This window comes from Rhizobium altiplani (assembly GCF_001542405.1).
Classification (GTDB): domain Bacteria; phylum Pseudomonadota; class Alphaproteobacteria; order Rhizobiales; family Rhizobiaceae; genus Rhizobium; species Rhizobium altiplani.
Map to the genome: position 1 here is coordinate 54,149 of NZ_LNCD01000051.1, position 56,608 is coordinate 110,756.

Consider the following 56,608-nt stretch of genomic DNA (forward strand, 5'->3'; position numbering starts at 1 on the left):
CGGCTTTGCAGCACTTTCAGGTCTTGCCGCCGTTCCGGAAAAGCCGGGCCAGCTGTTTGCTGTCAGCGACAGCGTTCTCGGCATGCAGCCGACGATCTACACCATCGACGCCACCAAGAAACCGGCCGTCATCACCGAAACGCTAACCGTCAAGCGCGATGGCCAGCCGGCCCAGAAGCTCGATATCGAGGGTATCGCCGTTGACGAGAAGGGCTGGTTCTGGCTGGCCTCGGAAGGCAACAGCGAGAAGCTCGTGCCGCACGCGCTGTACCACGTAAATCCGAAGGGCGAGATCAAGGAAGAAATCGCTCTGCCGAGCGAACTGACCGCCAACGAAATCCGCTACGGCTTCGAAGGCGTGACGATCATCGGTTCCGGCGACGATACGACCCTTTGGATGGCTGTTCAGCGCGAATGGAAGGATGACGAGAAGGGTTTCGTGAAGCTCGTCTCTTACAATCCCAAGAGCAAGGAGTGGGGCGCCGTCCGCTATCCCTTGGACAAGTCCGAAGCCGGTTGGGTTGGTCTGTCCGAGATTTCGGCTCAAGGCGACAGCATCTACATTATCGAACGCGACAACCTCGTCGGTGACGCAGCCAAGCTGAAGAAGCTCTACAAGGTCGCGGTATCGGATCTGAAGCCCGCCAAGCTTGGAGGCCAGTTGCCGCTCGTCAGGAAAACGGAAGCCCACGACTTCCTTCCGGAGCTGAAGACTGCCACCAACGGCTACGTCCTCGACAAACTGGAAGGTTTCGCCTTCGACGCCTCCCGCAAGGCCTATGCCGTCACGGACAATGATGGCGTGGATGATTCCTCAGGTGAAACTCTGTTCTTCGAGGTCAACCTCGTCGGTACGAACTGAGATCGACTGAGCCATGAAACAGAGTGGCCGGGTCTATGCCCGGCCATTTTTCTTGCAATGCCTGCCTTACCAGCGCTGGTGGACGTAAGGGGCGACCAGTCGGTCGTAGATCTCGCGCGTGGCCTCCATCACTTCGTGTGAGAGCGGCGCGAGGCTCGCTGCCGCGGCGTTCGCGCGCGCCTGTTCGGCGTTGCGCGCGCCGGGAATGACGACGGTGACCGCGTCGCTCACAAGGATCCAGCGCAGCGCGAATGCCGCCATGGTCGTACCCGATGGCACGAGCTTGCGCACTTCCTCCACGGCCTGGAGACCGACCTCGAAGGGAACGCCAGCGAAAGTCTCGCCGACATCGAAAGCCTCGCCGTGACGATTGAAATTCCGGTGATCGTCGCTCGCAAATTTCGTCTCGCGGGTGATCTTCCCTGACAGCAGCCCGCTTGCGAGCGGCACGCGGGCGATGACGGCGATGTTCTTCCGTCGAGCCTCCTGGAAGAACAGGTGATCGGGCCGCTGGCGGAAGATGTTGTAGATGATCTGGATGCTGACGACGCCAGGATATTCGATTGCCTTCAGCGCTTCCTCGACCTTCTCGACGCTGACGCCGTAGCCCATGATCTTGCCAGCTTTCTGCAATTCGTTCAGGCCCTCGAAGACCTCCTGCCGATAAAGCACTTCGGTCGGGGGGCAATGTAATTGTACGAGATCGAGGCTGTCGACCCTCAGGTTCTTCAGGCTACGATCGATGAAGCCTTCAAGGTTGGCTTTGGTGTAACCATCGGCGACATGCGGGTTGAGCCGTCGACCTGCCTTGGTCGCGACCATCGGGCGTTCGCCGCCACGTCTCGCAAGGACGTCGGCGATGATCTTTTCCGACCGGCCGTCGCCGTACACGTCGGCGGTATCGATGAAGGTCATACCGGCGTCGAGCGCCGCATTCAACGCGTCGCGGCCGTCTGCTTCACTCACATCGCCCCAGGCGCCGCCGATCTGCCATGCGCCGAAGCCTATGTTCGTGACGGTATGGGGCAGGTGGCCGAAAGAATGCTGTTTCATGGAAATCCTCCCGCGTGATGAAATGCCTCGCCACTAGCAGTCGCCCAGGCAAGGAGCAAGCGCCTGCAGCGGAGATAGGGCGGTGTGCCGCGGCCCGCCATTCCTTCCGAAAAGCGACGCAACGGCACAGTGGGCGAGTGATTTGCGAGTTGCGTATCGTCGGACGTGCAGAAGTCACCGACTGGTGATACGGCGGCGCAAGTTGACATGACAGCACGTGCGATCAAGCAAGTATCGCTTGGATGGCGGGGATGCTTGCCTTACCGTCGGGCTCAACTGGCCAGATCAACTTCGAAAGGAAATCTGATGGAGATCAAACCCTGCGGATCGCGGCCCTCAATGAAGGCGCCGGCGGATTATTTCACAGGAGCGGTCCGCCAGGATCCGTTGATGGACGCGCCGAGCCCGGCGCGAGTCAGGGTGGTCAGCGTCACCTTCGAACCGGGCGCCCGAACCGCCTGGCACACGCATCCTCTAGGGCAGACCCTTGTTGTCACCGCCGGAAAGGGTCTGGCGCAGAGCGAAGGCGGCCCCCTTCGTGAAATTCGCTCCGGCGACACGATCTGGTTTGCGCCTGGCGAAAAACACTGGCATGGCGCCGCACCCGATACCGCGATGACGCACATTGCAATTCAGGAAGCACTTGATGGCAGCGCCGCCGACTGGATGGAGCACGTCAGCGACGAGCAATACGCCGGAAAGGCCTGAAGCCGATCAGAGGCGCTTCAGGCAATAGGAAAAGTGCGCGTGCGATTCGACCGTCAGGAATTCGAATTGCCAGCCGTAGTCCTTGCAGAACTTGGTGACCGCTTCGACGACGCCGTAGACGATCGGCTTCACAGTGTTGCCGGTGCAGAAGTCATGCCCTGCAATTCTTCCCGTTCGCTTGACCTTTTTCTCGCAGAGCAGAAGTTCCTGCCAGGTGAGCTCGAAGGAATGGTCCGTGTCGATGTAGGCCCAATCGAGGAAGTCGTCCTCGAATTCGGCAAGCTTTTCGAGCGAGGTTCCCCGCATCAGGTGCAGTTGCCCGCTCTCGATCTGGTCTTTGAACTGGGTGTGGATTTGATCGAGCCCCGAACTGTAACGGTCCATGCTCCAGGGGTCGATCAGGTAGAGCTGCGCAGGCCGGTTCTTCTCGAGGATCTCGGCCGTGTATTCTCCGAACGCTGCTCCCACCTCGACGCCAACGCCGCCATTCGGAATCCGATACAAGAGCTCGCCGCGATCCGGCAGCAGCCGTGCATTTTCCATATGGTGCGCGCTCAACTGTGTGCGCGGCATGCCCGCCCGCTGCGCCTGCCGTTCTTCGCGTGTCTTCATGATGATGTCTCGGATATGGCTTCAGTGTCTTAGGGCTTAGGCCCGCGAAACGACCTTATAGCCATCCCTCAGCAACCTTGGCTAGGCTTTATCGGACGAGCAACGTGCGACACCGTTGGTCTCGATGCAAAGTCTAACGATAGATCAGCCAATCCTTGGGTACAGTCGCGACATTGGTCACGCCGTGCACGGAAACGCTGTCTCCGCCCGATGCCTTCGCCATGCCAAGCGCCTGTTCGGCAAAGGCCATCAAGGAATCGGCTGTGCGTGCCTGCTTGGACATGCATATCCCCACGGCCAGCGACAGAACCGCCGCCTGTTTACCAGTTACCGGGTGTGCAACGGAAATTCCCTTCAAGCGATCGCGAAGCCGGTCGACAAGCCGCATGATCTCGGATTCGTCGGCGGTCCGGAAAACGAAGCCGAAACGGCCGCGGTCGAATCGGCAGGCAACATCCTCCTTGCCGAACACAGCGCGGATCAATTCCCCCGTTTTCTTCAGAACAGGCTCGATGAGATTCGGAATGTTCGCAATTGTCTCGTAGTTGTCGATGTCCGCAAACGCGATTCCACACAGGTCCGGCAGGCCTGCCTTCTCATAGATTCTCGCGAGCTCCTTGTTGAATACCCGGCGATTGCCCAATCCGGTCACGGCATCGGTGAATCTTGCGGCGTTCGCGGCGGCTGCCTCCCGCTGCACCTCTTCGAGCTTCTGCGATTTTTCGACAACCTTCGAGGCGAGCATGGCGCTGTGTGCCGCGCGGGCGTGCGTTGCCGAACTTACCGATTGGAGCGAATGGGTGAGGGCACCCTTGTCGTTTAGATCGTTACTGTCGAATATCCGCGCAGCCTGGTTGATGACACTGCCGTAGCGCGAGAGCGCCGACTTCTCCTCGTCGAGCAAGGACAGGATGCTTTGCAGCTCTTGCTGTACTTGGCTCGAGCGTGCTTCAAGCTGACCGGCCTCGAAATGATGCGGCAGATACCGGCGGCCAAGTCGATCCAGGGCCTCCTGCGTCTTTATCGCGCCGAGCGACTTGATCTCGCGAGCGAGATCAGGCGCGTTGCCGGTCATCGCCTCGAATACAAGCTCATAATTCCTTGGCAGGCCCTCGATGCCTAGTTGCTGCAGAATCGTTGCAACGCGAAAGGCGAGATTCGTAGATGTGTTAGGCTGCACCAGATGCTCTCCGACGTGACGCTGCGTTATCGTCAACGAATTGCACCTAGGGCGGTGACCCCGATGCACTTTCGTCGAGGTAGGCAAGATATGCTGTGAATCTCGGCGGCCTTCATCGGGTTTGCCGAGGGCATGAGGCAGGGGTGATAAAGCGCCGCTGGCGCATCATGCGTAAGCGGCAAAGCAACTTAGAGGAATGTTATCTACCGAGCTCAATTAAAACGAGGTAAATTAGTGTTTGCGGCCCCCGGCTTTGGGCGAGAAACATGGTGGCACGGCCAAATGCGTAAACCAGACACCGCTGGCAGGCGGGGCAGGCGTCAGGGACAGGTGGTTATTTCCGCGTGGCTCTAAAGGCACGTCTTTAATATTGCATTGAATTTTCTCGGAGAACTTGGCTCGCTAAAAACAATTCGCGGACTGTCATCGTTTTGTCTCCAAAGCTGCTTGACACTCAAATGCGAACCCCTTAGTTAGCCGCTCATCGAAGCGGCGAAGTTGCTTTGACACGGACGCGAAAGCTTCCGGATCGCTTGAAATGAATGCGGGTGTAGCTCAGTCGGTTAGAGTGCCGGCCTGTCACGCCGGAGGTCGCGGGTTCGAGCCCCGTCACTCGCGCCATTTCAAGAAAGGCGCTGCATAGTGCTTGATCCGATCTTTTTGTCCATGATGCGCGGGTGTAGCTCAGTCGGTTAGAGTGCCGGCCTGTCACGCCGGAGGTCGCGGGTTCGAGCCCCGTCACTCGCGCCATTCTCTCTTGTTCCTCTCTATATTGCGTCTCGGTGATAGCCGATTTCGCTGTTCTCTCTCTGCTCGGGCTTTGTCCTTTGCCGTTAGCCATGCAATATCCGACGGGCTGGCATGCAGCTGAATCAACTTGTGTGGATTTGTCGCGACATCATTGCATCTGCTTGATAATGTCGCGCCTCGACAGTCGAATTGGTGCTCTAAAAGTCTTGCGCCGTGGCGCTGGCTGCGCTAACCACGGCTCTGTTGCAACGCACGTTCGCTTGCCGGGCAATTGCCCAGTTGCGCCGCCTGGCGCAGCCGCAAGCAGGGAAGAACCTGATGACTGGACTGCTCAGTTCCTATATTCCGATCGCTATCTTCATTGCTATCGCCCTTGTGATCGGCCTGGCGCTTCTGATTGCGCCGTTTGCCGTTGCCTTCAAGGCGCCTGATTCGGAAAAGCTTTCGGCCTTCGAGTGCGGCTTCAACGCATTCGACGACGCTCGCATGAAGTTCGATATCCGCTTCTATCTGGTGTCGATCCTCTTCATCATCTTCGACCTCGAAGTCGCCTTCCTGTTCCCGTGGGCCGTTTCTTTCGGCGCGATCGGTTGGTTCGGTTTCTGGTCCATGATGGTCTTCCTCGGCGTGCTGACCATCGGCTTTATCTATGAATGGAAAAAGGGAGCCCTGGAATGGGAGTAGCCCCAAGCGATAAGGCGCTCGTTGCGCCGCACCCGAAAGGCATCATTGATCCCGCTACGGGCAAGCCGATCGGCAGCGACAGCGCCTTCTTCGGCGAAATCAACGATGAGTTGGCCGACAAGGGCTTTCTCGTTACGTCGACCCGCGACCTGATCACCTGGGCCCGCACTGGCTCGCTGATGTGGATGCAGTTCGGTCTCGCCTGCTGCGCCGTTGAAGGCCTGATGCAGGTTTCCGGTCCGCGTTACGACATGGAGCGCTTCGGTGTTGCTCCGCGCGCTTCGCCGCGCCAGTCCGACGTCATGATCGTTGCCGGCACGCTGACCAACAAGATGGCGCCTGCGCTCCGCAAGGTCTACGACCAGATGCCCGAGCCGCGTTACGTCATTTCGATGGGCTCCTGCGCAAACGGCGGCGGCTACTATCATTATTCCTATTCGGTCGTGCGTGGCTGCGACCGTGTCGTTCCTGTCGATATCTACGTGCCGGGCTGTCCCCCCACGGCGGAAGCGCTGCTCTACGGGGTGTTGCTTCTGCAGAAGAAGATCCGTCGAACCGGAACGATCGAGCGCTAAGGGCGGAGGACTGTCATGAGTGAAGCCTTGAGCGAACTGTCCTCGTATCTCCGCGAGATGCGTGGCGATCTCTTTCTTGATGCATCCATCAGCTATGACGAGCTGAACGTATCCGCTACGCCGGAAACGATTCTGGCGCTGCTGACGTTCCTGCGCGACGACGCACGTTGCGGCTTTATCAGCATGATCGATATCTGCGGTGTCGACTGGCCGCAGCGCGAAAAGCGTTTCGATGTCGTTTATCACCTGCTGTCGCCGAAGCAGAACCTGCGCATCCGCATCAAGGTTGCTGTGGCTGACGGCGAGTCCGTGCCGTCGGCAACCGCGGTTTACAAGGGTGCCGAGTGGTTCGAGCGTGAAGCCTGGGACATGTACGGCATTCCGTTCTCCGGCCATGCCGACCTGCGCCGTCTTCTCACCGATTACGGCTTTGAAGGCCATCCGCTGCGCAAGGACTTCCCGACGACTGGCTACGTCGAAGTGCGTTATGACGATGCCGCCAAGCGCGTCGTCTACGAACCCGTCGAACTGAAGCAGGAATTCCGCAATTTCGACTTCATGTCCCCTTGGGAAGGCACCGAATATGTGCTGCCGGGAGACGAGAAGGCGGCGAAGTGAAGATGAGGCTCGGATTTCTTGAAGCCTCTCTGTTTGCCGTCTCATGCCAATTGCCAGCGCGGAGCGCGTCGCTATGACTGAACATAACGTTCGCAATTTTACGATCAATTTCGGACCGGAACACCCGTCCGCGCACGGTGTTCTGCGTCTCGTGCTCGAACTCGATGGCGAAATCATCGAGCGCGTCGATCCGCACATCGGCCTGCTGCACCGCGGCACCGAGAAGCTGATCGAGACGAAGACCTACCTGCAGGCCGTCCCTTATTTCGATCGCCTCGACTACGTCGCGCCGATGAATCAGGAACACGCTTTCGCGCTCGCCGTCGAAAAGATGCTGAAGCTCGAAATTCCGATTCGCGGCCAGCTGATTCGAGTTCTGTACTCCGAAATTGGCCGAATCTTGTCTCACATAATGAACGTGACGACGCAGGCCATGGACGTTGGCGCGATGACGCCGCCGGTCTGGGGCTTCGAAGAACGCGAAAAGCTGATGGTGTTTTATGAGCGCGCCTGTGGCGCCCGTATGCACTCGGCCTATTTTCGTCCGGGCGGCGTTCATCAGGATCTCCCGCCGGAGCTTGTCGAGGATATCGGCAAGTGGTGCGATCCGTTCCTGAAGATCCTCGACGATATCGAAGGCCTGTTGACTGACAACCGCATCTTCAAGCAGCGTAACGTCGATATCGGCGTCGTATCGCTGGCGGATGCCTGGTCGTGGGGCTTCTCGGGTGTGATGGTTCGCGGTTCCGGCGCCGCCTGGGACCTGCGCCGCTCGCAGCCTTACGAATGCTATTCCGATCTCGAATTCGACATTCCGATCGGCAAGAACGGCGACTGCTACGACCGCTACCTGATCCGCATGATCGAGATGCGCCAGTCGGTTCGCATCATGAAGCAGTGCGTCGAGCGCCTGATGGGCAGCGCCAAGACCGGCCCTGTTTCGTCGATCGACGGTAAGGTCGTGCCGCCGAAGCGCGGCGAGATGAAGCGTTCGATGGAAGCGCTCATCCATCACTTCAAGCTTTACACCGAAGGCTATCACGTGCCGGCCGGCGAAGTGTACGCGGCCGTCGAAGCGCCGAAGGGCGAATTTGGCGTCTACGTCGTCGCCGATGGCAGCAACAAGCCGTACCGCTGCAAGATCCGTGCACCGGGCTACGCCCACCTGCAGGCGATGGACTTCCTCTGCAAGGGTCACATGCTCGCTGACGTGACGGCCGTGCTCGGCTCGCTCGACATCGTGTTCGGCGAGGTGGACCGCTAATGAAGCTGCTGCCGCTTGCCACCATCGCTCTTTTCACTGCCTCCGGGGCTTTCGCCCAGGAGGTTGGGGGAATGGGTCCAAAGCTGGGCCAGAGCGAGGTGCAGCCGCCGGCAGCAAAAGCCTCCATGGGCGAGCTTTTGTCCAAGGGCTATGAAATCAAGGCTGCCGTTCCGAACGGCGGCAAGTTCGTTGTGTTTTTGCAAAAAGACCAGTCGGCCTACGCTTGCGAGATGAAGTCTCTGACGGCATCGCAGTGTGGGACCCTAAACTGACAAGGCGTGAGGAAGAATGTCCGTTCGTCGATTAGCCGAAGATCAATTCCAGCCTGCCGCGTTCGCCTTCAATGACGAGAACGCGGTTTGGGCGGAAAAGACGATCAAGAAATATCCCGCAGGCCGTCAGCAATCCGCGGTCATCCCGCTGTTGATGCGGGCGCAGGAACAGGATGGTTGGGTCACCCGCGCCGCGATCGAAAAGGTCGCCGACATGCTCGACATGGCCTATATCCGAGTTCTCGAAGTTGCGACTTTCTACACGCAGTTCCAGCTGAACCCGGTCGGCACCCGCGCCCACATCCAGGTGTGCGGCACGACGCCTTGCATGCTGCGCGGTTCGGAAAGCCTGATGGCCGTTTGCAAGAGCAAGATCCATCATCACCCCTTCGAGCGTAACGCTGAAGGCACGCTCTCTTGGGAAGAAGTCGAATGTCTCGGGGCCTGCGTCAACGCGCCCATGGTGATGATCGGCAAGGATACTTATGAGGACCTGACGCCGGAACGTCTCGAAGAGATCATTGATACCTTCGAAGCCGGCAATGGCGCCAGCATCACGCCCGGCCCGCAGATTGATCGTCACTTCTCCTCCCCCGAGGGTGGTCCGACGACGCTCGTAGCCGACGAGCCGAAGGCCAAGAGGGTTTCCGCCAAGAAGGCTGTCGAGGATGCCGTGACGGCAACCGTTGACGCAGCCCCGGTTCCCCCGTCTGAGGCCGCACGTGCAAAGAGCGCTGACGCCGAGACCAATGCTGCGCTGAAGACGCCGGCCACCGCGCCGAAGGCGGCCGCAAAGAACGTCAAGGCTGTCGAAGAGCAGCCGGCGCCGGCGACGGCCGCACAGGCCGCTGCTATTGGCAAGCCCTCCCTCAGCGACAAGAACCGCCCGGCGGGCATCGAGAAGCCCGCGACGCCTGACGATCTGAAGTTGATCTCCGGCGTCGGCCCGAAGATCGAGGCGACACTGCATGAGATCGGCATCTTCACCTTCGCGCAGGTCGCGGGCTGGAAGAAGGCTGAGCGCGAATGGGTCGACGGATACCTGAATTTCAAGGGCCGCATCGAGCGCGACGACTGGGTCAAGCAGGCCAAGGCGCTCGCCAAGGGCGGCGAAGCCGAATACATTAAAGTCTTCGGTAAGAAGCCGCGGTAAGGGGTGAAGCATGTTACAAGATAAGGATCGCATCTTTACCAACATCTACGGCCTCAAGGACAAATCCCTGAAGGGCGCGATGGCACGCGGCCACTGGGACGGCACCAAGCAGATCCTCGAAAAGGGTCGCGACTGGATCATCAACGAGATGAAGGCCTCCGGTCTTCGCGGTCGTGGCGGCGCAGGCTTCCCGACCGGTCTCAAGTGGTCCTTCATGCCGAAGGAATCGGATGGTCGTCCGCACTATCTCGTCGTCAATGCCGACGAGTCGGAGCCGGGCACCTGCAAGGACCGCGACATCATGCGCCACGATCCGCATACGCTGATCGAAGGCTGCGTTATCGCGAGTTTCGCCATGGGTGCGAACGCTGCCTACATCTACGTGCGCGGCGAATACATCCGCGAGCGTGAAGCGCTGCAGGCCGCCATTGACGAGTGCTATGACTACGGCCTGCTCGGCAAGAACAACAAGTTGGGCTGGGACATGGACATCTTCGTCCATCACGGCGCCGGCGCCTACATCTGCGGCGAAGAAACCGCGCTGCTCGAAAGCCTGGAAGGCAAGAAGGGTCAGCCGCGCCTGAAGCCGCCGTTCCCGGCAAACATGGGTCTCTACGGTTGCCCGACGACGGTCAACAACGTCGAGTCGATCGCCGTTGCTCCGACCATCCTGCGTCGTGGCGCTGGCTGGTTTTCGTCGATCGGTCGTCCGAACAACGTCGGCACCAAGCTGTTCATGCTCTCGGGCCACGTCAACAAGCCGTGCACGGTCGAAGAAGAAATGGGCATCACGTTCCGTGAGCTGGTCGATCGCCATGCCGGCGGCATCCGCGGCGGTTGGGATAACCTTCTGGCTGTCATTCCCGGCGGCGCATCGTGCCCGATCGTTCCGGCCAAGGACATCATCGATTGCCCGATGGATTTCGACGGTCTGCGCGCTGTGGGCTCGTCCTTCGGCACCGCGGCCGCGATCGTCATGGACAAGTCCACCGACGTCATCAAGGCCATCGCCCGCATTTCGGCCTTCTTCAAGCACGAGAGCTGCGGCCAGTGCACGCCGTGCCGCGAAGGCACCGGCTGGATGTGGCGCGTGATGGAGCGCATGGCCAAGGGCAATGCCCAAAAGCGCGAAATCGACATGCTGTTCCAGGTCACCAAGCAGATCGAGGGCCACACCATCTGTGCGCTCGGAGATGCGGCCGCATGGCCGGTGCAGGGTCTGATCCGCAACTTCCGTCATGAGATCGAAGCGCGCATCGACCAGTATACCGCAAGCGCGCTGGATCATGGTGCGGTTCTCGAGGCGGCAGAGTAAGCTGATGACGAAGGCGTCCGACAGCACAGGCAAGGAAGGAGCGGCTGATTTCTCGGCCGACTTCGGCCGTCTTGCTGCCGAGATGCTGGAGAACGCACGCGCGCTTCCGGTGCCGCCTGTGATGCTCAACCCAGCTGCGGCAATGGCGGCCGCCACGATGATCGGCTTCGGCTTTTCGACGCAGATGGCGGGCGCTTTCTTCGGCGCGCTGCAGGGGGCGCTCGATGCAACGAGCAAGCTTGCAGCAGTTCTCGACGAAACGCCGCCCGACGAAGGTAAGCCGCAGGTCGAGATCCGGCCGGAGAACGTTCGTCCGGCGCCTGCCAGGAAAGCTGCAGAGAAGGTCAAGCTTTCTGTCGTTCCAGCAGAGCCGGTCGCAAAGCCCGCGGCCAAGTCCGCTTCGCGCGCTCGTAAGGCTGACGATCTGAAGCAGATTTCCGGCATCGGCCCGAAGATCGAGCAGGTGTTGAATAGCAAGGGTATTCGTTCCTTTGCCGTCATCGCCGGCTGGTTGGACGAGGACGCGGGGCGGATCGACGCAGAGCTTGGCTTTGACGGGCGGATCGCTCGTGACGGCTGGGTGGATCAGGCCAAGGCGCTGGTCGCCAAGGGACGAAAGCGGAAGTGAATTTATCGGCCGACGAGGCCGGAGCAAGGTCAAGGCTGAAGAGTGAAGGGCAGGGGCCTGACACTATTGAGGCCGGAGGCTGATCCCGGGTCTCGGGATTAGCGGAGAATTTGAGCGACACCGATGCCAACGGGATAAGAATCCGGCCTGGCAGCGAAACTGTTGCAAAGTGGGTTTGTTTGCCGCCATCCGGCAAACGGAAAACAGGACTGAGTGACGATGGCAAAACTGAAGATTGACGGCAACGAGATCGAAGTTCCGGATCATTACACCCTCATTCAGGCGTGTGAGGAAGCCGGTGCTGAAGTTCCGCGCTTCTGCTTCCATGAGCGCCTTTCGGTCGCCGGCAACTGCCGCATGTGCCTCGTTGAGGTGAAGGGTGGTCCGCCGAAGCCGCAGGCATCTTGCGCCATGGGCGTGCGCGATATCCGCGGCGGCCCGAATGGCGAACTTCCGGAAGTCTTCACCAACACGCCGATGGTCAAGAAGGCCCGCGAAGGCGTGATGGAATTCCTGCTGATCAACCATCCGCTCGATTGCCCGATCTGCGACCAGGGCGGCGAATGCGACCTCCAGGACCAGGCCATGGCCTTCGGCATCGACAGCTCACGCTATCAGGAAGACAAGCGCGCCGTCGAAGACAAGTATATCGGACCGCTCGTCAAGACGGTCATGAATCGCTGCATTCACTGCACGCGCTGCGTTCGCTTCACGACCGAAGTTGCCGGCATCTCCGAACTCGGCCTGATCGGTCGCGGCGAGGACGCCGAAATCACCACCTATCTCGAGCAGGCAATGACCTCCGAGCTGCAGGGCAACGTCGTTGACCTCTGCCCGGTCGGCGCGCTGACCTCCAAGCCCTTCGCCTTCACGGCCCGTCCGTGGGAGCTGAACAAGACCGAATCGATCGACGTCATGGACGCCCTCGGTTCTGCGATCCGCGTCGATACGCGTGGCCGTGAAGTCATGCGCGTGCTGCCGCGCGTCAACGACCAGATCAATGAAGAGTGGATCTCCGACAAGAGCCGCTACATTTGGGATGGCCTGAAGACGCAGCGTATCGACCGCCCATACGTTCGCAAGGATGGCCGGCTACAGCCTGCGACTTGGGGCGAAGCCTTTGGCGCGATCAAGGCTGCCGTTGCCGCAACCAGCGGTGAGAAGATCGGCGCGATTGCCGGCGACCTCGCATCCGTCGAAGAAATGTACGCTCTGTCGGAACTCGTGAAGTCGCTCGGTTCCGAGAACCTCGACTGTCGCCAGGATGGGACGGCACTTGATCCGTCGCTTGGCCGCGCAAGCTACATCTTCAATCCGACGATCGAAGGCATTGAACAGGCCGACGCCCTGCTGATCATCGGCGCGAACCCGCGCTTCGAAGCTGCCGTTCTCAACGCTCGCATTCGCAAGCGCTGGCGTCGCGGCAACTTCCCGATCGGCGTGATCGGTGAAGCTGGCGAACTGCGCTACGACTACGAATATCTCGGCGCTGGCCCGGATACGCTGAAGGACCTCGCCGACGGCAACCACGCTTTCGCGAAGGTTCTGACGGATGCCAAGAAGCCGATGATCCTCATCGGCCAGGGCGCACTGTCGCGCACCGATGGTGCTGGCGTTCTTGTAACGGCCGCAAAGCTTGCCGGCACGGTGGGCGCGGTCGTCGAAGGCTGGAACGGCTTTGCCGTGCTTCACACCGCGGCATCGCGCGTCGGAGGCCTCGATCTCGGCTTCGTTCCGGGCGCAAAGGGCGTCAAAGCTGCAGAAATGCTGTCGTCGATGGACGTTCTCTTCCTGCTTGGCGCCGATGAGCTTGATTTCACGGCCAAGAAGGCAAAGCTGACTGTTTACATCGGCTCGCACGGCGACAACGGCGCCCACAATGCCGACGTCATTCTGCCAGCCGCTGCCTACACCGAAAAGTCCGGCACTTGGGTCAACACCGAGGGTCGCGTCCAGATGGGCAATCGCGCTGGCTTCGCACCGGGCGACGCCCGCGAAGACTGGGCGATCCTGCGTGCGCTTTCCGACGTGCTCGGTAAGAAGCTTCCGTTTGATTCGCTTAGCGAACTGCGCGCAAGGCTCTATGCGGCCTTCCCGCATTTCGCAGCGCTTGACGAGATCGCCGAAAGCGACAGCGCCAAAATTGCCGCAGTAGCGAAAAAAGCCGGCAAGATGAATAAATCCGGGTTTGCGTCGCCGGTCAAAGACTTCTATTTGACGAACCCGATCGCGCGCGCTTCGGCAGTGATGGCCGAGTGCTCGGCATTGGCCCGCAACAACTTCAAAGTCGCGGCAGAGTAAGGGCAGGGGACTATGGATTCGTTTGTTTCAACTTATGTCTTGCCCGGCCTTCTCATGGTCGGTCAGTCGCTTCTTCTCCTGGTCTGCCTGCTCGTCTTCATCGCCTACATCCTGTTGGCAGACCGCAAGGTCTGGGCAGCAGTGCAGCTCCGTCGTGGTCCGAATGTGGTGGGTCCGTGGGGCCTTTTCCAGTCCTTCGCGGATCTTTTGAAGTTCGTCTTCAAGGAGCCGGTCATCCCGGCTGGCGCCAACAAGGCAGTCTTCCTGCTGGCGCCGCTCGTGACCGTGCTGCTGGCGCTCTCGACCTGGGCCGTCGTGCCGCTGGCGGATGGCTGGGTCATCGCCAACATCAACGTTGGCATCCTCTACATCTTCGCGATTTCATCGCTTGAAGTGTACGGCATCATCATGGGCGGTTGGGCCTCCAACTCGAAGTACCCGTTCCTTGGCGCACTCCGCTCCGCGGCACAGATGGTTTCCTACGAGGTCTCCATCGGCTTCGTTATCGTCACCGTTCTGCTCTGCGTAGGTTCGCTGAACCTGACGGATATCGTCCATGCACAGCAGACCGGCCTCGGCACGCGCCTGGGTCTCCCGGCGTCGTTCCTCGACTGGCATTGGCTGGCGCTGTTCCCGATGTTCATCGTCTTCTTCATTTCCGCGCTTGCCGAAACGAACCGCCCACCTTTCGATCTTCCCGAAGCGGAATCGGAACTCGTCGCCGGCTTCATGGTCGAATACGGTTCCTCGCTCTACATGATGTTCATGCTCGGCGAATATGCGGCCATCGTTCTGATGTGCTCGTTGACTACGATCCTGTTCCTCGGGGGCTGGCTGCCGCCAGTCGACGTATGGTTCCTGAACTGGGTCCCAGGTGTCATCTGGTTTACGCTGAAGTCGTGCCTGGTGTTCTTCATGTTTGCGATGGTGAAGGCATTTGTCCCGCGCTATCGCTACGACCAACTGATGCGCCTCGGCTGGAAGGTCTTTCTTCCGCTGTCGCTTGCCATGGTCGTTATCGTTGCATTCGTGCTGAAGCTGACGGGTTGGGCATGATCGTGCCGGCCCTCGTTTCAAGCAATATTGGAGGTTGATGATGGCAGGCTTGTCCAACGCGGTCAGCTCGCTGTTCCTGAAGGAATTCGTCAGTGCGTTCTGGCTGACCTTCCGGTACATTTTTAAGCAGAAGGCAACGATCAATTACCCGTTCGAGAAGGGACCGGTCAGTCCGCGCTTCCGCGGTGAACACGCATTGCGTCGTTATCCCAACGGCGAAGAGCGCTGCATCGCCTGCAAGCTCTGCGAGGCGATCTGTCCTGCCCAGGCGATTACCATCGAAGCCGGCCCCCGCCGCAACGATGGCACGCGCCGCACAGTTCGTTACGACATCGACATGGTGAAGTGCATCTACTGCGGCTTCTGCCAGGAGGCATGCCCGGTCGATGCGATCGTCGAAGGTCCGAATTTCGAATTTGCAACGGAAACCCGCGAAGAACTTTACTTCGACAAGGCGCGGCTTTTGGAGAACGGCGACCGGTGGGAGCGCGAAATCGCGCGCAACATCGCGCTGGATGCACCGTACCGTTGATCGAAATTGAAATGCCGGAGTGCCGCCCGTCACGCGGCTTCCGGTCAACATGCACCGAGGCTTTGCCGGCGAATTCCGCGCGAAGCTTCATCGGGCAGGGAAACTCCCGGCTGCCCGGGGGAAGATGAAAAAGGCACCAACATGGGTCTGCAGGCTCTATTTTTCTATCTTTTCGCCTTTGTCGCGGTAGCGTCGGCGTTCATGGTCATCTGGTCGAAGAATCCGGTTCATTCGGTTCTCTTCCTGATCCTGGTTTTCTTCAATGCGGCCGGCCTCTTCCTGCTGCTGGGCGCCGAATTCCTGGCGATGATCCTGCTCGTCGTTTACGTCGGCGCCGTGGCCGTTCTCTTCCTCTTCGTGGTCATGATGCTCGACATCGACTTCACGGAGTTGCGCGCGGGCGTTCTCGAATATGCGCCGATCGGCGCGATCATCGGCCTGATCCTTGCGGCTGAGCTGATCGTCGTTGTGGGTGGCAGTGTGATCTCGCCGGAAATCGCCAAGTCGGTGGCAATGCCGATCCCGGCGCTGACAGAGCGCACCAACACCGCCGCACTCGGCGACGTGCTCTATACGAATTACGTCTACTTCTTCCAGATCGCTGGTCTGGTGCTGCTCGTCGCAATGATCGGTGCGATCGTGCTGACGCTCAAGCATCGCCAGAACATCAAGCGACAGAATATCGCCAATCAGGTTGCCCGCAATCCTAAGACCGCCGTCGAGGTGGTCAAGGTGACGCCGGGACAGGGCGTTTGAAGCAGGCGCGAGCTTAAGGAACAAATACAATGGTCATCGGACTTTCCCATTACCTGACGGTCAGCGCCATCCTCTTCACGCTCGGCGTCTTCGGTATCTTCCTGAACCGGAAGAACATCATCGTTATCCTGATGTCGATCGAGCTCATTCTGCTTGCGGTCAACATCAACATGGTCGCCTTCTCGTCGTTCCTGAACGACATCGTCGGCCAGGTTTTCGCATTGTTCATTCTGACCGTTGCTGCGGCTGAAGCCGCTATCGGTCTTGCAATTCTCGTCGTCTTCTACCGCAACCGCGGCTCGATCGGCGTTGAAGACGTCAATATGATGAAGGGCTGATAAGGCTATGTTTTTATATAAGGCTATCGTCTTTCTTCCCCTGATTGGCGCGATCATCGCAGGCCTCTTCGGCCGCGCGATCGGCGCCAAGGCATCGGAATACGTTACCTGCGGCCTGATGATCATCGCTGCGGTGCTGTCGTGGTATGTCTTCGTGACCATCGGCATGGGCCACCACGAAGGCGGCCCGATCAAGGTCGAAGTGCTGCGCTGGATTCAGTCCGGCGGCATCGATGTGTCCTGGTCGCTGCGCGTCGATACGCTGACGTCGGTGATGCTGATCGTCGTCAACACGGTCTCGACGCTAGTGCACGTCTATTCGATCGGATACATGCATCATGATCCGCATCGTCCGCGTTTCTTCGCCTATCTCTCGCTCTTCACCTTCGCCATGCTGATGCTGGTGACAGCCGACAACCTGGCCCAGATGTTCTTTGGCTGGGAAGGCGTTGGTCTGGCGTCCTATCTGCTCATTGGCTTCTGGTTCAAGAAGCCGTCGGCAAACGCCGCTGCGATCAAGGCGTTCGTCGTCAACCGCGTCGGCGACTTCGGCTTCATCCTCGGCATTGCGAGCCTGTTCGTGCTCTTTGGCGCGATCAATCTCGACACCATCTTTGCGAACGCTGCGAGCTTTGCCCCGAGCGAAGCCGGCGGTGAGGGCGGAGAGGTCGTTCTCAACCTCTTCGGCATGCACCTCGACAAGGCCCACGCACTGACCGGTGCCTGCCTGCTGCTCTTCATGGGCGCGATGGGTAAGTCGGCACAGTTCCTGCTGCACACCTGGCTGCCGGATGCCATGGAAGGCCCGACACCGGTGTCGGCGCTCATCCATGCTGCGACCATGGTTACCGCAGGCGTCTTCCTCGTCGCCCGCATGTCGCCGCTGTTTGAGCTTTCGCCAGATGCGCTCGTCTTTGTAACGACGATCGGTGCGATCACGGCCTTCTTTGCGGCAACCGTTGGCCTCGTGCAGAATGACATCAAGCGTGTCATCGCTTACTCGACCTGCTCGCAGCTCGGCTACATGTTCGTTGCGCTCGGCGTCGGTGCTTATGGCGCGGCCATCTTCCACCTCTTCACGCACGCCTTCTTCAAGGCTCTGCTGTTCCTTGGCGCCGGCTCGGTGATCCACGCCGTCGATGGTGAGCAGGACATGCGTTACATGGGTGGCCTGCGGAAGCACATTCCGGTAACCTTCTGGATGATGACGATCGGCACACTGGCACTGACCGGCGTCGGCATTCCGTTCACGCCGTTCGGTTTTGCCGGCTTCTTCTCGAAGGACGTCATCATTGAAGCAGCCTACGCGTCGCATTCACCGGTCGCAGGCTTCGCCTTCACGCTCCTGGTCATCGCTGCGCTATTCACGAGCTTCTATTCCTGGCGTCTGGCATTCCTGACTTTCTTTGGTCAGCCGCGCGCCTCGCACGAGGTAATGCACCACGTGCATGAATCTCCCCAGGTCATGCTCGTGCCGCTCTATATTCTTGCAGCCGGTGCGGTTCTCGCAGGCGTCCTTTTCGAGGGCCGCTTCTATGGCGAGGAGTATGCTGAGTTCTGGAAGGGCGCGCTTTTCACCTCCGCGCACAACGAACTGCTGGAAGAATTCCATCACGTTCCGGCGTGGGTTGGTCTCAGCCCGTTCATCGCCATGCTCGTTGGCTTCGTCACCGCCTGGTACATGTACATCAAGTCGCCATCGACGCCGCGCGTTCTCGCTCAGCAGCATCGCGTCCTGTACCAGTTCCTCCTGAACAAGTGGTACTTCGACGAGCTCTACGACTTCCTCTTCGTGCGCAGCGCCAAGGCCCTTGGCCGCTTCCTGTGGAAGAAGGGTGACGTCGGCGTCATCGACGCCTACGGCCCGGATGGCGTCGCCGCGCGCGTCGTCGATGTCACCAACCGCGTCGTCCGTCTGCAGACGGGCTACCTCTATCACTACGCGTTCGCCATGCTGATCGGCGTAGCAGCGCTCGTTACCTGGATGATGCTCGGGAGTTCCTTCTGATGACCGATTGGCCTATTCTTTCAACGGTCACCTTCCTGCCGCTCGTCGGCGTGGTGCTCCTGCTGCTGATGAATGAAAACGGTCCGAGTGGCCGCCGCAACGTGCTCAACATTTCGCTGATCACGACGGTCGTGACTTTTGTCCTTTCACTCCTCATCTGGATCGGCTTCGACAATGCGAACCCCGGTTTCCAGATGGTCGAGAAGCACAACTGGCTCGGCACCGGCATCAGCTATCATCTCGGCGTTGACGGGATCTCGATGCTTTTCGTGATCCTGACGACCTTCCTCATGCCTTTCTGCGTGCTGGCGAGCTGGCTGTCGATCGAGAAGCGCCTCAAGGACTACATGATCGCCTTCCTGATCCTGGAAGTGATGATGGTCGGCGTCTTCGTTTCGCTGGATATCGTTCTCTTCTACGTGTTCTTCGAAGCCGGCCTCATCCCGATGTTCCTCATCATTGGCGTTTGGGGTGGCAAGGATCGCGTCTACGCCAGCTACAAGTTCTTCCTCTACACGCTGCTCGGCTCCGTTCTGATGCTGCTCGCCATCATGGCGATGTACTGGCAGGCCGGCACGACGGATATTCCGGCGCTGCTCGCCTATAAGTTCCCGCCGCAGATGCAGACCTGGCTCTGGCTTGCCTTCTTCGCGTCTTTCGCGGTGAAGATGCCGATGTGGCCGGTTCACACCTGGCTTCCCGACGCGCACGTTCAGGCGCCGACTGCAGGCTCGGTCATCCTGGCTGGGGTGCTTCTGAAGCTCGGCGGTTACGGCCTGATCCGCTTCTCGCTCGGGATGTTCCCGGTTGCCTCCGAGTTCTTCGCACCGCTCGTCTTCGCATTGTCGGTCATTGCGATCATCTACACCTCGCTGGTGGCGCTGATGCAGGACGACATGAAGAAGCTGATTGCCTATTCGTCGGTCGCCCACATGGGTTACGTGACAATGGGTATCTTTGCGGCCAACGCGCAGGGTTTGCAGGGCTCGATCTTCCAGATGCTGTCGCACGGCATCGTCTCCGGCGCTCTCTTCCTTTGCGTCGGTGTGATTTACGACCGAACCCATACCCGCGAGATTGCGGCCTATGGCGGCCTGGTCAACAACATGCCGAAATACGCTGTTGCGATGATGGTCTTCACGATGGCGAACGTCGGCCTGCCGGGCACCTCGGGCTTCGTCGGCGAATTCCTGACCCTGATCGGCGTCTTCCGCGTCAACACCTGGGTCGCACTCTTCGCCGCGACGGGCGTTATCCTCTCCGCCGCCTATGCGCTCTGGCTCTATCGCCGGGTCATCTTCGGCGCGCTGGAGAAGGAAAAGCTCAAGGCGCTGCTCGACCTCTCTCGGCGTGAACAGCTGGTTCTCTATCCGCTGATCGCACTGACCATCTTCTTCGGCGTCTATCCGGCTCCGGTCTTCGATGTGACCGCTGCATCGGTTGACCAGCTGATCCATAGCTACACGGCCGCAGTCCAGGCAGCGCAGGACGTTGCGCTGTCGATGAAATGATGACGGGACTTTTGGGACATGACCTCTGAAACTATTCTCGCAAGCCTGCATCTTTCCATACCGGAGCTGATCCTCGCGGTCGGCGCCTTGGCGTTGCTGATGATCGGCGTCTTCTCGGGAGAGCGCTCCGGCCGTATGGTCAGCGTTCTCGCGATAATCGTGCTGGCCGCTGCTGCGCTCTGGCTGATCTTCCTTCCGAGCGAAGGCGTTGCCTATGGCGGCGTCTTCCTGTCGGATGGCTTCGGCCGCTTCATGAAGATCACCGCGCTGGTCGGATCGATCACGGCGCTCTTCATGTCGCTGGGGCTTGCCAAGGAAAATCAGCTCGACAAGTTCGAGTTTCCGGTGCTGCTCGTGCTCTGCACACTGGGCATTCTGCTGATGATATCGGCCAACGATCTCATCTCGCTTTATCTCGGCCTCGAACTGCAGTCGCTGGCAATCTATGTCGTCGCTGCGATCAACCGCGACAGCGTCAAGTCTACTGAAGCCGGCCTGAAGTACTTCGTGCTCGGCGCGCTGTCCTCGGGCATGCTGCTCTACGGCATGTCGCTGGTCTACGGCTTCACCGGTCACACGCAATTCGCTGCAATCGCTCAGGCCCTGACTGTCGAAGGTGCTCGTTCGCTTGGCCTCGTCTTCGGCCTCGTGTTCATCCTGGCCGGTATCGCCTTCAAGATCTCCGCTGTTCCATTCCATATGTGGACGCCGGACGTTTACGAAGGCGCTCCGACCCCGGTCACCGCTTTCCTTGCCAGCGCTCCCAAGGTCGCGGCAATGGCGATGTTGACCCGCATTGTAATCACTGCCTTCCAGCCGGTCGTGGCTGACTGGCAGCAGGTCGTGGTCTTCATTTCGATCGCTTCCATGCTGCTCGGCTCCTTCGCCGCAATCGGTCAGCGGAACATCAAGCGACTGATGGCCTATTCGTCGATCGGTCACATGGGTTACGCATTGGTTGGCCTTGCTGCAGGAAATCAGACCGGCGTCTCGGGCGTCATGCTGTACATGGTCATCTACATGGTCATGACGCTCGGCAGCTTTGCGATCATCATGTCGATGCGCCGCAAGGACGGCACGGTTGTCGAGGAAGTCAACGACTTGGCTGGCCTGTCGACCACCAATCCGTTCATGGCGACGGTACTGACCATCCTGATGTTCTCGCTGGCAGGCATTCCTCCGCTCGCAGGCTTCTTCGCGAAGTACTTCGTGTTTGTCGCTGCGATCGAGGCGAAGCTCTACGCTCTTGCGATCATCGGCGTTCTTGCATCGGTTGTCGGCGCTTACTACTACCTGCGCGTCATCAAGCTGATGTGGTTCGATGAAGCCACGGGCGAGTTCGCTCGCGTTTCGGGCTCGCTCCGTCTTGTCTTTGGTCTCTCCGGCCTCTTCGTTCTCGCCTATGTCATCATCGGCGGTCCGATTGGCGGTGCGGCCGAGCTTGCAGCTGCGACACTCTTTTGATGAACTCTGAGGCACGGCGCCGGATATCGCTCGACGATTTCAGGCACGAGGCTCTGCCGGAGACATCGTCCACGAACAGTGAATGCCTTGCCCGTGCGCGGGCAGGGGACCGCGGTCACCTATGGATCACGGCGGAAAAACAGACCGGCGGCCGTGGCCGCCGGGGACGCCCCTGGGTTTCAGAGCGGGGCAATCTCTACGCCTCGCTTCTTCTCATCGATCCGGCGCCCATGGAGCGCCTCGGCTCGCTGCCGTTGGCAATTGCCGTCGCCGTGCATCGGGCGGTTCGCCGTGTGCTCCCGCATACGGCCGAGCCGCTGGAAGTGAAGTGGCCGAACGATATCCTGATCGGACGCAAGAAGACTTGTGGCATTCTCTTGGAAGGCGAAGCCCTGTCGGAGGGACGCCATGCGCTCGTCATAGGCATCGGTATCAACGTCGCATTCATGCCTGATAACCCGCTCTATCCGGTGACCTGCCTGCGTGAGCAAGGGAGCTCTGCTTCCCCCGAAGAGGTTTTCGCCCATCTTTTTGTATCGATGGCCGAAGTCCTGGAAGCATGGGATCGGGGCCGCGGCGTGCGCGAAATCACGGAACGCTGGCGCCAGGTCGCCTGCGGCATTGGCGAAAAGATAACGGTGAACCTGCCGGACCGGTCGATTTCCGGCCACTTCGCCGGAATTGATGATAATGGCCTGTTGATGCTCGATATTGGCGCAGGCAGGATGATGACGATTGCCGCCGGCGACGTCTTCTTTGGTTGATTGGAAAAAAGAATAATATGGCGAAGCAGGACGAATTGGTATTTCTGCCGTTGGGTGGCGTTGGCGAGATCGGAATGAATCTCGCCCTCTACGGCTACGGCCCACCGACCCACCGCCAGTGGATCATGGTTGACTGCGGCGTTACCTTCCCGGGGCCCGATCTGCCAGGTGTCGATCTTGTGCTGCCGGACATTCGTTATCTCGCCACCGAGCGCAAGAGCCTGAAGGCGATCTTCATCACGCATGCGCATGAGGACCACTACGGCGCGCTCGCCGATCTATGGCCCGGTCTCAATGTGCCGGTCTATGCCTCTGCCTTTACGGCTGGCCTGCTCGAGGCGAAGCGCAACTTTGAAAAGTCGGCCATCGGGGAGATCCCGGTGACATTGTTTACGGCGGGCGACACCGTCAATGCCGGCCCCTTCAGCGTCGAAGGCGTGGCGGTCAACCACTCCATTCCCGAGCCGATGTCGCTGGTGATCCGCACGCCGCTCGGCAATGTGATCCATACCGGCGACTGGAAGATCGACCATGAGCCGTCGCTCGGTCCGCTGACGGACGAGACCCGTTTTCGCCAGCTTGGCGATGAAGGCGTTCTGGCGTTGATGTGCGATTCCACGAATGCCCTGCGGGATGGTGTATCGCCATCCGAGAAGGACGTCTCCGAGAGCCTGCGCAAGATCATCGAGAACGCCGAGGGCCGCGTTGCGGTGACGACGTTCTCATCGAACGTCGGCCGTATCCGAACGGTCGCCGAGGCGGCCGAGGCTGAGGGCCGCGAGGTACTACTGCTCGGCAGTTCGCTCAAGCGCGTGGTCGACGTTTCCCGCGATATCGGCCTGATGGAGGGCATCAAGCCGTTCATTTCCGAGGAGGAATACGGTTACGTCCCACGCGACAAGGTTGTCGTCATTCTGACCGGTAGCCAGGGTGAGCCACGCGCGGCCCTTGCGAAGCTGTCGCGTGACGAGATGCGCAACGTCGCGCTTGCAGCAGGCGATATCGTCGTATTTTCCTCCCGCGCCATCCCGGGCAACGAGAAGGCGATCCAGGACATCAAGAACGGCCTCATCGAGCAGGGTGTCCATGTCATCACCGACAACGAAGCCCTTGTTCACGTTTCCGGACATCCGCGCCGCAACGAGCTGCAGAAGATGTATGAGCTGACGCGGCCGAAGATCGTCGTGCCGGTGCACGGCGAGGCGACGCACCTGACGGCGCACAAGGAACTGGCGGAGCAATCCGGCATCTCGATCGTGCCGCGCGTGCGCAACGGCGACATTCTTCGTCTGGCACCAGGACCAGTCGAGGTTATCGACGAGGCGCCGCACGGCCGTATCTACAAGGACGGCTCGCTCATCGGGGATTTCGACGAGATGGGCATTGGCGAGCGCAAGAAGCTCTCCTATGTCGGCCACGTTGCCGTCAACGTCGTGATCGACAGCCGCTACGATATCGTCGGCGATCCGGACCTCGTTGCGATCGGTCTGCCTGTCTACGACGACGAGGGCGACGATATGGAAGATACGCTTTACGACGCTGCTGTCGGTGCCATCGAGAGCATACCGCGGGCACGCCGGAAGGATCTCGACCTGCTGCAGGAGTCGGTCCGCCGTGCGATCCGCGCAACCGCAAACCAGACCTGGGGCAAAAAGCCTGTGGTCACGGTCTTTGTTACGAAGGTCTGACCCATGCTCGGCCGGGTCAACCATGTCGCCATCGCCGTTCCGGACCTTGCGGCCGCAACTGCCGCCTACCGGGGCACGCTCGGCGCAACTGTCTCTGCCCCGCAGGCTCTGCCGGAGCACGGCGTCACAGTCGTCTTCGTGGAGCTGCCGAATACCAAGGTCGAACTGCTGGAGCCGCTGGGAGCGGACTCGCCGATCGCTGCTTTCCTGGAGAAGAACCCATCTGGAGGAATGCACCATATCTGCTACGAGGTTGCCGACATCCTCGCCGCTCGCGACCAACTGGTGCAAGGTGGTGCGAGAGTGCTCGGCAATGGTGAGCCGAAGATCGGCGCCCATGGAAAGCCGGTGCTCTTTCTGCATCCGAAGGATTTTTTCGGCACCCTGATCGAGCTGGAGCAGGTCTGAGCGGGCTGCGGCAGAGTGACCGAGACGCGGCAAAAACCGTCATTGGGGTCCGAACCGGCTTTGAGTTAACGGACATTTCGGCTTATAAGCACCGCAGTCGCAGAGAGCCTAGCGGGACAATTCAGATGCTGCAGATATTTCTACAGGGCTTTGCCGTCTACTTTATCGTCTGGTGGATCACGCTCTTTGCCGTCCTCCCGATTGGCCTGCGCACGCAAGCGGAAGATAACGATATCGTGTTGGGGACCGTACACAGCGCCCCGAGCCGGTTTCGGCCGGTATTCGTCTTTTCGATGACGACGATCATCTCGGCTGTCATCTACGGGCTCTGGTATATCGCTTCGAATTACTTCGGTTGGGGTTTCGACGCCCTGCCGCAGATTGGCCCATCGTTCTCAAACGTTTAGGGCGTTTGCCCAGTTTTTGGGCGGATACAGATATTCGCTGTCACACACATGTCATGAAGTTGCGGCATGGAGTTGCCGTAACGGCAGGCGAGGCCTCACGCAACGGCAGCGAGGGCTCGGATGGCAGAACGTGGTTGAGAAAAGCCAAAAAAAAACAAGGCTGAAAGCCTTGTTTTAAGTATCGCGTGATCCTTATCCGTTGCCGGGGCTGCGACGAGCGCGCCTAAGATCTGATCCTCCCAAGACTTGACCGCGAAATCGGCAGGAATTTAGCTCCCTGCCTGTTTTGTGGGCTAAAGCTAGCTCAAAGAATGGGCTTTGTCATCAGGTTTTTTTGCATTTTTGCTACACTCCAGCAAATTTTTTCCGTTCATAAGAATATCGTACAAACCATTATAATTTCGCCTTTTTCTTACTTTGTCTGCTTCGCGGGTGTGAACTTGCTTTAACGGCAGACCGCTTCAGCCCGTGGCGGGTTTCTTTCCTTTCGCGAAGCAGCTATGAACGCTGCCAATATTTGTGATCCGCCTTCGATTCCGCGACATGCGGTGTCTCAACAGTTCTGGAATTCGCCATGCGCCTGTCTCGCTATTTCATGCCCATCCTGAAGGAAAATCCCAAGGAGGCGGAAATCGTCTCTCATCGGCTGATGCTGCGCGCCGGCATGATCCGGCAGCAGTCGCAGGGCATCTATTCCTGGCTGCCCCTCGGCAAGCGCGTTCTCGACAAGGTCAACAACATCATCCGCGAGGAGCAGAATCGCGCCGGCGCGATCGAACTGTCGATGCCGACGCTGCAGTCTGCCGAGCTCTGGCAGGAAAGCGGTCGCTACGACGCCTATGGCAAGGAGATGCTGCGCATCACGGACCGCCAGGATCGCCCGATGCTGTACGGCCCGACGAACGAGGAAATGGTCACGGATATCTTCCGGTCCTACGTGAAGTCCTACAAGAGCCTGCCGCTCAACCTGTATCACATCCAGCTGAAGTTCCGCGACGAGATCCGCCCGCGCTTCGGTACCATGCGCTCGCGTGAATTCATGATGAAGGACGCCTATTCCTTCGATCTGACGCGCGAAGGTGCGGAGCATTCCTACAACAAGATGTTCACCGCCTATCTGCGGACGTTCGATCGCCTCGGCCTGCGTGCGATCCCGATGCGTGCAGACACTGGTCCGATCGGTGGCAATCTCAGCCACGAATTCATCATCCTGGCCGACACCGGCGAATCCGAAGTGTTCTGCCACAAGGACTTCGTGAACTTCGATATCCCGGCTGAAGGCACCGACTTCGACAGCGTCGAGGGCCTGAAGGCTGTTTTCGACAAGTGGACGTCGCTTTATGCCGCCACATCGGAGATGCACGACGAAGCGGCGTTCAACGCGGTTCCGGAAGGCGACCGTCTCTCCGCGCGTGGCATTGAAGTGGGTCATATCTTCTACTTCGGCACGAAGTATTCCGAGCCGATGGGCGCGAAGGTGCAGGGTCCTGATGGCAAGGAACATACGGTCCACATGGGTTCCTACGGGATTGGCCCGACCCGCCTTGTTCCCGCCATCATCGAAGCATCGCATGATGAGAACGGAATCATCTGGCCGGCGTCGGTAGCGCCGTTTGATGCGGTCGTGATCAACATGAAGGCCGGTGATGCGGCGTGCGATGCAGCCTGCGAGAAGATCTATGCGGCGCTCTCGAATGCCGGCAAGGACGTCCTCTACGATGATACGGACGATCGCGCCGGAACGAAATTTGCGACCGCCGACCTGATCGGTGTTCCGCTGCAGATCATTGCCGGCCCGCGTGCGGTCGCGAGCGGCGAAGTCGAAGTGAAGGACCGCAAAACGGGCGCCCGCGAAACGATGACCATCGACGCGGCGATCAACAAGCTCTTGGGCTAAGAAGGCGGGAGGCAGGATGGCAGATGTAGCGGTGAGCCAGCAGGGTTCTAAATCCGGCTCGGCGCCGGCCAGCCGGCCATTTTCCGCCTTCGAACGGCTTGTGGCGTGGCGCTATCTGCGCGCCCGCCGCAAGGAGGCGTTCATTTCGGTGATCGCCGGTTTCTCCTTCATCGGCATCATGCTTGGCGTTGCGACGCTGATCATCGTCATGGCTGTCATGAACGGCTTCCGCACGGAGTTGATCTCCCGCATTCTCGGCATCAACGGTCACATGATCGTTCAGCCCGTCGATACTCCGTTCACGGACTATCCGGCGTTGACCGACAAGCTTGCCGGCGTGCCGGGCATTAAGATTGCGCTGCCGCTGGTCGAGGGCCAGACATTGGCCTCAGGTCAGGGCGGTGCGGGCACGGGCGCGCTGGTACGCGGCATCCGACCTGAAGACCTGGAAAAAGTGAAGACCGTCTCCGGTAATATCAAGTCCGGTGATCTGGTCGGTTTTGCCGCCGGGCAGGGCGTGTTGATCGGTTCGGGCATGGCTGCCCAACTCGGCCTCCAGGCAGGCGACAACATTACGCTGATATCACCGGAAGGTGACGTCACACCGATGGGCGTCAATCCGCGGGTGAAGTCCTACAAGGTCTCCGGCATTTTCGAGATCGGCATGTCGGAATACGACGCGACGATCATCTACATGCCGCTTGAGGAAGCGCAGCTCTATTTCAATGCCGAGGGCCTGGTCCAATCCATCGAGCTTTTCGTCGATAATCCTGACGACATTGACAATATGCGGCCGAAGGTCGAGGCCGCGGCCGGCCGCCAAATCGCGATTACCGACTGGCGCCAACGCAACCAGACCTTCTTCTCGGCGCTCGAGGTTGAGCGGAACGTGATGTTCATGATCTTGACGCTCATCGTCCTCGTTGCGGCGCTGAACATCATTTCCGGCCTCATCATGCTGGTGAAGGACAAGGGCAGCGACATCGCGATCCTGCGAACGATGGGCGCGAGCTCTGGCGCGATCATGCGCATCTTCTTCATGACGGGTGCGGCGATCGGTGTCGTCGGCACGATAGCCGGTGTCCTGCTCGGCGTCGTTGTCTGTATCAATATCGAGAAAATCCGCGAGTTCTTTTCCTGGGTCTCCGGCACGGTGCTGTTCGACCCGCAACTCTACTTCCTCAGCCAACTGCCTGCGGAAATGAGTATGAGAGAGACGCTTTCCGTTGTGATCATGGCGCTGACCCTGTCCTTCCTCGCCACCATCTTCCCGGCATGGCGAGCCTCCAAGCTCGATCCCGTGCAGGCCCTGCGCTACGAATAAGGAATGCTCTCTTCATGAAGCGGAATACCGTTCTCAAGCTTTCCGGTGTCGAGCGCCACTACGGCCAGGGCGAGACGCTGCTCTCGATCCTCAAGGGTGCGGACTTCATTCTGAACAGCGGCGAAATCGTAGCCCTCGTCGCGCCGTCAGGCACAGGCAAGTCGACGCTTCTACATATTGCCGGCCTGCTTGAGCACCCCGATGGCGGCGAGGTGATCATCAACGGAAAGGCCTGCGACGGCTTGCCGGACGATAAGCGCACCGCGATTCGCCGCAGCGAAATCGGCTTCGTCTACCAGTTTCATCACCTGCTGCCGGAATTCTCTGCGATGGAGAACATCATGATGCCGCAGATGATCGCCGGTCTCCCGCGCAAGGAAGCGAAGGAGCGGGCTGGTCAGTTGCTCGACTATATGCGCATCGGCCACCGCGGCGCGCATCGCCCCGGAGAGCTTTCCGGTGGCGAACAGCAGCGTGTGGCGATTGCGCGTGCCGTCGCGAATGCGCCCAGCCTGTTGCTGGCGGACGAGCCGACTGGCAACCTTGATCCTGAAACGGCAAGCTATGTCTTTGACGCGCTTGAAGCGCTGGTGCGCCAATCAGGCCTGGCGGCGCTGATCGCGACCCACAATCACGAACTCGCCGGGCGCATGGACCGCCGCGTGACGATCGCCGACGGCAAGGTCGTGGATTTCTGATCAGGGGTGGATGAGACCGCCACGGTAGTCCAATTCGTAGGCTCTACGCTCGTTCACGACGATCACTTCACGACCGCTGAAATGGCTGCAGTCGCCTATGCTTTGATCGGCATAGAAACCGAAGGTGTGCTCGAATTCCATGCCGCCGAGGAAGCGCCGATATTCGGCATACATTTTTGACAGTGCAGCTTTAATCACCGTCCCCGCCCGCTCTCCGTCGATCAGCGCGAATGCTCGATGATGCGTCCGAAGTAGTTCATCGCCCAGACCGGTTCGCTCTCCAGCCAGACCACTTCTTGCCCGGCGAAATCAGTGCCGCCGAAATAACTGTCGAGATAGCGCCAGGTGCCGCGCTGATAACCGATGTCCCGCGATCCCGTCCGGCAGGCGGGTGCAGGGCTTCCGCCACCGACATAGGTATTGGCCTTCGCCTCCACGATGAAACTGTTCAATGCGACAATATCCATAGCGTTCCTCCGCTCGACGGCGCCTCAACAACGGTATCAAATTGTAAAGAACAAACGAAGAACAAACCTCACTGTCCGCAGATCGTTTGTCCGGTGTCGTCGTTCCATTCAGCGATCGGGAGGACATGTGGCTCGGCTTTGACGTCCTTGCCATCCTTCTGCAGCTTGCCCGTCAGTGCATTGTAGTCGCAGGAGCCGGCGGAATTGGGGTCGAGCGTGTCGTAGTGGTTGTAGGTATAGCCGGCAACGACGAACTGCTTGTTCCGATAGGCCACTGTCAGCGTCTGGTCCCAGCGATCGCGCCCGATGGTGCTGTTCTGTGAGTGTATGGCGATGGAGGATTTGCCGACGGCTTTCAACGACGGTTCCTGTCCGAAGACGCCGTCAGCATTGGTGCTGCCCCAGATCTTGTTTGGTGCGGCCAGCGAAAGCCGCAGAAGTTCGTGGTCGCTGTCACGAAGATAGAGGTAGATGCCGATTTGATCATCGCTGGCGCTCTCCTCGGGAGCAACCAGCAGCGCGAGGTCCGCACGCCCATCGCCATCCCAATCCCCCGTCGCCGCGTCGACGATCCGTGTAGGATCGATTTGCTCGGCTTGAGCGGTAAACGCCGCCGATAGAGCCAATCCAGCAATTAATACAAACTTAAACATGCTTTTCTCCCATCGTCATGCGGCCAGCAAAACGGAAAAGAATCCTGTTGACAATAGAACAATAGCGGAACAAATTGGAAACATAAGAGAACAGGAGAGCCAAATGACTGACTTGATCCGTGATATCGCAGCATTCACCTCCATCGCAATGTTCGTTGCCAGCTTCTCGCTTATCTGCATGGCAATGTAAGAATTCCGGGGACCGCATGGCTGCCATGCGGTCCGAGCGCAGCCCTTGTCTGGACATCAACCCCTCAATGCTGAGAATAGACCTGATTGATTCAGGTGATCGGAAGGCATGTCATGGCGGGTGCGGAGAAAGACGCGGAAGGCGGTTTCATCGGTGGTACGCCGGGCTTCGTTCACCTTCGGGTCCACTCGGCCTATTCGCTCCTTGAAGGTGCGCTGCCGCTTAAGAAAATCCTCCACAAGGCGTCGGGGGACAGCCAGCCGGCCATAGCGATCACCGACACCAACAACCTGTTCGTCGCCCTCGAATTCTCACAGAAGGCGATGGAGGAGGGCCTTCAGCCGATCATCGGCTGCCAGGTCTCGATTGACATGGAAGACGGCCTGGAGACGGAACGGCGCGGCGGCCAGCAGGCGCTCGTCAAGCTGCCGTCGCTGGTGCTCCTGGCGGCCACCGATGCTGGTTACGAGCGGCTGGTGGATGTTGTCAGCCGCGCCTATCTCGGCGGCGAGGGCAACGGTCAATCGATCCACATTCGGGCCTCCTGGCTCGAGGAGACCGGCACCGACGGCCTGATCGCTTTGACCGGCGCCTTGACGGGACCGATCGACATGGCACTGAAGGACGGGCATGCCGCCCAGGCGGAAGCACGCCTCCTGCTGCTGAAGCGCCATTTCGGGGACCGGCTCTATGTGGAGCTGCAGCGGCACGGCACTTATGACAAGCGCCATGAGCAGAAACTCATTGGCCTTGCTTATGAGCACGACCTGCCGTTGGTCGCCACCAACGAAGCCTTTTTCCCGACCCGTGACGACTATGATGCGCATGACGCCCTGATGGCCGTCGCGCACAACGCCATTGTCTCGGATGATACCCGGTTCCGCCTGACACCCGATCACTACCTGAAGAGCCGCGCCGAAATGGCCAAGCTGTTCGCGGACCTGCCGGAGGCCTTGGAAAACACCGTCGAGATCGCGCGGCGCTGCTCGTTCATCCTGAAGACGCGCAAGCCGATCTTGCCGCGCTTCACCGGCGCGACGGCCGATCCCGAGGAAGCGGAACGCGAAGAGGCGCTCGAACTGCGTCGTCAAGCCGTGGAGGGGCTGGATAGTCGCCTGGCCACACTCGGCATGTCGCCCGGCTATGACGAGAAGGACTACCGCGAACGCCTGGAATTCGAACTTAGCGTCATCGAGCGCATGAAATTCCCGGGCTACTTCCTCATCGTTTCGGACTTCATCAAATGGGCAAAGCAGCATGACATCCCCGTCGGCCCGGGCCGTGGCTCGGGTGCGGGCTCGCTCGTCGCCTACGCGCTGACCATCACTGACGTTGATCCGCTGCGTTTCTCGCTGCTCTTCGAACGCTTCCTCAACCCGGAACGCGTCTCGATGCCGGACTTCGATATCGACTTCTGCCAGGACCGCCGCGAAGAGGTGATCCGTTATGTGCAGCGCAAGTACGGCCGCGAACAGGTCGCGCAGATCATCACCTTCGGTTCGCTGCAGGCCCGCGCAGCACTGCGCGACGTCGGCCGTGTGCTGGAGATGCCCTACGGTCAGGTCGACAAGATCTGTAAGCTGGTGCCGAACAACCCGGCCAACCCGACGCCGCTGTCGAAGGCGATCGAGGAAGAGCCGAAGCTGCAGGAGGAAGCCGACAAGGAGCCGGTCGTCGCCCGCCTGCTCGATATCGCCCAGAAAATTGAAGGTCTCTACCGCCACGCATCGACCCACGCTGCCGGTATCGTCATCGGCGACCGCCCGCTGTCGAAGCTCGTGCCGATGTACCGCGATCCGCGTTCCGACATGCCTGTCACCCAGTTCAACATGAAGTGGGTCGAGCAGGCCGGACTCGTCAAGTTCGACTTCCTCGGGCTGAAGACGCTGACCACGTTGAAGGTCGCCGTCGATTTCGTCGCCAAGCGTGGCATCAAGGTCGATCTTGCCTCGATCCCGCTGGACGATAAGCTGACCTACGAGATGCTCTCGCGCGGCGAAACGGTCGGCGTGTTCCAGGTTGAAAGTGCGGGCATGCGCAAGGCGCTGATCGGCATGAAGCCGGACTGCATCGAGGACATCATCGCACTCGTGGCGCTTTATCGCCCGGGCCCGATGGAAAACATCCCGGTCTACAATGCCCGCAAGCACGGCGAGGAAGAGATCGAGTCGATCCATCCGACGATCGACTACCTGCTGAAGGAAACGCAGGGGGTTATCGTCTACCAGGAGCAGGTGATGCAGATCGCCCAGGTCCTGTCGGGCTACTCGCTCGGTGAAGCCGACCTTCTGCGTCGCGCCATGGGTAAGAAGATCAAGGCGGAGATGGACCAGCAGCGCGAGCGCTTCGTCGATGGCGCCGTCAAGAACGGCGTGAATAAGCCGCAAGCCGATGTGATCTTCGACCTGCTCGCCAAGTTCGCCAACTACGGTTTCAACAAGTCTCACGCCGCCGCTTACGCGATCGTTTCCTACCAGACCGCCTATATGAAGGCGCATTATCCGGTCGAGTTCCTCGCCGCGTCGATGACGCTCGATATGTCGAACACCGAAAAGGTCAACGACTTCCGCCAGGACGCCAAGCGTCTCGACATCGAGGTAATCCCTCCTTCGGTACAGACCTCGTTCCGCCATTTCGAGACCGGCGACAACAGGATCTACTACGCGCTGGCGGCGCTGAAGGGGGTCGGCGAATCGGCTGTCGATCATATCGTGGAGGTCCGCGGTGGCACCCCATTCGCGAGCCTTGAGGATTTCTGCCTGCGCATTGATCCGCGACAGGTGAATCGCCGCGTGCTGGAAAGCCTGATTTTCGCCGGTGCTTTCGATTGCTTCGGGCTCGACCGCGCGCAACTGGCGGGCGGCCTCGACCGCATCATGGGCTACGCCCAGCGTGCGCAGGAAAACAAGCTGAGCGGCCAATCGGATATCTTCGGCAGCGCCCTTTCGTCAGAGCCTGAGAAAATCTCGCTGCCGCCGTTTTCGCCGTGGCTGGCCTCGGAGAAGCTGCTCAAGGAGTTTCAGGTCCTTGGCTTCTATCTGACGGCGCATCCGCTCGATAGCTACCAGAGCATTCTGCAGAAGATGCGCGTTCAGACCTTTGCGGAGTTTTCGGCCGCAGTGAAGCAGGGAGCGAGCAACGGCCGCCTTGCGGGCACCGTCATTTCCAAGCAGGAGCGCAAGACCAGGACCGGCAACAAGATGGGCATCATCGTGTTCTCCGACTCCTCTGGGCAGTTCGAAGCCGTCCTATTCTCCGAGATGTTGAACCAGTATCGTGATGTGTTGGAGCCCGGGAAGTCCTTCGTCATTACGGCAACGGGGGAGGAACGGCCGGAAGGCATCGGCCTTCGCTTGCAGACGATACAATCGCTTGAGGAGAAGTCTCTGCAGATGCAGAAGGCCCTGCGCGTCTACGTGCGCGATTCCGGGCCGCTTCGTGCCGTCGCGGCACACCTCAATGCCAAGGGCGATGGCCTAGTCTCCTTCATCGTAATCAAGGAGGAAGGCAAGCGCGAGGTGGAAGTCGAGCTTCCGCAGAAATATCGCATCACGCCTGAGATTGCTGCCGCACTGCGTGCGGCGCCCGGCGTCATCGACGTCGAGCTCGTCTGACGTCAGCCCCTTGTAAGGGTGATGAAGTCGGTTCCTTCGCCGGTCTCGGGACCGATGCCGGTGTCTGAGATTGTCAACGTCGAGCCGGTGGTCAGCATGGCGTCGATCTTCCGCCGCGCCTCCTCAGGAATATCGATACGGCTCAGAGCATTGGCGATCGGCGTGCCTGATATGATCGAGCTTTCCAGGCTGCTAATGCCGAGCCGGTTCATGGTCGCGCGGGCGAGTGTGTTGGGAAGCGTCGCCCCCATCCAGTCCGCCGAGCCGGTTTCGAAATCGACGTTGTGGACAGAGAAGAAATGAGTGCCGAGGGCAAGACCCGGGTTCTCGATCGAGATCGGCGCTTCAAGAACCGGCTGGAAGCCTTGGCGAACCATGATGACGCCGTTCGGCGGCGCTCCCTTGCCCGCCGCGGCATAGACCGCCTTAACGAGCGCGTCACTTGCCGGTGACTTGTCGCTGGTCGGCTCGACTGGATGCTGCAACTTGAAATGACTGATTGCCTGAAGCGTTGCCGACCCGAGGAGGCCATCCGGTTCACCCGCGGCAAATCCGAGCTCGTTGAGATATGTCTGAAGGTCGATGATCTCCTCGCGCAGACTGCGGCGCGTAATGAGAATACGGATCGGTGTGTCGTTCGCGGGAGCCGTCGCCGCCGGCATTTGTGCAGACGGTGGCGCGACGTCGTTCATGGCGACCTGAACCGGAGCCTGCCCGATCGTCGGCCTCAGCGAAGCGTCGGAAAGCAGTGCTGGCGGCTCCGGCATATCCGGCCGGAAGAGGGTTGGGTGATCGATCGGTTCCGGCGTTACTTCCGCGTCGGTAATGACAACCGGAACGCCCATCGCCGTCATCTTGTAGAGCTGCTTGGCGAAGGCTGCCGGCATCCGGACGCAGCCATGCGATGCTGGGTAGCGCGGCACGGAATTCGACTCGTGAAGCGCGATGCCAGACCAGGTCAGCCGCTGCATGAACGGCATCGGCGCAGCCGAATAGATGTTGGATTCGTGATATCTCTGCTTTTCGATGACGGAAAAGATGCCGCTCGGCGTCGTATGGCCCGGCTTCCCCGTAGAAACCTTCGAGGTAGCCACGACCTCTGTACCGTCGTAGAGCGTGAGCGACTGCGCATCCTTCGATACGAAGATCTGCAGCGTGCGTGCATCCGCCGCGAGAGCGGGATGCGCGAGCGCGGTGGCCGACAGCAAGCCGAGGCCAAAAACGAGACGCGACAACATATGACTCAACCGATACGCAATACTTGAAGCCGAAGCCTAGTCGGTGAAGCTTAAGGAAAACTTGATATAAGGAAGCCTGAGGCAGCCTCACGTATTAGTGATCGCGCTTGCCGCCAAACGTATATCCGGTCTGGACGGTGCCTTTGCCGAACTTGTCGCGCAACTTGTCCATTGCCGCTTCGGCTGCGGCCCTACGACCCGATTGCTCATCGATAAGGTCGGGCGGATCTGCGCGCGCGGGGTCGCAAAGGTCGGTGACGCCGATCCCGATGAGGCGAAACTTCGTGCCGTCCGTTTCCTTCCCCAGCAGGTCCAGCCCGGTACGGAAGATGCGGTCGGCAAGCTGGGTCGGGTCTTCGAGCTTGCGATTGCGGGTGCGCAGCTTGAAGTCCGCCGTCTTCATTTTGAGAACCACGGTCTGGCCGGCGATATCATCTTTCTTCAGCCGCCAGGAGACCTTTTCCGAAAGACTGCGGAGGATCGGAACGAGCTCGTCATGGCGGGATATATCGTCGAAGAAGGTCGTTTCGGACGAGACGCTCTTCGCCGCGTCGTTCAGATGCACTTCGCGGTCGTCGATGCCGCGAGAAAGACGCGCGAGCCGCTGCCCGATGCTGCCATATCGGCGCATCAGGTCATTTTCCTCCATCGTCTGCAACTGGCCAATCGTCCGGATGCCATCGGCCTCCAGCGTGGCTGCAAACGCCTTGCCGACGCCCCAGATCGTTGTCACCGGCCGCGGCGCCAGGAACGAAACCGCTTCCTCGCGGCCAATGACCGAGAAGCCGCGAGGTTTCTGAAGGTCGGACGCGACTTTGGCGAGAAACTTGCAGTAGGAGAGGCCAACGGAGATGGTTATGCCGATCTCCTTCTCGATACGCTGGACGAACTTGGCAAGCGTGCGCGCGGGCGGATCGTGATGCAGCCGCTCGGTGCCGCCGAGTTCCAGAAACGCCTCGTCGATCGAAAGCGGCTGAACGAGCGGGGTCAGTTCCTGCATTAAGGTGCGGACCTCGCGTCCGACCTTCACGTATTTTTCCATGTCGGGCCGGATGACAACTGCCTGGGGGCAGGCCTCCAGAGCCTTGAACATCGGCATTGCAGAACGAACGCCGTGGATCCGCGCAATATAGCAGGCGGTCGAGACCACCCCGCGCTTGCCGCCGCCGATGATGACGGGCTTGTCGGCAAGCTCGGGATTGTCACGCTTCTCGATCGCTGCATAGAAGGCGTCGCAATCGATATGCGCCAGCGTCAGGTCGTATAGCTCCTTGTGCCGCACAAGGCGAGGGCTTCCGCACGCCACACAACGGCGCGTTTCGGCCTTCTGCTCGGCAAGGCAGTCGCGACAGAAGCCGGGTGTCTTGGCGTAGGCAAGTGTCATGATGAGAACAAAGATTGAACATCGCAACATTAGCCTCTAAACTTTCGAGTCTCAAGAGAGGCTGGGAGGTTTGCATTGGATATCGATCTCCGTTTCGAGCCGGTGACAGCAGACCGGTGGGGTGACTTCGAACGGCTCTTCGGTCCCCGCGGGGCGTTTTATGATTGCTGGTGTGTCGCGCTTCGCTTGCCTCATGCCGTGCGGACGAAGATGAGGCCGGACGAGCGAAAATCGCACATGCTTGGCAGGATCGCTGTCGGGCCGCCGCCAGGTATTCTGGCCTATGCCGATGAGGAACCGGTCGCCTGGGTTCAGGTCGGGCCAAGGCACGACGTACCGCAATTCAACTCGTCGCGGACGGTGTCCCGACCGATGGAAGAGGGTGATGCGCACGATCCGTCGTTCTGGGCGGTGAGTTGTTTCTTCCTGACATCGCATTTGCGGGGGCAGGGGCTCAGCCATCAACTGCTTGCCGGTGCGATCGACCATGCGCGGCGCCACGGTGCCCGCTACCTCGAGGGCTGTCCGATTGACCACGTCAAGCAATCGAAGTCGGTGACGCTCTGTATTGGATCAACCGCGATCTTCGATGCGGCTGGATTTGAAACCGTGGCCAGACGAAAGGATGGCCGACCGCTCATGCGGCTGGACTTGAGCCCTTGAGACCTCTGCCGAGAAATGCGCCCTCAGCAATTCTGCGGCATGGTCCCAGCCGGCGGCGGCGACGATGCTTCCAACGGGCGGTGGCGCGAACGGCTTGAAATCCGCGTTGGCCATCATGGTCAGGAGCAAGCACTTAGGCACATGATCGGCAACGGAAAGGAGATTGCGTTGCATATCATCGATGAAGGCGACTGGCAGGCTTCGGCCATCATGCAGCCTTGCGACGACGGGCCCCTTGAGCTCTTCGGTGGCGATCAGGTCGAACGAGAGGTCGAGCTGATTGAGAAATTCGCGCCGGATACCGTGGTGCCGAGGTGGCATCGCGGTCAGGAAGACGATGTCGGCGTCGGCCGAAAGCGACTGCAGTGTTTCAACGGCTTTTTCCGCCGGTTTCTGCCAGAGGTGCTGGTTCGCGAAGAACATTTCCTCGAACGAATCGACGGCGTCCCTATCCAGCTCGCTGCCGTCAAGCAGAGAGACGATATTACCGTAGAGGCGGAACGACCGCGGCAGGAGGTCGTAGCTGTGCGAGCGCAGGAAAGCGGTGAAGGGAGTGAGGAACTCGAGAACCACTTCGTCGATGTCGCAGACAACCAAAGGCCGGTCGCCGAGGCGCACCTGGCTGACGTTGGTAGCAATATCCATGCTCAAAATTCTCCCGAGCCAAGTCCCGGCGGCGAAAAGTGCAGCCATGCCGCATTCAATGCGTCGGGCGCGGTGCCGGTCGCTTGGCAGAAGGCCATCGCCGTCGGCTCGTGCTGCATGACGAAATCCATCATGCCGGAAAGGAAGCCGGGATCGCTGACCACGTGGCGCACCTGGGCCGGTTCAACACCGGTCAATGCGAGAAAACGACCGAACAGATCCGGATCGTTGGCAAGCCAGGCAAGAACGGAGATCGCAGTCTGCTGCGGATCGGCCGCGAGTTGTTTCGAAGTCTTGAAGTTGCTTTGCATTTTTCTGGGTAAGTTACCTATTTTTCAACCAAATAGCGATAGTGTGCCGCCATCGGTTCTATGGAACCATGCCATCGCAGAAGTCTTCTTCATGCGGGGAAGCGGTACCGGAACGGACGTAGGACGCGTGTCATGCCCAAGCAGGTGATGATTGTAGAAGATAACGAGCTCAACATGAAGCTCTTTCGCGACCTCATCGAGGCGTCCGGCTACACGACGATTCAGACCCGAAACGGCATGGAAGCGCTCGACCTCGCGCGCAAATACCGGCCCGATCTGATTTTGATGGATATCCAACTCCCCGAGGTTTCTGGTCTCGAGGTTACTAAATGGCTTAAGGAAGACGACGACCTGCACGTCATTCCTGTTATCGCCGTTACAGCATTTGCCATGAAAGGTGACGAGGAACGCATACGCCAGGGCGGCTGCGAGGCCTATGTCTCCAAACCCATTTCCGTTCCTAAATTCATTGAGACGATCAAGACCTATTTGGGCGATGCCTGACGCATCGGAAAGAAGCCTATGACTGCGCGCATTCTCGTGGTTGATGACATTCCGGCCAACGTCAAGTTGCTCGAGGCGCGGCTAGTCGCGGAGTATTTCGATGTCTTGACCGCCGGCGACGGCTATCAGGCCCTCGCAATATGCGAGCGCAACCAGGTCGATCTTGTCCTTCTTGATATCATGATGCCGGGGATGGACGGCTTCGAGGTCTGCGAGCGCCTGAAGGCCAATCCCAAGACCTCGCACATACCTGTCGTCATGGTGACGGCCTTGGATCAGTCGGCCGATCGCGTGCGTGGTCTGAAAGCCGGCGCAGACGATTTTCTCACCAAACCGGTCAATGACCTTCAGCTGATTTCCCGGGTGAAGAGCCTGTTGCGGCTGAAGACGCTCAGCGACGAATTGCGCATTCGCGCCGAAACAGCGCAGACCATGGGGATCGATGAACTGCTGCGAACCGGCGAGGGGCGGGGCGACGAATCGGGCCAGGTGCTGCTGGTCGACGGACGCGCCAATTCGCAGGAACGCATCATCAAGGCGCTGAAGCCCATCGCCGATGTCTCGGCAATCTCGGATCCGCAGGCGGCACTCTTCGAAGCGTCGGAAACCCCCTTTGAACTGGTTATCGTCAACGCCAATTTCGACAACTACGATCCGCTGCGCCTGTGCTCGCAGCTTCGTTCGCTCGAGCGCACGCGCTTTCTACCGATCCTGATCATCACCGAGCAGGGCGACGACGACATGGTGATCCGGGCCCTGGAACTCGGCGTCAACGACTATATCGTCCGGCCGGTCGATCCCAATGAGCTGGTGGCGCGCAGCCTGACGCAGATGCGCCGCAAGCGTTACAATGATCGCCTGCGCGCGAGCGTGAAGCAAACGATCGAGCTTGCCGTGACCGATCCGCTGACCGGGCTCAGCAACCGCCGCTACCTGGATAATCACCTCAGCACGCTCTTCAATCGCTCGATGGCGCGAGGTCGTCCGCTATCGGTGCTGATCACCGATATCGATCGCTTCAAGCAGGTCAACGACACCTATGGCCATGATGCGGGGGATGATGTGCTGCGGGAGTTTGCAAGGCGCATCCGCTCCACCGTCCGTGGTGCCGATCTGGCCTGCCGATACGGCGGCGAGGAATTCGTAGTGGTTATGCCGGATACCTCGCCCGAAGTGGCGGCAGCCGTCGCGGAGCGACTGCGCTCGGTGGTCGAGACGGTACCGTTCCTGCTGAAGTCAACGGGGCAGGAACTGAACGTCACGGCGTCCTTCGGCATTTCGTCGCGGATCTCCTCCATCCTCACTCCAGGGCAGTTGATGAAGCAGGCGGACCTAGCGCTTTACGAGGCAAAAACGGGTGGCCGTAATCGCGTGGTCGCCGCCGCTTGAGCAATGCTTCTATGAGGCATTTCAGGTCATCCACAACTTGCTAATTAAGGGCGGACGGCACGGCAACGAAGTAATTGCAGTTGCAAAGCCGGCATTTCCCTCCGAAGGTTTGCTCGCTCTCGATATCATGCTAGGCAGATGCCGCGCGGTTGATGGGACAAATGTGAGGATCAATCGGATTTAGCCGGCATTTCGCAAGTAGCTGCGAATGGACAAGCTTTGGCCCGCATCGGCGGAAGCTAATACTATTGGGCTATAGTTTCGGCCTTCTTTGCCCATTAGGCGCTCTTCTTGCAAAAGTACGCGATTCCAAGCTTTAAAAACTGTCCCAAAGCCGTACTTTTAACCATGAAATCAAGCCCAGAAATCTAACCATTAAGAATTTGTTGATTTTCTTTCATTTTCGAGCAAATTATCGGCCATAAGAGATAAGTACTCCCGTGAGGAGTCCGAGGTACCCCATGATGCTCAGGTCCGCCGCATCTCCTGGGTCGTGGGGTCGGTCGGCTGGTTTGCAACAATAAGCGGTTCCTCGTGCCGCGTTGCTTGCTGGTCGACCCCCTTTCAGGAAAACGCCGTCCTTTCCGCATTCTAGGAAGGACGGCGTTTCTGTTTTCAGGCCTGAGACCAGACGGCAGAGCCGGCAAACAAAAAGGCGCGCAGCCCATGGGCGCGCGCCTCTTCGAAAAACGTCAGATCAAGCGATTACTTGATCTTGGTTTCCTTAAACTCGACGTGCTTCTTAGCAATCGGGTCGTACTTGGTCTTCGTCATCTTGTCGGTCATCGTACGGCTGTTCTTCGTCGTGACGTAGAAGAAACCGGTGTCGGCCGTCGACAGCAGCTTGATCTTGATTGTGGTAGCCTTGGCCATGGTCGTCCTGCCTTTAATAAAATGAAAGCCGTGGCAGGCCGGATAGGCTCCACGGCAAATTCTGGCGCGAAACTACGAATCCCGCCCGAAAAGTCAAGCCCGCTTTCGGAGGAAAAGCAGCCTGATCGAGGAAAGCAGGGCATAAAGCCCGAAGAATCCGGCGATCGCCCAGGCAAAACCATTGTTGCCGGCAACGTCGATGGCGGCGCCGATAACCTGCGGCCCGGCCACAGTGCCAACCGCGTAACAGAATACAAAGGCCGCATTGGCTGCTGCGAGGTCCGAGCCGGTCAGGCGAGAGCCGAGGTGACTGAGTCCCACCGTATAAAGGCCCGCGACACAGCCGCCCCAGAACAGAAGTACGGTCGCCATCAGAATCCAGCTGTGCACGAGAACCGGCAGCATCAGGGAGCCTATCAGGCCCATGAAGGCCATCGCGGCCAGCAGCGGGCGCTTGTCCTTCATGCGGTCCGAGAGCAGCCCAACCGGGATCTGGAAGATCACGTTGCCGATTCCCATCACCGTCAGCAGCAGCGCGGCCTGAGATTCCGTAAAGGAGGCGCGCACCGCATAGATCGGGAACAGTGCCAAACCGCCGGCTTCGACGGCCCCGAAAATGAAGACGGCGGCCGTTGCGGTGGGCACAAGGAAGACGTAGCGCATGAAATGAAGTTCAGGCTTCTCCTCGAGAACCGGGCTTTCGTAGCGTGCGATGTAGATGGGAATGGCGGCCAACAAGACGGCACCAGCGCCGACCGCGAATGGAAGCACGCCCTCGCTGCCGAGAATCGAAAAGAGCAGCGGCCCGCCTGCAAAACCGAGCGAAAGGACGGTTGCATAGATGCCGAGCACGAAGCCGCGCTTGGAGGGCGGCGAGGCGGCATTGATCCAGAATTCCGATAGGATGAACAGCGTCGTCGTCGCGCCGTGAAAAGCGAACCGCAGCGGAAACCACATCCAGAAGTCCTGGGCATAGTAGAAGCCGAGTGCGCTGATCGCTGAAATCACGACGGCCCAGATCATCGTCGGGGCGACGCCATATTTGTGCGCCAGTTTCGTGGTGATCGGCGCAGCCGCCATGGCGGCAACTCCGGCCATCGCCGTATTCAGTCCGATCAGTGTCGATGGAATGCCGCGCTTTTCGAGAATGATGCTGAGAAGCGGGAGTCCCAGGCCGATTGCTATGCCGACAGCGGAGATGGACGAAATGGCTGCCACCAGTGAAGGCCAGTGAATTTCTTCGACATCGCCTGGTGTTGTGCCGGTTCGCGGCTGAGACATATACGCATCCTTAGAGACCTGCTGCACAGAATCGCTCACCGCGACGCACCATAGAAAGGCACAGGCGTACCAAATCCAAGTGACGGCTGTGCTTTACAAGATGAAATGCGCTGGCGGCAATAACCTGGATGATCTTGAAGTCGTATAGTCAAAGAAGCTTACCGAATACACATGAGGTTTCGCCCCGCGGAACCGCAGCGCCGTTGGGGCTGCCACTACACGTCAATTGTGTCGTCAAGGTGAAGGCAGAAATGTCCTAGCGCTTGCGGCCCGGTATCTCGTAGGCGTCATGATCGTCGGTTTGTCCACCGAAGCCGTGCATCTTCAACGCCCATTGCAGACCGATGACACCGCCCTTGATCGGCTGGATGATCAAAAGCGTGGCAATCAATGTGATGGGTGTCCAGATCGCGAAGGTCAGCCAGAGGGGCATTGGCCAAACAAGATCCGTTGCCATGTAGCCGCCGATGATGACATGGCCGATCACCACGATTGCAAGGTAAGGCGGTAGGTCGTCCGAGCGATGATGGTACATGGCCTCGCCACAGGCGGCACAATTGTCCACCGGCTTCAGGAAGCTTTTGAAGAGTTTGCCGCTGCCGCATGCGGGGCAGGTGTTCATCATGCCGCGCTTGATAGAGCGGCCGAGCGGACGTTCCGCCTCCTCATTGCTTCCGTAACGGATCGTCTGGTCGCTCGAGGTGGTCGTCATCGTTCGTTTCCTTTCGCGGCGCCCTACACGCCTATCGCCGCCCTCTTGGCGGCCTAGTCCCGGCCTTCTTGCGTGCCCGGCTTGCGTCCCGCCGGCCCGCCTTGTGGAACGAACGTACAGCTGTGGGCATTTTTCGCCCTTCGCTGATCATCTCGAAGCGCAGCGCACCGGCAAGCGGAATGGCTTCTGCAAGCTTGACCGTGACACTGTCGCCGAGGCGATATCCGAGCCCGGTCTTTTCGCCAGACAGCGCCTGGTGCGCCTCATCATAGATGAAGTAGTCCGTTCCGAGCGTAGATATAGGAACGAAGCCGTCTGCTCCATAGTCCGGGAGAGTGACAAATAGTCCCGATTTCGTCACACCTGATACGCGTCCTTCGAATTCCTCGCCGACGCGGCCGGCAAGATGATGCGCAATCAGGCGATCCACCGTTTCGCGCTCGGCCGCCATCGCGCGGCGCTCGAAGGTTGAGATCTCGGCGGCGATGTCGTCGAGCGCGGCCTCTTCGTCGGGCGTGATCCCGCCTTCACCGAAGCCGAGCGAACCGACCAGCGCCCGATGCACGATCAGGTCCGCATAGCGCCGGATGGGCGAGGTGAAGTGCGCGTATTTCATGAGGTTCAGGCCGAAATGACCGATGTTCTCGGGGCTGTAGATCGCCTGGCTCTGAGAACGCAGCACCATCTCGTTGACCATCGTCTGGTGCGGCGTGTCGTCTGCCTTGGCGAGGATCATGTTGAAATTGTTGGCGCGCATGTTGCCGCCCTTGGCAAGCGATATGCCAAGCGTTGCCAGGAACTCGCGCAGCACTTCCTGCTTGGCGAGCGTCGGCCCGTCATGGATACGGTAGATCAGGACTTGCCGCTTCTTCTCCAGCGTCTCGGCGGCCGAGACGTTGGCCTGGATCATCATTTCCTCGATCAGCTTGTGTGCATCGAGGCGCGGCGGCACGAAGACGCGATCCACGGTGCCGTCAGGCTTCAGCAGGATCTTGCGTTCCGGCATGTCGAGTTCAAGCGGCTGCCGGCGCTCGCGGCCGCGCGTCATGATCCTGTAGGCATTCCACAACGGCTTCAAGATTGGTTCCAGAAGCGGTCCCGTCTTGTCATCCGGCTTGTCATCGATGGCCGCCTGCGCCTGCTGATAGGAGAGCTTTGCAGCGCTCTTCATCATGACATGGTGGAAGGTGTGGCCGATTTTGCGGCCTTCCTTCGAAAACACCATGCGAACGGCAAGCGCCGGCCGGTCCTGACCTTCTCTCAGCGAGCAGAGATCGTTCGAGATGCGCTCCGGCAGCATCGGCACGACCCGGTCGGGGAAGTAGACCGAGTTGCCGCGCTTCAGAGCTTCGCGGTCGAGTGGCGAGCTCGGGCGGACGTAATAGGAGACGTCGGCGATGGCGACCGTAACGATAACGCCGTCCGGATTGTCGGGCGAAGGGTCAGTCTCCGCATAGACGGCGTCGTCATGGTCTTTCGCATCCGCCGGGTCGATGGTGATCAGCGGGACATCTCGCCAATCTTCGCGATGCGACATCGTCGCAGGTTTGGCATCGTCGGCTTCGGCGACCACAGCAGGCGGGAATATATAAGGGATTCCGTGAGCATGGATGGCGATCATCGAGATCGCCTTCTCGGATGCGACCGAACCGACAATCGACAGGACCTTGGCGCGTGCCAGGCCGAAGCGCCCAAGGCGAGCGACCTCGACTTCGACCAGATCGCCGTCCTTGGCCTCGCCCTTGTAGTCAGGGTCGATCACCATTTCCTCGCCGCGTCGGTCGATCGGAAGCAGACGGCCGGCTCCTCCCGGCGCATCCTTGAAGACCCCGAGCAGCGCACCGCGGCGCTTGTCCAAAATCTTGATGATTCGCGCCGTGTAGGCCGGCCCACCACGGTCGGCGGCCGGAAAGATCTTCGCCAGGATGCGATCGCCCATGCCGGCAACCGGCGCCTTGCCCTTGCCGTTGCGCCCGGCAGGCGAGGTCGACTGGCGAATAGCGACAGCAGGTGCAACGCCCTGATCGTCAGGCCACTCCGCCGGGCGGCCGATCAGTTCGCCATCCTTGTCGCGCGTCGTGATGTCGAGCACGGTGACAGGCGGCAGTGCGCCCGGCCGGATCAGCGACTTGCGCGTCTTCTGCAGCATGCCTTCCTGCTCCAGTTCGCGCAGGAGGTGTTTCAGCTCGACCCGGCTGTCGCCTTTCAGTCCAAAGGCCTTCGCGAGTTCGCGCTTCGAGGCCTTCTGCGGATGATCGGCGATGAAGCGCAGGATCACGTCGCGGGAAGGCAGGGCTCCGTGAGCGATGTTCAGCGGTTCGGCTGCGGGTTGTTGGCTGGCGCGTCCAATCTTGCCGGAACGCTTGCCCATGCCCTTCATTCTTTCCCGCGGGATTTTGCTCACTCTTTGCTCTTTTTCGTCTTTGCCGGCGCCTTGGCCTTCGCCGTCTTCGGCTTGGCCGCGGTCTTGGTCGTCTTGGTTTCAGCCGCAGCGGCCTTCGCCTTCGGTTTTGCCTTACTCTTCGAAGCCGGTGCCTTGCCCGCCTTGGCGGCGATCAGCGCCAGCGCTTCCTCGACAGTCAGGGCCTGCGGATCGGTGCCCTTCGGCAGCGTCGCATTGACCTTGCCCCAGTTCACATAGGGGCCGTACTTGCCGTCGCGAACCGTGATTGCGCCGCCGTCGGGATGGTCGCCGAGCTCTTTCAGAGCTGCCGCCGCCGTCCGCCCACCCGGCGCCTTGCTCGCCTTCTCGGCGATCACGGTGACAGCGCGGTTGAGGCCGATCGAGAACACGTCTTCGACGCTTTCAAGGTTGGCGTAGCCTCCATCATGCAGCAGGAACGGCCCATAACGGCCGATGCCGGAAGAAATCATCTTGCCGGTTTCCGGGTGCTTGCCGATGTCGCGTGGCAACGAAATCAGCGCCATCGCCTTTTCGTAATCGATGTCCTCAGGCTTCCAGCCCTTCGGCAGGGAAGAACGCTTGGCTTCCTTGCCTTCGCCACGCTGGATGTAGGGGCCGAAGCGTCCTGAACGCAGGGTCAGTTCTTCGCCAGTCACCGGATCGGAACCGAGATTCTTAGGCTCGTTCAGCGCAACGCCTTCGGCCTCCGAACCGCCTTCTGACGAAAGCTGGCGGGTATAGTTGCATTCGGGATAGTTCGAGCAGCCAACGAAGGCGCCGTATTTTCCAAGCTTCAGCGAAAGATTGCCGGTGCCGCAAACTTGACAGATGCGCGGATCACCGCCGTCTTCTCGTTTCGGGAATACAAGTGGCGCCAGTGCCTCGTTGAGCGAATCGAGGACGTTGGTGACACGAAGTTCCTTCGTATCCTCGATCTGGGAGAAGAAGTCCTTCCAGAAATCGCGCAGCACCTGCTTCCAGTTCAGCTCCCCGGCCGAGATCCGGTCGAGCTTCTCTTCAAGATCTGCCGTAAAATCGTATTCGACGTACTTGGTGAAGAAGCTTTCGAGGAAGGCCGTCACCAGCCGGCCCTTGGCCTGCGGGATCAGTTTGCGCTTGTCGATGGTGACGTATTCGCGGTCACGCAAGGTCGCCAGCGTCGCCGCGTAAGTCGACGGACGCCCGATGCCGAGCTCTTCCATCTTCTTGATCAGCGTTGCCTCGGAGTAGCGCGGTGGCGGCTCAGTGAAGTGCTGAGTCGAATTGATCTTCTGCTTCGCAAGGTTCTCACGAGCGTTGATCTCGGGCAGGCGACCATCCTCGTCACCGTCGTCGCTCTGTTCGCCATCTTCCTTCTGGTCGGTATAGGCGGCGATGAAGCCGTCGAAACGGATCACCGAGCCGACAGCGCGCAGCCCAGCTTTCTCACCTTTGTTGTCGGCGGTGATTTCAGCCGTCGTGCGTTCGATCTCAGCCGATGCCATCTGGCTCGCAATGCCCCGCTTCCAGACGAGGTCGTAAAGCCTCAACTGGTCGGCATCCAGGTACTGCCGCACGCGGTCGGGCGACCGATTGAAATCAGTCGGGCGGATCGCTTCGTGCGCTTCCTGTGCGTTCTTTGCCTTGGTCGAATAGAAGCGCGCCTTCTCGGGCATGTAACGCTGGCCGAATTGATCGACGATGGCCTTGCGTGCCGCGTCGATGGCTTCGGGCGCCATCTGGACGCCGTCCGTACGCATGTAGGTGATCAGACCAACTGTTTCGCCACCAATATCAACACCCTCGTAGAGCTTCTGGGCGATCTGCATCGTCCGCGACGCCGAAAAGCCAAGTTTCGAGGACGCTGCCTGCTGCAGCGTGGAGGTTGTGAAGGGTGGTCCCGGGTTGCGCTTGACCGGCTTCGCCTCGACCGTGTCGACAACATAGGTCGCGCCTTCCAGAAGTGCTTTGAGCTTGCCGGCTTCTTCGCCGTTTCCGATCGCGCGAGGCTGCAACCGCCTGCCATCAGCCGCAACCAGTTTCGCTTCAAACTCGTCGCCTCGCGGCGTTTTCAGGAGAGCCGAAAGGTTCCAGTACTCTTCAGAGATGAAGCGTTCGATTTCGGATTCGCGATCGCAGACCAGGCGCAGCGCCACTGACTGTACGCGGCCGGCCGAACGCGCGCCGGGGAGCTTGCGCCAGAGAACCGGCGACAGATTGAAACCGACGAGATAGTCGAGGGCACGGCGAGCGAGATACGCATCAACCAGCGGAACGTCGATGTCGCGCGGGTCGGCCATGGCGTCGAGCACGGCCTTCTTCGTGATCGCATTGAAAACGACCCGCTTCACGGTCTTACCGTTCAGGACGCGCTTCTTGTTCAGCATGTCGAGGACGTGCCAGGAAATCGCTTCACCCTCGCGATCCGGGTCGGTTGCGAGGAATAGGCTGTCGGATGACTTCACAGCGTCGGCGATGTCCTTCAGTCGCTTGGCAGACGCGCCGTCGACCTCCCACAGCATCTCGAAATCCTGGTCGGGAAGGACCGAGCCGTCCTTGGCAGGCAGATCGCGGACATGGCCGAAGGAGGCGAGCACCTTGTATCCGGAGCCCAGATACTTGTTGATCGTCTTTGCCTTGGCGGGCGATTCTACCACTACAACATTCATCATGATTCTCTAAAAAAACGTGCCAAGCCGGTGGATAAGCAGATGGAATCCCTGCCGTGCCAGGATAACCGGCTCTTCGACATGGACAGGGAAATCGTTTCGGTCAAGTGGTCTGACCTCATTTTTGCGTATTACAACGCGATGCAACCAATGCGAGATAGCGAATGTATTGCAATTTAGGATAATTTAGGTATCGTTTTTGGAGTGTGGTTCGGGCTAGCCGAAAGGCGGCGTTTCTCTTTCCTCAGAGATTATCCCATGGCGGCCAAGTTCGCAAAGAAAGATGCCGGACGATCCGGCTCGCAAGAGAACATCGCGTTCATCAGGCAGATGCTGGCTGAGTTGCGGCGAGTGGCGGCGAACTTGGCGCCGCTGATGGAGGCATTGCGGGAGCCGACGATACCGACGCCAGGCTGCGAAGAGACGGCGAGATTGCCTTTGACGGCAAGCAGCGGCGGCGCACCGTCGACTTGCTTCAACGCCTGTGGGTATTCTGGCTCGCCGATGCCAACAAAGCGGGCGCCGAAGCGGCGCGCGGCCTCCAACTCCTTATGCGCTTCGCTCTCCGTCGCTATCCGGATGGAGCGCGTGGCGCCGCCGCGTGCAGAAAGCTCGGGCAGGGCGGCCAGCGCCGTCTCGGCGGATCCGAAGTTTGACGAGATCGCGAAAGGTCGCAGGCCCGACATTGTCCGAGCGAATGAGACGCAGCCACGCGATGCGTTGGCGTTCCGTCAGCGCAATTCCCAGCGGCCTTGCGCTGAGAGCGTCCATCCTATCCCTTCGCCCCGATCTTGGTTTCCGTCCCGCTCATCAGGCGGGAGATATTGGCCTTGTGCTTCCAGTAGGAGACAATAGTCATGATGGCCATAACAGCTGCAACCTTCTCGGCGCCCAGTATCCACAATGCAACCGGAATAACAAGCATTGCAACCAGTGCTGAAAGCGATGAGTACCGGGTCGTGAAGGCGACGGCCAGCCAGACCGCGGCGAAGACGAGAACCATGATCGGCGCAACGCCGAGCAGTGTTCCGATATAGGTGGCAACACCCTTGCCACCCTTGAAGCCGATCCAGACCGGGAAGAGGTGACCGATAAAGGCAAAGAAGCCGGCGATCAGCGCCGCCTCGCTGCCCAAAAAATAGCCGACGATCCAGGCTGCTGCAGACGCCTTCAGAGCATCGAGAAGAAGCGTTGCGGCTGCAAGCTTCTTGTTGCCGGTTCTGAGCACATTGGTCGCGCCGATATTGCCGGATCCGATGCTGCGGACGTCACCGAGCCCGGCTGCCTTCGTCAGGATCAGGCCGAAAGGAATGGAGCCGAGCAAGTAGCCGATGGCGGCAGCCACGAGCGCGATCGGCAGCGTGATCTGCCAGGTCATAAGATCCGAGACCATGTTCCCCTCCGGTGGTCTTTTTATATGCTATGCACGCACTGTCCGGCGACATAGGTCGCTACAGCGCGTCCGCTGAAGCGCGCGTCTTCGAACGGCGTATTCTTCGAGCGGGAAAGAAGCATGTCCTTCGAAACAAGCCAAGGGTCATCGAGGTCGATCAGCGTAATATCTGCCTTCGCGCCCGGCTTCAGCGTGCCCGCCTCGAGGCCGAAGATCTGCGCCGGCCGCGTCGACATGGCATCGATGAGGCGCATCAGGCTGACCTGGCCGCTGTGATGCAGGCGGAGTGCCGCAGCAAGCATCGTTTCAAGGCCGATGGCGCCATCAGCCGCTTCGCCGAACGGTAGGCGCTTTGTGTCGACATCCTGCGGATCATGCGAGGAGACGATGATATCGATCGCGCCGCGCGCCAGCGCATCCACCATCGCGACGCGATCGTCTTCGGATCGCAGCGGCGGGTAGAGCTTGAAGAAGGTGCGGTACTCGCCGATGTCGTTCTCGTTGAGGGAGAGATTGTTGATCGAGATGCCGCAGGTCACGGTCGCACCGCGGCTCCGGGCAAGCTCAATCGCCTCGACCGATTCCGGCACGGAGATCATCGCGGCGTGGTAGTTGCCGCGCGTCAGCTTCGCGATGCGCAGGTCGCGCTCGAGCGGGATCAGTTCCGCTTCCTTCGGGATGCCGCCGAGACCGAGCCAACTGGCAAACAGTCCCTCATGCATGACACCGGTGGCGCCGAGATATTTGTCGCGGGTCTCGCAGGATATCACCGCGCCGAATTCGCGCGCATAGGTCATCACCCGGCGCAGGACCTGCGTGTCGTGGACACTCGAGCGGCCGTCGGTGAACGCGACTGCGCCCGCTTCCATCAGCAGGCCGATCTCGGTCATTTCCTCGCCGGCAAGATGCTTGGTGATCGCCGCTGCCGGATAGACGTGGACCAGCGCCTTGTCCTTCGCCGTCTTCTTGACGAACTCGACCAGCGCGATGTCGTCGATGACAGGATCGGTATCCGGCATCATGATGATCGAAGTGATGCCGCCGGCTGCCGCCGCACGGCTCGCCGATGCCATTGTCTCGCGATGTTCGGCGCCGGGTTCACCGATATGGACGCGGGCATCCACCAAGCCTGGGGTGGCGACGAGACCGGTGCAATCGCGCACGTCGGCGCCAGCGGGCGCTCCTTGGTTCTGCGCATCCGCGCCGGCTGCCACGATCATGCCATCCTTGACAATGATCGTGCCGACTTCATCGAGATTGCGCGAGGGGTCGATGATACGAACGTTCTTGAGGACGATCGAGTTCTTCATGCGCCGGCTCCTTCGGTACGCGGACCCTGATTTTGCGAGACCAGCAGCGTCTCCATCACGGCCATGCGCACCGCGACCCCCATTTCCACCTGTTCTGCAATCACGCTCTGCGGTCCGTCCGCAACCTCGGAGGAGATCTCGACGCCACGGTTCATCGGGCCGGGATGCATGACGAGGGCATCTTCCTTCGCCGCCTTGAGGGTCTCCGCGTCGAGCCCATAGAAGTGATAGTATTCGCGAACCGACGGCACGAAGGCGCCGGACATGCGCTCGCGTTGCAGGCGCAGCATCATCACCACGTCAGCGTCCTTCAGGCCCTCCTTCATGGAATGGAAGACCTCGACGCCCATGTCGGCGATGCCAGCCGGCAGTAGCGTTGCCGGCGCGACAACTCGCACTCGTGCGCCCATGGCATTCAGCAAAAGGATGTTCGAGCGCGCCACGCGCGAATGCAGGACGTCGCCGCAGATCGCGACGATGATGCGCGACAGCTTGCCTTTGGCGCGGCGAATTGTCAGCGCGTCGAGAAGCGCCTGGGTCGGATGCTCGTGCTGGCCGTCGCCGGCGTTGACCACCGAGCAGGAAACCTTCTGCGCGAGCAAGGCGGCGGCACCAGCGCTCGAATGGCGGATGACAAGCACATCGGGCCGCATCGCGTTCAGCGTCATCGCCGTATCGATCAGCGTCTCGCCCTTCTTCACCGAAGAATTGCCGACGGACATATTCATCACGTCGGCGCCGAGGCGCTTTCCGGCGAGCTCGAAGGAAGATTGGGTGCGCGTCGAAGCTTCGAAGAACAGGTTGATCTGTGTCAGGCCCCGCAGCGTCGAGGTTTTCTTCTCTCTCTGCCGACTGATCTTGACGGCCTCGTCGGCCTTGTCGAGGAGAAAGGTGATATCCTGCTCGGTGAGCCCTTTGATACCGATGAGGTGGCGGTGGGGAAAGAAGACCATGAACCTGCCTCTTGCTGTCGTCTGCGGGGTCTATAAAGAGTGAGCCGGGCGGCGGCAAGCTTGCGCTGTGGGCAAAGGCCCGTCTCCCCCTGCAATTTTACCCGAATTCAACTATTGCAGAGGTAGGGAAATTATAACTTCCGGTTTCCCTTTGCCTGCCTCTTACACTAGAAGCGATTCATGACGCCTGCCGAAGAGAAACTTGCCGAACTCAACCAGCCGAGCCTTTGGTCCGGCATCAATGCCTACAGGTCCGATCCGCTGATCGTCGATCTGACCGGCACGTTGCCGCGTGGGATCCGCGACGACCTCGACAATTTGGGGCGGTACGTGACCTCGCCGGAAGCGCAGGAGCTGGCGCGCATGGCGAATCAGGGCACGCCGCAGCTGCGCACGCACGGTCCGCGCGGCGAGCGGCTCGACGTCGTCGAATTCCACCCGGCGTGGCACGCGCTGATGCGCCGTTCGATGGCATCGGGACTCCACTCGTCGGTCTGGGATCCGCAGGCGGACACCGAGGCGAAGAACCAGGCGCACAAGGTCAGGGCAGCGCGCTTCTACCTGACCGCACAGCTGGAATCCGGTCACCTGTGCCCGCTGACGATGACGAGTGCGTCCGTCGCGGCGCTGTCGGCTTCGCCGGCCGTGCAGAAGGACTGGGCGCCGAAGATCCTGTCGCGCAAATATGATTCCACCAACAAGCCGGCCATGCAGAAGTCCGCCGTGACCATCGGCATGGGCATGACCGAGAAGCAGGGCGGCACTGACGTCCGCGCCAACACGACGACGGCGGAAAAGGTCAGCGAAGGCATTTACCGTCTGTCCGGTCACAAGTGGTTCATGTCGGCGCCGATGAGCGACGCCTTCGTGATGCTGGCGCAGACGAAGGATGGAATGGGATGCTTCCTCGTTCCACGTCTGCTGGAAGATGGCTCGGCAAACGGCCTGCACTTCCAGCGTCTGAAGGACAAGGTCGGCAACCGCTCCAATGCTTCGTCGGAAGTTGAATTCAGCGATACGTTCGGCTTTCTGCTCGGTACGCCGGATGGCGGTATCCGCACTATTCTCGACATGGTGACACTGACGCGGCTCGACTGCGCGCTGGCCTCCTCGGGCATTATGCGCGCCTCGCTGGCTGAAGCCGTGCACCACACCCGTGGGCGCAGCGTCTTCGGCAAGATGCTGGTCAGCCAGCCGATCATGACGCGCGTCTTGGCCGATATGGCGCTCGATGTGGCGGCGGCGACAGCGCTGTCCTTCCGCCTTGCCGATGCGTTCGACAAGGCGCGCGGCAGCGCTGAAGAAGCAGCCTACGCGCGTGTCATGACGCCGGTTGCGAAATACTGGTGCTGCAAGATCGCGCCGCCATTGATCTACGAGGCGATGGAGTGCATCGGCGGCAGCGGCTACATTGAGGAGCGCCCGATCGCTCGTCATTATCGCGAAGCGCCGGTCAATGCGATCTGGGAGGGCTCGGGCAACGTCATGGCGCTCGACGTGCTGCGCATTCTGAACCGCGGCAAGGATCTCTTCGAGACGGTGTTTGCCGGGCTCGCGCGCGATCTCGGCCCGGCCGGCAAGAAGACGATTGATGTGCTGCGCGCCGCCATGGCGCTCTGCGAGCGCGACGAGGGCGCTGCGCGCCTCCTGGTCGAGCAGTTGGCGCTCGCCGCCGGCGCCGCCGAGCTTTATCGCCTTGGGGCGGGGCGGATCGCCGATGCCTTCATCGAGACCCGCCTCGCGGGCGGCTGGCGCTCGACCTATGGCATGCTGGATTCACGTTTCGACGCCAGCTACATCGTCGATCTTCTTTATCCGCCGGCAAGCTGATGACAGCGCTGCGTCCCGTCCGCATCGATGATCTCGAGCAGATCTAGCTGATATCGCTGGTGACGGGCGATGCTGGCGACGATGCGACCAGATTGCATCGCGACGGCAAGCTGATCGGACACATCTATGCTGCGCCTTACGTCTTGCTCAGTCCGGAAACCGCTTTAGTGGCGGAAGATTCTGAGGGCGTGGCCGGGTATATCGTCGGCGTTCACGGCACGCGTTCCTTCGAGGAGCGGCTTGAGCGCGAGTGGTGGCCGGCGCTTCGCAAGGTTTACGCCGACCCGCAGGGCGATTCTGCCGGCTGGGACGCGGATCAGAAGCGCATTGCCACAATCCATCACCCGGCGCATGCGCCTGCAGCGCTGGTCGAATCCATTCCGGCCCACATTCACATGAACCTCCTGCCGCGATTGCAGGGACAGGGGATGGGCACCAAGCGGCTCGATCGATGGCTTGCCGATGCGCTGGAGGCAGGCGTGGAGGGTGTCCACCTCGGAGCCAGCGCGAGCAATCATGGTGCGGTACGATTCTGGGGCTCTCGCGGTTTCGCCCGCCTCGCTCCACCGCTGGTGGAGCCTTCCGACCGGACCGTCTGGTTTGGGCAGAAACTCTAGGGGGAACAGCACTTGTGTCGCTGAGCGGTGACACCGGCTCACCTGTTTGCACCCATAGCAACTGTCCACAATCTTTGAGCGGCCTGTCCGTTGCCGGGTCCGAGCGGCGTTGCTACTCACCGCAAAGTGACAATTCGGACCGAATCCCTGATGCTCAATGATCCCATGGTGTTGGCGCCCGTAGTCGGCAGCGTCGTCGTCGAACCCGAAAAGCGTATCCGCGACCGAAGCGCGACGGAGAAAGCGATCCTCAGGGCAGCCAAGTCGCTCCTGGCGGAGGAGGGATTCCAGAATTTCGGCATCAACGCCGTTGCCCGCCGCGCGGGGTGCGACAAGCAGCTGATCTACCGCTACTATGGCGGCCTCAACGGGCTGGTGGAGGCGATCGGCGCGGATCTTGGTACCTGGGTCAAGGATCGCATTCCCGAAGATACCGGCGGCATGTTCCTCCTGACTTACGGCGATCTGATGGAGCGGCTATCGCTGCTGTTCCTCGAGGCCTTGCGAGACGATCCGCTTGTTCGCCGCATCGTCGCCTGGGAAGTTTCCGAAAACACCGAGCAGGTGAGGCGGCTTTCGGAGGCGCGGTCGAAGGCCTTGGCAAACTGGATCGATCGCATGCGCGGATCGCTGACGCCGCCGAAGGGCGTCGACGTCCTGGCCGTCAATGCTATTCTGATCGCAGCTATCCAGCATCTCGTGCTTTCCGCGTCCTCGAGCGATCAATGCGCGGGGCTCGCATTGAAAACGCCGAAGGATTGGGAGAAGGCGGCGACCGCCCTGAAGCGCATCGTTCGCGGAGTCTACGGCTGAGGCGAGTTCGGCCATCCACAGGCGTCCCGTTGCGCGTTAACCTTAACAAATGGTTTACGTTGCGCGCTCACGGTTAAGAAGTCACGTTGCTGGGCAGTCCAAAATGTTGGGTGTCTGGGACCATGGGAACCAAAATCGCGAGAGCCGCGTTTCTTGTTGCCGCGATGATGTTTTTCGCTGTGCTTGCGCTGGATATTGCCGTACCGGCGCTGGTTCTGGGTTCGATGGCGTTGTCGATATGGGCGGTGTCTTACGAGGGACTATCCATTCGAAAAGAACGAGAGACGACCGCATGAAGTGGTTCCTGATCTTCTGGGCCGGTCCCATTGTCTTCCTGGCGGGATGGTACTGGCTCTCTTACTACGACATGAATTTCGGTATCTTCATGCTCAGCAGGCAAGTCCATGACCTGACCTTCGAGATTTATGGGAAGGTGCTCGGCATTCCTCCGGAAACCATTCCGCCGCTGGTCGCCCGTGCGATCGTCGTCGACAGTCTTGTCGTTTTCGCAATCATTGGGTTCCGCCGGCGTAAGGCGATCACCGCGTGGTGGCGTGCCCGTCACGCATCGAAATCGTCCCATGCCGCTCTGCCGAGCAAGGAAAGCCTGTCGAGCGCTCCTTGAAGAATGAAGCTTGCCGCCGCCGAGTCGATGCGCTCGGCACGCTGCCTGCGCGATACGTCCATTTCCAGTAGCGCGCGCTCGGCAGCGACCGTCGACAGACGCTCGTCCCAGTAGACGAAGGGCAAGGCGGTCTTCTGCTCCATGTTGCGCACGAAGGCGCGTGTTGCCTGCACGCGCGGCCCGGCCGATCCGTCCATGTTGACAGGCAGGCCGATGACGAAGGCCGCGACCTTCTCCTTCTCGGCAAATTCCAGCAACGTTGCCGCATCGATCGTGAATTTCTCGCGCTTGATGACAGGGCGTGGCGTCGAAAAGCGCCGGCCGAGATCGGACATCGAAAGCCCGATCGTTTTCGTGCCGAGATCGAGACCCGCGATCGCCTGTCCCGGCTGCAGCGCAGTTGCCAGTTCTTCGATCGTCAGCACCGTCATCGTCGTTTCATCCCGTCAAAAGAATTTGAAGCAGTGCCGCTTTTCTTTGTAGCGGCATCGGATATGTCCATAACGAGCAAAGCAGGCTTTTGCATCCGCAATAAAGGAGAATTTCATGAAGATCACCTGGCTTGGTCACTCTGCTTTCCGCATCGAGATCGGAAGGGCAAAAATCCTGCTGGATCCGTTCCTCACGCACAATCCGTCCTTTGCGGGGCAGGCTGCAAAGGATGTTGCCCGCGGCGTCACGCATATTCTTCTGACGCACGGTCACGGCGACCATGTCGGCGACACGGTTGCGCTTGCCAAGGAAACCGGTGCGGTCGTTCTCGCCAACGCCGATCTCGCCGCCTGGCTAGGTTCGAAGGGCCTGACGAAGATCGAAGCGGGCAACACCGGCGGCACGATCTCGTTCGACGGTTTTTCGGCGACTTTCACCAATGCGCTGCATTCGTCCGCGCAGATCACCGAGGACGGCGTCTCTCATGCGCTCGGCAATGCCAACGGCCTGATGCTGCATTTCGACGAGGAGGCTTCTATTCTTGCCATGGGCGATACCGACATCTTCTCCGACATGGCGCTGATCAACGAACTGCACCAGCCGGATATCGGATTCGTGCCGGTTGGCGACCGATTCACCATGGGCGGCGCGGTTGCCGCTCTCGCCTGCCAGCGTTACTTCAACTTCAAGACCGCCATACCCTGCCACTACGGCACGTTCCCGATCATCGACCAGACGCCCGAGAAGTTCGTCTCCGGCATGGATGGATCGAAGACGGCGGTGAAAACGCCGACGCCGGGCGAAAGCCTTTCTCTCTAGTCGAGGTCCGCTGA

The 56,608-nt window shown here is 60.0% G+C and carries 52 protein-coding genes, 2 tRNA genes and 2 pseudogenes (1 of these 56 only partly in view); 37 read left to right on the forward strand and 19 right to left on the reverse strand.

All coding sequences use genetic code 11. The features are described from left to right. Positions 1–862 carry the 3' portion of an esterase-like activity of phytase family protein gene (locus tag AS026_RS10860; protein ID WP_062369683.1) on the forward strand. 1,337 nt of this gene lie to the left of the window's left edge, so the window shows 862 of its 2,199 coding nt (coding positions 1,338–2,199); its start codon lies beyond the left edge, outside the window; its stop codon occupies positions 860–862. Between the two features lie 66 nt (positions 863–928). Here AS026_RS10860 and AS026_RS10865 read toward each other — a convergent pair whose 3' ends face one another. Next, a complete protein-coding gene (locus AS026_RS10865; RefSeq protein ID WP_062369638.1) occupies positions 929–1,915 on the reverse strand; it encodes an aldo/keto reductase in 987 nt (328 codons plus the stop codon). A 306-nt stretch (positions 1,916–2,221) separates the two neighbouring features. Between AS026_RS10865 and AS026_RS10870 the strand changes: the two genes are divergently transcribed. Further along, positions 2,222–2,623, forward strand: a complete 402-nt coding sequence (locus AS026_RS10870; RefSeq protein ID WP_062369639.1) for a (R)-mandelonitrile lyase — start codon at positions 2,222–2,224, stop codon at positions 2,621–2,623. 6 nt (positions 2,624–2,629) lie between these two features. Here AS026_RS10870 and AS026_RS10875 read toward each other — a convergent pair whose 3' ends face one another. Together AS026_RS10875 and AS026_RS10880 are read right to left on the reverse strand one after the other, a co-directional pair. Then, on the reverse strand, positions 2,630–3,235 hold the full coding sequence (locus AS026_RS10875) for a class I SAM-dependent methyltransferase (RefSeq protein WP_025659944.1): 606 nt from the start codon (positions 3,233–3,235) through the stop codon (positions 2,630–2,632). 133 nt (positions 3,236–3,368) lie between these two features. After that, positions 3,369–4,415: a GGDEF domain-containing protein gene (locus tag AS026_RS10880; protein ID WP_025659945.1), complete on the reverse strand. Its 1,047-nt coding sequence runs from the start codon at positions 4,413–4,415 to the stop codon at positions 3,369–3,371. A gap of 544 nt (positions 4,416–4,959) precedes the next feature. On the opposite strand from AS026_RS10880, the gene AS026_RS10885 reads away from it, so the two are divergent. From AS026_RS10885 to AS026_RS11005, 25 genes are all read left to right on the forward strand, one after another. Beyond that, positions 4,960–5,036, forward strand: a tRNA-Asp gene (locus AS026_RS10885). Positions 5,037–5,088: 52 nt separating this feature from the next. Continuing rightward, a tRNA-Asp gene (locus tag AS026_RS10890) sits at positions 5,089–5,165 on the forward strand. A gap of 318 nt (positions 5,166–5,483) precedes the next feature. Then, positions 5,484–5,849: an NADH-quinone oxidoreductase subunit A gene (locus AS026_RS10895; protein ID WP_018857059.1), complete on the forward strand. Its 366-nt coding sequence runs from the start codon at positions 5,484–5,486 to the stop codon at positions 5,847–5,849. Next, positions 5,840–6,424 (forward strand): NuoB/complex I 20 kDa subunit family protein, encoded by a 585-nt coding sequence (locus AS026_RS10900; RefSeq protein ID WP_018857058.1) that lies wholly within the window; start codon positions 5,840–5,842, stop codon positions 6,422–6,424. The genes AS026_RS10895 and AS026_RS10900 overlap by 10 nt, the downstream gene beginning before the upstream one ends. Before the next feature lie 15 nt (positions 6,425–6,439). After that, positions 6,440–7,042, forward strand: a complete 603-nt coding sequence (locus AS026_RS10905; protein ID WP_025659946.1) for an NADH-quinone oxidoreductase subunit C — start codon at positions 6,440–6,442, stop codon at positions 7,040–7,042. A gap of 73 nt (positions 7,043–7,115) precedes the next feature. After that, positions 7,116–8,306 (forward strand): NADH-quinone oxidoreductase subunit D, encoded by a 1,191-nt coding sequence (locus AS026_RS10910; RefSeq protein WP_025659947.1) that lies wholly within the window; start codon positions 7,116–7,118, stop codon positions 8,304–8,306. Next, positions 8,306–8,578 carry a hypothetical protein gene (locus AS026_RS10915; protein ID WP_025659948.1) on the forward strand — a complete coding sequence of 91 codons (273 nt, stop codon included), beginning with the start codon at positions 8,306–8,308 and terminating at the stop codon, positions 8,576–8,578. The genes AS026_RS10910 and AS026_RS10915 overlap by 1 nt, the downstream gene beginning before the upstream one ends. Positions 8,579–8,594: 16 nt before the next feature. Then, a complete protein-coding gene (locus AS026_RS10920; RefSeq protein WP_025659949.1) occupies positions 8,595–9,731 on the forward strand; it encodes an NADH-quinone oxidoreductase subunit E in 1,137 nt (378 codons plus the stop codon). Between the two features lie 10 nt (positions 9,732–9,741). Beyond that, positions 9,742–11,046: an NADH-quinone oxidoreductase subunit NuoF gene (gene nuoF, locus AS026_RS10925; RefSeq protein WP_025659950.1), complete on the forward strand. Its 1,305-nt coding sequence runs from the start codon at positions 9,742–9,744 to the stop codon at positions 11,044–11,046. 4 nt (positions 11,047–11,050) lie between these two features. Next, entirely contained in the window at positions 11,051–11,674 is a 624-nt protein-coding gene (locus AS026_RS10930) for a hypothetical protein (protein ID WP_062369640.1), read from the forward strand. 219 nt (positions 11,675–11,893) lie between these two features. After that, positions 11,894–13,975 (forward strand): NADH-quinone oxidoreductase subunit NuoG, encoded by a 2,082-nt coding sequence (nuoG, locus tag AS026_RS10935; RefSeq protein ID WP_062369641.1) that lies wholly within the window; start codon positions 11,894–11,896, stop codon positions 13,973–13,975. Positions 13,976–13,987: 12 nt separating this feature from the next. Beyond that, on the forward strand, positions 13,988–15,031 hold the full coding sequence (nuoH, locus tag AS026_RS10940; protein ID WP_018857050.1) for an NADH-quinone oxidoreductase subunit NuoH: 1,044 nt from the start codon (positions 13,988–13,990) through the stop codon (positions 15,029–15,031). A gap of 40 nt (positions 15,032–15,071) precedes the next feature. Next, positions 15,072–15,563: an NADH-quinone oxidoreductase subunit NuoI gene (gene nuoI, locus AS026_RS10945; RefSeq protein ID WP_007789671.1), complete on the forward strand. Its 492-nt coding sequence runs from the start codon at positions 15,072–15,074 to the stop codon at positions 15,561–15,563. 141 nt (positions 15,564–15,704) lie between these two features. Beyond that, positions 15,705–16,319 carry an NADH-quinone oxidoreductase subunit J gene (locus tag AS026_RS10950; RefSeq protein WP_062369642.1) on the forward strand — a complete coding sequence of 205 codons (615 nt, stop codon included), beginning with the start codon at positions 15,705–15,707 and terminating at the stop codon, positions 16,317–16,319. Between the two features lie 29 nt (positions 16,320–16,348). Continuing rightward, positions 16,349–16,657 carry an NADH-quinone oxidoreductase subunit NuoK gene (gene nuoK, locus AS026_RS10955; RefSeq protein WP_007531803.1) on the forward strand — a complete coding sequence of 103 codons (309 nt, stop codon included), beginning with the start codon at positions 16,349–16,351 and terminating at the stop codon, positions 16,655–16,657. Positions 16,658–16,664: 7 nt separating this feature from the next. After that, entirely contained in the window at positions 16,665–18,665 is a 2,001-nt protein-coding gene (nuoL, locus tag AS026_RS10960; RefSeq protein ID WP_025659953.1) for an NADH-quinone oxidoreductase subunit L, read from the forward strand. Continuing rightward, entirely contained in the window at positions 18,665–20,176 is a 1,512-nt protein-coding gene (locus tag AS026_RS10965) for an NADH-quinone oxidoreductase subunit M (RefSeq protein ID WP_025659954.1), read from the forward strand. The genes nuoL and AS026_RS10965 overlap by 1 nt, the downstream gene beginning before the upstream one ends. 18 nt (positions 20,177–20,194) lie before the next feature. Further along, positions 20,195–21,640 carry an NADH-quinone oxidoreductase subunit NuoN gene (gene nuoN / locus AS026_RS10970; protein ID WP_018857046.1) on the forward strand — a complete coding sequence of 482 codons (1,446 nt, stop codon included), beginning with the start codon at positions 20,195–20,197 and terminating at the stop codon, positions 21,638–21,640. Next, positions 21,640–22,404, forward strand: a complete 765-nt coding sequence (locus AS026_RS10975; protein ID WP_062369643.1) for a biotin--[acetyl-CoA-carboxylase] ligase — start codon at positions 21,640–21,642, stop codon at positions 22,402–22,404. The genes nuoN and AS026_RS10975 overlap by 1 nt, the downstream gene beginning before the upstream one ends. A 17-nt stretch (positions 22,405–22,421) precedes the next feature. Next, positions 22,422–24,092: a ribonuclease J gene (locus AS026_RS10980; RefSeq protein ID WP_025659956.1), complete on the forward strand. Its 1,671-nt coding sequence runs from the start codon at positions 22,422–22,424 to the stop codon at positions 24,090–24,092. Between the two features lie 3 nt (positions 24,093–24,095). After that, a complete protein-coding gene (gene mce, locus AS026_RS10985) occupies positions 24,096–24,500 on the forward strand; it encodes a methylmalonyl-CoA epimerase (protein ID WP_018857043.1) in 405 nt (134 codons plus the stop codon). 125 nt (positions 24,501–24,625) lie between these two features. Then, positions 24,626–24,907, forward strand: coding sequence for a DUF1467 family protein (locus AS026_RS10990; RefSeq protein WP_018857042.1), 282 nt, complete (start codon positions 24,626–24,628; stop codon positions 24,905–24,907). A 574-nt stretch (positions 24,908–25,481) separates the two neighbouring features. After that, the gene (proS, locus tag AS026_RS10995; protein WP_025659957.1) at positions 25,482–26,804 is read left to right on the forward strand and encodes a proline--tRNA ligase; all 1,323 of its coding nucleotides are present in this window, start codon (positions 25,482–25,484) and stop codon (positions 26,802–26,804) included. Positions 26,805–26,820: 16 nt separating this feature from the next. After that, the gene (locus tag AS026_RS11000) at positions 26,821–28,128 is read left to right on the forward strand and encodes a lipoprotein-releasing ABC transporter permease subunit (RefSeq protein WP_025659958.1); all 1,308 of its coding nucleotides are present in this window, start codon (positions 26,821–26,823) and stop codon (positions 28,126–28,128) included. Positions 28,129–28,142: 14 nt separating this feature from the next. After that, positions 28,143–28,826, forward strand: a complete 684-nt coding sequence (locus AS026_RS11005) for an ABC transporter ATP-binding protein (protein WP_025659959.1) — start codon at positions 28,143–28,145, stop codon at positions 28,824–28,826. Here the strand turns inward: AS026_RS11005 and AS026_RS11010 are convergent. Then, positions 28,827–29,293 (reverse strand): annotated as a pseudogene (locus tag AS026_RS11010) (DUF5680 domain-containing protein). 68 nt (positions 29,294–29,361) lie between these two features. Next, the gene (locus tag AS026_RS11015) at positions 29,362–29,946 is read right to left on the reverse strand and encodes a hypothetical protein (RefSeq protein ID WP_025659961.1); all 585 of its coding nucleotides are present in this window, start codon (positions 29,944–29,946) and stop codon (positions 29,362–29,364) included. Between the two features lie 303 nt (positions 29,947–30,249). Between AS026_RS11015 and dnaE the strand changes: the two genes are divergently transcribed. Beyond that, positions 30,250–33,750: a DNA polymerase III subunit alpha gene (gene dnaE / locus AS026_RS11020; protein ID WP_062369644.1), complete on the forward strand. Its 3,501-nt coding sequence runs from the start codon at positions 30,250–30,252 to the stop codon at positions 33,748–33,750. A 2-nt stretch (positions 33,751–33,752) separates the two neighbouring features. On the opposite strand, the gene AS026_RS11025 is transcribed toward dnaE, so the two are convergent. Together AS026_RS11025 and AS026_RS11030 are read right to left on the reverse strand one after the other, a co-directional pair. Next, positions 33,753–34,988 carry a L,D-transpeptidase family protein gene (locus AS026_RS11025; RefSeq protein WP_062369645.1) on the reverse strand — a complete coding sequence of 412 codons (1,236 nt, stop codon included), beginning with the start codon at positions 34,986–34,988 and terminating at the stop codon, positions 33,753–33,755. Between the two features lie 94 nt (positions 34,989–35,082). Then, a complete protein-coding gene (locus AS026_RS11030; protein ID WP_062369684.1) occupies positions 35,083–36,372 on the reverse strand; it encodes a DNA polymerase IV in 1,290 nt (429 codons plus the stop codon). Between the two features lie 75 nt (positions 36,373–36,447). Here AS026_RS11030 and AS026_RS11035 point away from each other — a divergent pair, with 75 nt between their 5' ends. Continuing rightward, positions 36,448–37,035 (forward strand): GNAT family N-acetyltransferase, encoded by a 588-nt coding sequence (locus tag AS026_RS11035; RefSeq protein ID WP_025659965.1) that lies wholly within the window; start codon positions 36,448–36,450, stop codon positions 37,033–37,035. Here the strand turns inward: AS026_RS11035 and AS026_RS11040 are convergent. Continuing rightward, a complete protein-coding gene (locus AS026_RS11040) occupies positions 36,946–37,680 on the reverse strand; it encodes a hypothetical protein (RefSeq protein ID WP_025659966.1) in 735 nt (244 codons plus the stop codon). The genes AS026_RS11035 and AS026_RS11040 overlap by 90 nt on opposite strands. 2 nt (positions 37,681–37,682) lie before the next feature. After that, positions 37,683–37,991 (reverse strand): DUF3572 domain-containing protein, encoded by a 309-nt coding sequence (locus AS026_RS11045; protein WP_025659967.1) that lies wholly within the window; start codon positions 37,989–37,991, stop codon positions 37,683–37,685. A 132-nt stretch (positions 37,992–38,123) separates the two neighbouring features. On the opposite strand from AS026_RS11045, the gene AS026_RS11050 reads away from it, so the two are divergent. Further along, positions 38,124–38,495: a response regulator gene (locus AS026_RS11050; RefSeq protein ID WP_007531841.1), complete on the forward strand. Its 372-nt coding sequence runs from the start codon at positions 38,124–38,126 to the stop codon at positions 38,493–38,495. Positions 38,496–38,513: 18 nt separating this feature from the next. Further along, positions 38,514–39,884: a PleD family two-component system response regulator gene (locus AS026_RS11055; protein ID WP_062369646.1), complete on the forward strand. Its 1,371-nt coding sequence runs from the start codon at positions 38,514–38,516 to the stop codon at positions 39,882–39,884. Between the two features lie 705 nt (positions 39,885–40,589). Here the strand turns inward: AS026_RS11055 and rpmG are convergent. From rpmG to AS026_RS11105, 9 genes and pseudogenes are all read right to left on the reverse strand, one after another. Further along, positions 40,590–40,757 (reverse strand): 50S ribosomal protein L33, encoded by a 168-nt coding sequence (gene rpmG / locus AS026_RS11065; RefSeq protein ID WP_003587245.1) that lies wholly within the window; start codon positions 40,755–40,757, stop codon positions 40,590–40,592. 93 nt (positions 40,758–40,850) lie between these two features. Further along, positions 40,851–42,038: an MFS transporter gene (locus AS026_RS11070; RefSeq protein WP_062369648.1), complete on the reverse strand. Its 1,188-nt coding sequence runs from the start codon at positions 42,036–42,038 to the stop codon at positions 40,851–40,853. 256 nt (positions 42,039–42,294) lie between these two features. After that, positions 42,295–42,750, reverse strand: a complete 456-nt coding sequence (locus AS026_RS11075) for a DUF983 domain-containing protein (protein ID WP_062369649.1) — start codon at positions 42,748–42,750, stop codon at positions 42,295–42,297. Between the two features lie 31 nt (positions 42,751–42,781). Next, positions 42,782–45,154: a ribonuclease R gene (rnr, locus tag AS026_RS11080; RefSeq protein ID WP_062369650.1), complete on the reverse strand. Its 2,373-nt coding sequence runs from the start codon at positions 45,152–45,154 to the stop codon at positions 42,782–42,784. Next, positions 45,151–47,802 carry a type I DNA topoisomerase gene (gene topA / locus AS026_RS11085; RefSeq protein ID WP_062369651.1) on the reverse strand — a complete coding sequence of 884 codons (2,652 nt, stop codon included), beginning with the start codon at positions 47,800–47,802 and terminating at the stop codon, positions 45,151–45,153. The genes rnr and topA overlap by 4 nt, the downstream gene beginning before the upstream one ends. Positions 47,803–48,155: 353 nt before the next feature. Beyond that, positions 48,156–48,573: pseudogene (locus AS026_RS11090) on the reverse strand (DNA-processing protein DprA); the annotation flags it as partial. 1 nt (position 48,574) lies between these two features. Then, positions 48,575–49,195: a glycerol-3-phosphate 1-O-acyltransferase PlsY gene (plsY, locus tag AS026_RS11095; protein ID WP_025659972.1), complete on the reverse strand. Its 621-nt coding sequence runs from the start codon at positions 49,193–49,195 to the stop codon at positions 48,575–48,577. 20 nt (positions 49,196–49,215) lie between these two features. Then, on the reverse strand, positions 49,216–50,505 hold the full coding sequence (locus AS026_RS11100; protein WP_018857022.1) for a dihydroorotase: 1,290 nt from the start codon (positions 50,503–50,505) through the stop codon (positions 49,216–49,218). After that, positions 50,502–51,458, reverse strand: a complete 957-nt coding sequence (locus AS026_RS11105; protein WP_018857021.1) for an aspartate carbamoyltransferase catalytic subunit — start codon at positions 51,456–51,458, stop codon at positions 50,502–50,504. Before AS026_RS11105 ends, AS026_RS11100 begins: the two co-directional genes overlap by 4 nt. Positions 51,459–51,638: 180 nt before the next feature. Between AS026_RS11105 and AS026_RS11110 the strand changes: the two genes are divergently transcribed. The 5 genes from AS026_RS11110 (at position 51,639) to AS026_RS11130 (ending at position 55,343) form a co-directional block, all read left to right on the forward strand. Next, positions 51,639–53,288 carry an acyl-CoA dehydrogenase family protein gene (locus tag AS026_RS11110; protein WP_062369652.1) on the forward strand — a complete coding sequence of 550 codons (1,650 nt, stop codon included), beginning with the start codon at positions 51,639–51,641 and terminating at the stop codon, positions 53,286–53,288. Between the two features lie 47 nt (positions 53,289–53,335). Further along, positions 53,336–53,905 carry a GNAT family N-acetyltransferase gene (locus AS026_RS11115; protein ID WP_245307421.1) on the forward strand — a complete coding sequence of 190 codons (570 nt, stop codon included), beginning with the start codon at positions 53,336–53,338 and terminating at the stop codon, positions 53,903–53,905. A 150-nt stretch (positions 53,906–54,055) separates the two neighbouring features. Then, positions 54,056–54,718, forward strand: coding sequence for a TetR/AcrR family transcriptional regulator (locus AS026_RS11120; RefSeq protein ID WP_025659974.1), 663 nt, complete (start codon positions 54,056–54,058; stop codon positions 54,716–54,718). A gap of 122 nt (positions 54,719–54,840) precedes the next feature. After that, entirely contained in the window at positions 54,841–55,014 is a 174-nt protein-coding gene (locus AS026_RS42290; RefSeq protein WP_025659975.1) for a hypothetical protein, read from the forward strand. Then, a complete protein-coding gene (locus AS026_RS11130; protein ID WP_018857016.1) occupies positions 55,011–55,343 on the forward strand; it encodes a DUF6105 family protein in 333 nt (110 codons plus the stop codon). The genes AS026_RS42290 and AS026_RS11130 overlap by 4 nt, the downstream gene beginning before the upstream one ends. On the opposite strand, the gene ruvX is transcribed toward AS026_RS11130, so the two are convergent. Beyond that, entirely contained in the window at positions 55,280–55,774 is a 495-nt protein-coding gene (ruvX, locus tag AS026_RS11135) for a Holliday junction resolvase RuvX (protein WP_025659976.1), read from the reverse strand. The genes AS026_RS11130 and ruvX overlap by 64 nt on opposite strands. 115 nt (positions 55,775–55,889) lie before the next feature. On the opposite strand from ruvX, the gene AS026_RS11140 reads away from it, so the two are divergent. Continuing rightward, on the forward strand, positions 55,890–56,594 hold the full coding sequence (locus AS026_RS11140; RefSeq protein ID WP_025659977.1) for a metal-dependent hydrolase: 705 nt from the start codon (positions 55,890–55,892) through the stop codon (positions 56,592–56,594). Positions 56,595–56,608: the final 14 nt, after the last annotated feature.

What these genes read in the sequence shown, in the direction of transcription:
- ruvX (WP_025659976.1), bottom strand. Translation starts at nt 55,774, where the DNA reads ATGACGGTGCTGACGATCGAAGAACTGGCAACTGCGCTGCAGCCGGGA.
- AS026_RS11120 (WP_025659974.1), top strand. Translation starts at nt 54,056, where the DNA reads ATGCTCAATGATCCCATGGTGTTGGCGCCCGTAGTCGGCAGCGTCGTC.
- AS026_RS10900 (WP_018857058.1), top strand. Translation starts at nt 5,840, where the DNA reads ATGGGAGTAGCCCCAAGCGATAAGGCGCTCGTTGCGCCGCACCCGAAA.
- AS026_RS11000 (WP_025659958.1), top strand. Translation starts at nt 26,821, where the DNA reads ATGGCAGATGTAGCGGTGAGCCAGCAGGGTTCTAAATCCGGCTCGGCG.
- AS026_RS11110 (WP_062369652.1), top strand. Translation starts at nt 51,639, where the DNA reads ATGACGCCTGCCGAAGAGAAACTTGCCGAACTCAACCAGCCGAGCCTT.
- rpmG (WP_003587245.1), bottom strand. Translation starts at nt 40,757, where the DNA reads ATGGCCAAGGCTACCACAATCAAGATCAAGCTGCTGTCGACGGCCGAC.
- AS026_RS11025 (WP_062369645.1), bottom strand. Translation starts at nt 34,988, where the DNA reads ATGTTGTCGCGTCTCGTTTTTGGCCTCGGCTTGCTGTCGGCCACCGCG.
- dnaE (WP_062369644.1), top strand. Translation starts at nt 30,250, where the DNA reads ATGGCGGGTGCGGAGAAAGACGCGGAAGGCGGTTTCATCGGTGGTACG.
- AS026_RS10910 (WP_025659947.1), top strand. Translation starts at nt 7,116, where the DNA reads ATGACTGAACATAACGTTCGCAATTTTACGATCAATTTCGGACCGGAA.
- AS026_RS11070 (WP_062369648.1), bottom strand. Translation starts at nt 42,038, where the DNA reads ATGTCTCAGCCGCGAACCGGCACAACACCAGGCGATGTCGAAGAAATT.
- proS (WP_025659957.1), top strand. Translation starts at nt 25,482, where the DNA reads ATGCGCCTGTCTCGCTATTTCATGCCCATCCTGAAGGAAAATCCCAAG.
- nuoL (WP_025659953.1), top strand. Translation starts at nt 16,665, where the DNA reads ATGTTTTTATATAAGGCTATCGTCTTTCTTCCCCTGATTGGCGCGATC.
- nuoH (WP_018857050.1), top strand. Translation starts at nt 13,988, where the DNA reads ATGGATTCGTTTGTTTCAACTTATGTCTTGCCCGGCCTTCTCATGGTC.
- AS026_RS11050 (WP_007531841.1), top strand. Translation starts at nt 38,124, where the DNA reads ATGCCCAAGCAGGTGATGATTGTAGAAGATAACGAGCTCAACATGAAG.
- AS026_RS10965 (WP_025659954.1), top strand. Translation starts at nt 18,665, where the DNA reads ATGACCGATTGGCCTATTCTTTCAACGGTCACCTTCCTGCCGCTCGTC.
- AS026_RS10920 (WP_025659949.1), top strand. Translation starts at nt 8,595, where the DNA reads ATGTCCGTTCGTCGATTAGCCGAAGATCAATTCCAGCCTGCCGCGTTC.
- AS026_RS11015 (WP_025659961.1), bottom strand. Translation starts at nt 29,946, where the DNA reads ATGTTTAAGTTTGTATTAATTGCTGGATTGGCTCTATCGGCGGCGTTT.
- AS026_RS10930 (WP_062369640.1), top strand. Translation starts at nt 11,051, where the DNA reads ATGACGAAGGCGTCCGACAGCACAGGCAAGGAAGGAGCGGCTGATTTC.
- AS026_RS11130 (WP_018857016.1), top strand. Translation starts at nt 55,011, where the DNA reads ATGAAGTGGTTCCTGATCTTCTGGGCCGGTCCCATTGTCTTCCTGGCG.
- nuoG (WP_062369641.1), top strand. Translation starts at nt 11,894, where the DNA reads ATGGCAAAACTGAAGATTGACGGCAACGAGATCGAAGTTCCGGATCAT.
- plsY (WP_025659972.1), bottom strand. Translation starts at nt 49,195, where the DNA reads ATGGTCTCGGATCTTATGACCTGGCAGATCACGCTGCCGATCGCGCTC.
- AS026_RS11140 (WP_025659977.1), top strand. Translation starts at nt 55,890, where the DNA reads ATGAAGATCACCTGGCTTGGTCACTCTGCTTTCCGCATCGAGATCGGA.
- AS026_RS11045 (WP_025659967.1), bottom strand. Translation starts at nt 37,991, where the DNA reads ATGCAAAGCAACTTCAAGACTTCGAAACAACTCGCGGCCGATCCGCAG.
- AS026_RS10905 (WP_025659946.1), top strand. Translation starts at nt 6,440, where the DNA reads ATGAGTGAAGCCTTGAGCGAACTGTCCTCGTATCTCCGCGAGATGCGT.
- AS026_RS10915 (WP_025659948.1), top strand. Translation starts at nt 8,306, where the DNA reads ATGAAGCTGCTGCCGCTTGCCACCATCGCTCTTTTCACTGCCTCCGGG.
- AS026_RS10975 (WP_062369643.1), top strand. Translation starts at nt 21,640, where the DNA reads ATGAACTCTGAGGCACGGCGCCGGATATCGCTCGACGATTTCAGGCAC.
- AS026_RS10875 (WP_025659944.1), bottom strand. Translation starts at nt 3,235, where the DNA reads ATGAAGACACGCGAAGAACGGCAGGCGCAGCGGGCGGGCATGCCGCGC.
- AS026_RS10980 (WP_025659956.1), top strand. Translation starts at nt 22,422, where the DNA reads ATGGCGAAGCAGGACGAATTGGTATTTCTGCCGTTGGGTGGCGTTGGC.
- AS026_RS11005 (WP_025659959.1), top strand. Translation starts at nt 28,143, where the DNA reads ATGAAGCGGAATACCGTTCTCAAGCTTTCCGGTGTCGAGCGCCACTAC.
- nuoI (WP_007789671.1), top strand. Translation starts at nt 15,072, where the DNA reads ATGGCAGGCTTGTCCAACGCGGTCAGCTCGCTGTTCCTGAAGGAATTC.
- mce (WP_018857043.1), top strand. Translation starts at nt 24,096, where the DNA reads ATGCTCGGCCGGGTCAACCATGTCGCCATCGCCGTTCCGGACCTTGCG.
- nuoN (WP_018857046.1), top strand. Translation starts at nt 20,195, where the DNA reads ATGACCTCTGAAACTATTCTCGCAAGCCTGCATCTTTCCATACCGGAG.
- AS026_RS10865 (WP_062369638.1), bottom strand. Translation starts at nt 1,915, where the DNA reads ATGAAACAGCATTCTTTCGGCCACCTGCCCCATACCGTCACGAACATA.
- AS026_RS10990 (WP_018857042.1), top strand. Translation starts at nt 24,626, where the DNA reads ATGCTGCAGATATTTCTACAGGGCTTTGCCGTCTACTTTATCGTCTGG.
- AS026_RS11105 (WP_018857021.1), bottom strand. Translation starts at nt 51,458, where the DNA reads ATGGTCTTCTTTCCCCACCGCCACCTCATCGGTATCAAAGGGCTCACC.
- AS026_RS11100 (WP_018857022.1), bottom strand. Translation starts at nt 50,505, where the DNA reads ATGAAGAACTCGATCGTCCTCAAGAACGTTCGTATCATCGACCCCTCG.
- AS026_RS10950 (WP_062369642.1), top strand. Translation starts at nt 15,705, where the DNA reads ATGGGTCTGCAGGCTCTATTTTTCTATCTTTTCGCCTTTGTCGCGGTA.
- AS026_RS10895 (WP_018857059.1), top strand. Translation starts at nt 5,484, where the DNA reads ATGACTGGACTGCTCAGTTCCTATATTCCGATCGCTATCTTCATTGCT.
- AS026_RS11040 (WP_025659966.1), bottom strand. Translation starts at nt 37,680, where the DNA reads ATGGATATTGCTACCAACGTCAGCCAGGTGCGCCTCGGCGACCGGCCT.
- AS026_RS11055 (WP_062369646.1), top strand. Translation starts at nt 38,514, where the DNA reads ATGACTGCGCGCATTCTCGTGGTTGATGACATTCCGGCCAACGTCAAG.
- AS026_RS11030 (WP_062369684.1), bottom strand. Translation starts at nt 36,372, where the DNA reads ATGACACTTGCCTACGCCAAGACACCCGGCTTCTGTCGCGACTGCCTT.
- topA (WP_062369651.1), bottom strand. Translation starts at nt 47,802, where the DNA reads ATGAATGTTGTAGTGGTAGAATCGCCCGCCAAGGCAAAGACGATCAAC.
- nuoK (WP_007531803.1), top strand. Translation starts at nt 16,349, where the DNA reads ATGGTCATCGGACTTTCCCATTACCTGACGGTCAGCGCCATCCTCTTC.
- nuoF (WP_025659950.1), top strand. Translation starts at nt 9,742, where the DNA reads ATGTTACAAGATAAGGATCGCATCTTTACCAACATCTACGGCCTCAAG.
- AS026_RS10870 (WP_062369639.1), top strand. Translation starts at nt 2,222, where the DNA reads ATGGAGATCAAACCCTGCGGATCGCGGCCCTCAATGAAGGCGCCGGCG.
- AS026_RS42290 (WP_025659975.1), top strand. Translation starts at nt 54,841, where the DNA reads ATGGGAACCAAAATCGCGAGAGCCGCGTTTCTTGTTGCCGCGATGATG.
- AS026_RS11075 (WP_062369649.1), bottom strand. Translation starts at nt 42,750, where the DNA reads ATGACGACCACCTCGAGCGACCAGACGATCCGTTACGGAAGCAATGAG.